The sequence below is a fragment of the Streptomyces ochraceiscleroticus genome (genome assembly GCF_000720485.1).
GTDB classification, from domain to species: domain Bacteria; phylum Actinomycetota; class Actinomycetes; order Streptomycetales; family Streptomycetaceae; genus Streptomyces; species Streptomyces ochraceiscleroticus.
The window spans coordinates 1-40,500 of the sequence record NZ_JOAX01000047.1 but is presented as its reverse complement, the minus strand read 5'-3'; the positions used below and the strand labels follow the sequence as shown (position 1 = coordinate 40,500).

Below are 40,500 nucleotides of genomic sequence, written 5' to 3'. Positions count from 1 at the left end.
CAAGAAGTCCGGCTCCGCCGCCTCCGGCGACGCCCTCGCCTCCCCCATGCAGGGCACCATCGTCAAGATCGCGGTGGAGGAGGGCCAGGAGGTCAAGGAGGGCGACCTGGTCGTCGTCCTGGAGGCCATGAAGATGGAGCAGCCGCTGAACGCGCACCGCTCCGGCACCATCAAGGGCCTGTCCGCCGAGATCGGCGCCTCGCTGACCGCCGGCGCCGTCATCTGCGAAATCAAGGACTGACCCGAAAACAGGGGCTGAATATCCGGCCCGTCGGTGTCGCGAAGACCTGACGCAAGTTGACATTCATCTGACACGGAATGCCTTGAGTGGCACGGACCGGGCAGCGAAAATAGAGATATCGGCCGCAAGGCAAACACCGTCGTCCGGTCGAGAAGAATTAACCCGGTATTTTCCCGGGAAATCCGGAGCGAATTCCGAGGCCGTTACGGCCGGCCGCCCGGCGCACCGCATCCTGCACCGTTCCTGGACCACCGCCAACAGAGAGGGCAGTAAATTGCTGTGTCACCCGACCCTCCCGGACATACGCCGCGCCGGGGCCGTGGCGGTGTTCGTCAGCCACTGGTACACCGCTGACCGCACCACGGCCCTGAAGGACCTGGACGAGGTCACCGCCCAGTGGGAGACCGCCGAGTGGCCGGCCGACATCCTCTCCTTCAGCAGTTACCTCAGCGCCGCCGGCGACACCGTACTGACCTACGCGCAGTGCGCCTCCGCCACCGCCTACCGCCCCTTCACCCGCGCCCTGGCCGGGCCCGCGTCAGCGGAGGCGGTGGAGTACCGGCTGTACCGCAGCTTCGTACCGGACGGCGCCACCGCCGAGCCCCCCGGCTGCATGGTCGCCGCGTCCTTCGACACCGACGGCCCGCTGTGCCAGCGCCACGTGATCGAGGAGATCGTCGGCACCGTCGGGCGCGAAGGCCCGCACGCGAAGGACGGGCTGCTCGGTACGCACTTCCACACCAGCGTGGACGGCACCCGGGTGCTCAACTACGCGGAGTGGACGACGGACGAGGCCCACGAGACCTTCCTGCGGGACGCCTGCTCCGGCCGGGCCCGCGCGGCCTACGAGGCCATCCCCGGGGTGCGGCCCATCGGCTACACCCGCTACCACCTCCACCACAGCGCGGTGCGGCCGTGACCATGGACAGCACTCCCGCCAACCGCTGCCAGTTCTACCTCAACTCCCTTCACTCGCTCGTCTACTTCACCCCGGACCTGGACGAGAACCTGGCGGTCCACGGCGTCGACGACCCGATGGCCGGGTACTTCGCCGCCCGGACCGCGGCCCTGGGCCCGGTCGGCCCCGGCGCCCTCACCGCCGTCACCAACGGCTTCCACCACCGGCTGATCGCCAGCCACTTCCCCGCTCTGTGGGAGCGCGTGGCCCCCGCCAAGGTGCTCGCGGAGCGCCTGCGCGCGGCCGATGCGACGCTGCGCCGCTGCCTGGGTGAGGAGATCGCCGAAGCGCCCGGGACCGCAGAGGCCGCCGAGCTGGCGCTGCGCGCCGCCGAGGGCTGTGAACGGGCCGGCCGCCCGTTGTACGCGGCCCACGCCGACCTCCCCGTACCGGACGAGCCGCACCTGGCTCTCTGGCACGCCGCGACCCTGCTGCGGGAGTACCGGGGGGACGGGCACTTCGCGGTACTGAGCCACGCGGGACTGGCCGGCCTGGACGGGCTCGTCTCGCACTCCGCGGGGCCCGGGGGCATGCCCCGTGCCTTCGTGATGACCAAGCGCGGCTGGACCGACGAGGACTGGTCCGCCGCCGAGGAACGGCTGCGCAACCGCGGCCTGTTGGACGCCGAGGGCGCCCTGACCGCACGCGGCCGGGAACTGCGCGCACAGGTCGAGCGGGACACCGACCGCCTGGACGCCGCTCCGTACGCACATCTGGGCGCCGAAGGCGTCGCCCGGCTCACCACCCTGTGCCGCCGCCTGGTGAACACCGCCGCCGGCACCGGGGTCTTTCCCGCCCCGCTGCTGCCGGTCTTCGCCGACGCGTGACCGCGGCCGCCGACCGCCGAACCCCGGTGCGAACCGTCGCGCGCGACGGGACACCCCGCCCACCCAAGGAGAAAGAGGCAATGGACGCTGCAGTGATAGTTGTGGGGGCCGGCCCGGCCGGCCTCATGCTCGCAGGAGAGCTGCGGCTCGCCGGGGTCGACGTGATCGTCCTGGAGCGGCTGCCCGAGCGGACCGGTGAGTCCCGCGGGCTGGGCTTCACCGCGCGCACCATGGAGATCTTCGACCAGCGGGGGCTGCTGCCCCGCTTCGGCGACATCGAGACCAGCAACGTCGGCCACTTCGGCGGCCTGCCCGTCGACTTCGCCGTGCTGGAGGGCGCGCACCAGGCCGCCAAGACCATCCCGCAGTCCCAGACCGAAGCGGTCCTGGAGGCGTGGGTGGGCGAGCTGGGCACCGACCTGCGCCGCGGCCACGAACTGGTCTCCTTCGTCGACAAGGGCGACGCGGTGGAGGTCACCGTCCGTACGCCCGGCGGGGACACGCAGACGCTGCGCACCGGCTACCTGGTCGGCTGCGACGGCGGCCGCAGCACCGTCCGCAAGGCGGCGGGGTTCGACTTCCCCGGTACCGCGTCGACGCTGGAGATGTTCCTCGCCGACGTCAAGGGCCTGGACCTGGACCCGCGCATGATCGGTGAGACGTTCGACGGCGGCATGGTGATGGTCGGGCCGCTGCCCGGCGGCATCACCCGCCTCATCCTCTGCGAGCGCGGCACCCCGCCGCAGCGCCGCACCAGCGCCCCCTCCTACGAGGAGATCGTCGCCGGCTGGAAGCGCGTCACCGGCCAGGACATCTCGCACGGTGAGCCGGTCTGGGTCAGCTCCTTCGGGGACGCCACCCGCCAGGTCACCGAGTACCGCCGCGGTCGCGTCGTTCTCGCCGGCGACGCCGCCCACATCCACCTGCCGGCCGGCGGCCAGGGCATGAACACCAGCATCCAGGACGCGGTCAACCTCGGCTGGAAGCTCGCCGCCGTCGTCCAGGGACGCGCCCCCGAGGCCCTGCTGGACACGTACCACGAGGAACGGCACGCGGTGGGCCGGCGGCTGCTGATGAACACCCGGGCGCAGGGCCTGCTGTTCCTCTCCGGCGCCGAGATCCAGCCGCTGCGCGACGTCCTGAACGAGCTGATCGGCTACGAGGACGTCAGCCGCCACCTGGCCGCGATGGTCAGCGGGCTGGAGATCCGGTACGAGACCAGCGGCGGCACCCATCCGCTGCTCGGCCGCCGGATGCCCGACCTCGAACTGACCCGCCCCGACGGCCGCACCACGGGCAGCACCGCGCTGCTCCACTCCGGCCGCGGCGTCCTGCTCGACCTCGCCGACAACCCCGTCCTGCGGGGCCGCGCGGCCGGCTGGTCGGACCGCGTCGACATCGTCACCGCCACCGCCGACCCGGCCGAGGGCAGCGACCTGGCCGGCACCACCGCCGTCCTGGTCCGCCCCGACGGCTACGTGGCCTGGGCCGCGCCCGGCAGCCACGACGACCTGCCCATGTCCCTGGAGCGGTGGTTCGGCCCCGCCCGCTGAGCCACGCCCACAGCGCCGGATTCCCACCGGCCGACAAGGAGATCCCACCTATGCACAGCACCCTCATCGTCGCGCGGATGAACCCGCAGTCCGCCGAGGACGTCGCCCGCCTCTTCGGGGAGTTCGACGGCACCGAGATGCCCCACCGCATGGGCACCCGCCGCCGCCAGCTCTTCTCGTACCGCGGCCTCTACTTCCACCTGCAGGACTTCGACACCGACAACGGTGGCGCGCTCATCGAGGAAGCGAAGACCGACCCCCGCTTCGTGCAGATCAGCGACGACCTCAAGCCCTTCATCGAGGCGTACGACCCGGCCACCTGGCGCTCGCCCTCCGACGCGATGGCGACCCGCTTCTACAACTGGGAGGCATCCGCGTGAGCGCCCGCCGCGTGGCCATCACCGGCATCGGGGTCCTCGCCCCGGGCGGTGTCGGCACCAAGAACTTCTGGAGCCTGCTGAGCGAGGGCCGCACCGCGACCCGCGCCATCACCTTCTTCGACGCCTCCTCCTTCCGCTCCCGGGTGGCGGCGGAGATCGACTTCGACCCCGAGCTGCACGGCCTGTCCCCCCAGGAGATCCGCCGGATGGACCGGGCCGCCCAGTTCGCCGTCGTCGCGGCCCGCGAGGCCCTCGGCGACAGCGGCCTGGAGTTCGCGGACCTCGACCCGTACCGCACCGGTGTCACGGTCGGCAGCGCCGTCGGCGCCACGATGGGCCTGGACACCGAGTACCGCACCGTCAGCGACGGCGGGCGGCTGGACCTGGTCGACCACACCTACGCCGTACCGCACCTGTACGACTACCTGGTCCCCAGCTCGTTCGCTGCCGAGGTCGCCTGGGCGACCGGCGCGCAGGGCCCGGCCACCGTGGTCTCCACCGGCTGCACCTCCGGCATCGACTCGGTCGGCCACGCCGTCGAGCTGATCCGCGAGGGCAGCGCCGACGTCATGATCGCCGGCTCCTCGGACGCCCCGATCTCGCCCATCACGATGGCGTGCTTCGACGCGATCAAGGCGACCACGCCCCGCCAGGACAGCCCCGAGACGGCCTCCCGGCCCTTCGACAACACCCGCAACGGCTTCGTACTGGGCGAGGGTTCGGCCTTCTTCGTCCTGGAGGAGCTCGGCGCGGCCCAGGCGCGCGGCGCGCACATCTACGCCGAGATCGCTGGCTACGCCACCCGCTCCAACGCGTACCACATGACCGGGCTGCGCCCGGACGGCGCGGAGATGGCCGAGGCCATCCGCGTGGCCATGGCCGAGGCGCGGCTGAACGCCGAGGACATCGACTACATCAACGCGCACGGCTCCGGCACCAAGCAGAACGACCGCCACGAGACCGCCGCGTTCAAGAAGAGCCTGGGCGACCACGCCTACGCGACGCCGGTCAGCTCCATCAAGTCCATGGTCGGCCACTCGCTGGGCGCCATCGGCTCCATCGAGATCGCCGCCAGCGCGCTGGCCATGGAGCACCACGTCGTTCCGCCCACGGCCAACCTGCACACCCCCGACCCCGAATGCGACCTGGACTACGTCCCGGTCACCGCGCGCGAGCAGCGCACCGACGCCGTGCTGACCGTGGGCAGCGGCTTCGGCGGCTTCCAGTCCGCGATGGTGCTCGCCCGGCCCGAAAGGAGCGAGGCATGACCGCCTCCGTGGCAGTGACCGGCCTGGGAGTCGCCTCTCCCAACGGGCTCGGCACCCAGGACTTCTGGGCGGCCACCCGGATCGGCAAGAGCGGCATCGGCCGCGTCACCCGCTTCGACGCCTCGTCCTACCCGGCGACGCTGGCCGGCGAGGTGCCCGGCTTCGACGCCGCGGCGCACCTGCCCAGCCGGCTGATCCCGCAGACCGACCACATGACGCGCATGGCGCTGGTGGCGGCGGACTGGGCGCTGGCCGACGCCGGCATCGTCCCCGGCGAGCAGCCCGCCTTCGACATGGGCGTGATCACCGCCAGCTCCTCCGGCGGCTTCGAGTTCGGCCAGAACGAGCTGCAGAAGCTGTGGAGCCAGGGCAGCCAGTACGTCAGCGCGTACCAGTCCTTCGCCTGGTTCTACGCCGTCAACAGCGGGCAGATCTCCATCCGCAACGGCATGAAGGGCCCCAGCGGCGTCCTCGTCAGCGACCAGGCCGGCGGGCTCGACGCGCTGGCCCAGGCCCGCCGCCAGATCCGCAAGGGCACCCCGCTGATCGTCTCCGGTGCCGTGGACGCCTCGATCTGCCCCTGGGGCTGGGCCGCCCAGCTCACCAGCGGGCGCTTGTCCACCAGCGACAACCCCGACCGCGCCTACGTGCCCTTCGACGCGGCCGCCGGCGGCCATGTGCCGGGCGAGGGCGGCGCCCTCCTCGTCATGGAGGACACCGAGGCGGCCCGCGCCCGCGGCGCCCGTATCTACGGCGAACTCGTCGGGTACGCCGCGACGTTCGACCCCAAGCCGGGCACCGGCGGGGAGCCCGGGCTGCGCCGCGCCATCGAGCTGGCCCTGAACGAGGCCGACTGCGCCCCGCAGGACGTGGACGTCGTCTTCGCGGACGCCGCCGGGACCGTGGAGCTGGACCGGGCCGAGGCGGACGCGCTGCGCACCGTCTTCGGCACCCGGGGCGTCCCGGTGACCGCGCCGAAGACCATGACCGGCCGGCTGTACTCGGGCGCCGCTCCGCTGGACGTGGCCGCCGCCCTGCTGGCCATGGACGAGGGCCTCATCCCGCCCACCGTGCACACCGACCCCGATCCCGCCTACGGCCTCGACCTGGTCGTCGGCCAGCCGCGCACCGCCGAGGTCCGCACCGCGCTGGTGCTGGCCCGCGGCCACGGCGGCTTCAACTCCGCCGTCGTGCTCCGCGCCGACGGCTGACCTCCCGCTGTGTCCCGCAACGGCGCGGGACACCCATGATCCGAACCGAAGGAACGCACATGTCTGCTGTATTCACCCTGGACGACCTCAAGCGCATCCTCCTGGAGGGCGCCGGCGCCGACGAGGGCGTCGACCTGGACGGCGACATCCTCGACACCGACTTCGAGGAGCTGGGCTACGAGTCCCTGGCCCTGCTGGAGACCGGCGGCCGCATCGAGCGCGAGTGGGGCATCACGCTGGACGACTCGGCGCTGACCGACGCCGCCACGCCGCGCGCGCTCATCGAGACGGTCAACGCCCACCTGGCCCTCTCCGCGGCCTGACCCGCTCCCGGGGCGGCCGCGCCTCACCCGCGGCCGCCCCTCTTCCTCCGCCCCCTCCCGGCACCGGCCGGGCCCTGACACAAGGAGTCCCTTCATGTCCCGCACCACCGGACGCCTCGCCCTCATCACCGGCGGCACCAGCGGCATCGGCCTGGCCGCCGCCCGTCTCCTGGGCGAGCAGGGTCACACCGTCTTCCTCGGCGCCCGTAACGCCGAGAACGTGGCACGGACCGTCAAGCAGCTCCGCGAGGACGGCATCGAGGCCGACGGCGCCGAGCTGGACGTCCGCGACGACGCGAGCGTGCACGCCTTCGTGCAGGCCGCCGTCGACCGCCACGGCAGCGTCGACGTCCTGGTCAACAACGCCGGCCGCAGCGGCGGCGGCGTCACCGCCGACATCGCGACCGAGCTGTGGCACGACGTCATCGACACCAACCTCAACAGCGTCTTCCGCATGACCCGTGAGGTGCTCAACACCGGCCGGATGCGCCACAAGAGCCGCGGCCGCATCATCAACATCGCCTCCACGGCGGGCAAGCAGGGCGTCGTCCTCGGCGCCCCGTACTCGGCTTCCAAGCACGGCGTCGTCGGCTTCACCAAGGCCCTCGGCAACGAGCTGGCCCCGACTGGTATCACCGTCAACGCGGTGTGCCCCGGCTACGTCGAGACCCCGATGGCGCAGCGCGTCCGCCAGGGCTACGCCGAGGCGTACAACGCCACCGAGGACGCGATCCTCGAGAAGTTCCAGTCCAAGATTCCGCTCGGCCGCTACTCCACCCCGGAGGAGGTCGCCGGGCTGGTCGGCTACCTCGCCTCCGACACCGCCGCCTCCATCACCTCGCAGGCGCTCAACGTCTGCGGCGGCCTCGGCAACTTCTGATCCCCCTCTTCTCTTCCTCTTTCCAAGGATTCCCAAGGAGCTCAACATGACGGTTCGTGAGGTCGAGCACGAGATCACCGTGCAGGCCCCCGCCGCCGAGGTCTACCGCCTGCTCGCCGAGGTGGAGAACTGGCCCCGCATCTTCCCGCCGACCCTCTATGTCGACCACGTCGAGCAGGGCGCGAACGAGGAGCGCATCCGGATCTGGGCCACCGCCAACGGCGAGGCCAAGAACTGGACGTCGCGCCGCACCCTCGACCCCGAGGCGCTGCGGATCACCTTCCGCCAGGAGGTGTCGGCGCCGCCGGTCGCGGCCATGGGCGGCACCTGGATCATCGAGCCGCTCGGCGCGGACGAGTCCAGGATCCGGCTGCTGCACGACTACCGCGCGATCGACGACGACCCGGACTCCCTGGAGTGGATCGACCAGGCCGTCGACCGCAACTCCCGCTCGGAGCTGGCCGCACTGAAGACCAACGTGGAACTGGCGCACGCTTCGGCGGAGTTGACCTTCTCCTTCGAGGACACGGTCCACATCGCCGGCTCCGCCAAGGACGCCTACGACTTCATCAACGAGGCGCACCTCTGGCAGGAGCGGCTCCCGCACGTGGCCTCGGTACGCCTGGAGGAGACCACGCCCGGGCTGCAGAGCCTGGAGATGGACACCCGCGCCAAGGACGGCTCCACGCACACCACGAAGTCGTACCGGGTCTGCTTCCCGCACCACAAGATCGCGTACAAGCAGGTCACGCTGCCGGCGCTGATGACCCTGCACACCGGCCGGTGGACGTTCGAGGAGACCGCGGACGGGGTGGCCGCGACCTCGCAGCACACGGTCGTCCTGAACACCGAGAACATCACCCGGATCCTCGGGCCCGAGGCCGGCGTCGCCGAGGCCACGGAGTACGTGCGCACCGCGCTCAGCACCAACAGCCGGGCCACGCTGGGCCACGCCAAGGACCACGCCGAGGCGCGACGCTGAGATGGCCGCACTGGACACCCAGGTCATCGTCGTTGGGGCGGGCCCCGTAGGGCTGATGCTCGCCGGGGAACTGCGGCTGGGCGGTGCCGAGGTCGTCGTGCTGGAAGCGCGTACGTCCCCCACCACCGAGTCGCGGGCCTCCACCCTGCACGCCCGCACCATGGAGATCCTCGACTCGCGCGGCCTCCTGGAGGAGCTGGGCACCCCGCCCCGCGAACCGCGCGGCCACTTCGGCGGCATCCCCCTGGACCTGACCCTCGACAGCAGCCACCCCGGCCAGTGGAAGGTCCCGCAGCACCGCACCGAGGAACTCCTCGGGGAGTGGGCGCGATCGCTCGGCGCCGACGTACGCCGCGGGCACGAGGTCCGCGGCCTGTCGGTCCTCGACGACCGCGTCGAGGTCGAGTCGGTGACCGGGGACGGCACCACCGTCACCCTGTCGGCGCTGTGCGTGGTCGGCTGTGACGGCGAGAACAGCACCGTGCGCCGGCTGGCCGGCGCCGCCTTCCCCGGCCGGGACGCCACCCGCGAGCTGCTGCGCGCGGACGTGGCGGGCCTGGACATCCCCAACCGGCGCTTCGAACGGCTGGAGAAGGGGCTGGCCATCGCCGCCCGGCGGGACGACGGCGTCACCCGCGTCATGGTGCACGAGTTCGGCCGGCCGGCCGGCACGCGCACCGGCGACCCGGACTTCGCCGAGGTCGCGGCGGTCTGGGAGCGGGTCACGGGGGAGGACATCAGCGGCGGCACCCCGCTGTGGGTCAACTCCTTCGGCGACGCCGACCGGCAGGCCACCGCCTACCGCGACGGGCGCGTCCTGCTGGCCGGTGACGCCGCGCACCAGCAGATGCCCATCGGTGGACAGGCGCTGAACCTGGGGCTCCAGGACGCGGTCAACCTCGGCTGGAAACTCGCCATCCAGGTCCGCAGGCTCGGCAGCGAGGGCCTGCTGGACAGCTACCACGCCGAACGGCACGCGGTCGGCGCCCGCGTCCGGTCCAACATCCAGGCGCAGGCACTGCTGCTGCTGGGCGGTCCCGAGGTCGAGGCGGTCCGGTCCGTACTGGCCGAGCTGATCGCCCAGGAGCCGGTACGCGCCCACCTGGCGGGCATGATCTCCGGCCTGGACGTCCGGTACGACGTCGGCACCGGCGGCCACCCGCTGCTGGGCGCCCGGCTCCCGCACACCCCGCTGCTCCGCACCGACGGCAGCGCCACCACCGCGGCGGCCCTGCTGCGCACCGGCCGCGGCCTGCTGCTGGACCTGTCCGGCGAGCAGGACGCCGAAGCGCCGCTGCACCGGGCGGCCGCGGGCCGCGAGGACCGGGTCACCGTGCTCTCCGCCCGCCTGGCCGGCGGCGCGGACGACCACCCGCTGGCCGGGGCCGGCGCCGTCCTGGTCCGGCCCGACGGCCACCTCGTGTGGACGGGACGGACGACCGACGGCCTGGACGCCGCGCTGTACCGCTGGTTCGGCCTGACCGGGCCGGCCGCACCACTGACGAACCCGGCCGCGTCCGCGGCCGCGCAGGGAGGGAACACCATGGGCAGGCTCAACGGAAAGACGGCACTGGTCACCGGCTCCAGCCGCGGCATGGGGCGGGCCACCGCCGTGCGGCTGGCGCGCGAGGGCGCGCTGGTCGCCGTGCACTACACGAGCAACAAGGAGGCGGCCGCCGAGACCGTCGCCGCCATCGAGACCGAGGGCGGCCGGGCCTTCACGGTCCGCGCCGAGCTGGGCGTGCCCGGCGACGTGCACGAGCTGTTCCTCGGCCTGGAGGCGGGCCTGAAGGAGCGCACCGGCACGACCGACCTGGACATCCTCGTCAACAACGCCGGTGAGATGGGCGGCGTCTCCGTGGACGACACGACGCCCGAGAAGTTCGACCGGCTGGTGGCCGTCAACGCCAAGGCGCCGTTCTTCCTCATCCGGCGGGCGCTGAAGAACATGCCGGACGGCGGCCGGATCATCAACATCTCCTCCGGGCTGACCCACTTCGCCAACCCCGAGGAGATCGCCTACGCGATGACCAAGGGCGCGGTCGAGCAGCTCGCACTGCACTTCGCCAAGCTCCTGGGACCGCGCAACATCACCGTCAACAGCGTCGCGCCGGGCATCACCCGCAACGGCAACCCGGTGTTCGACATCCCCGAGGCGGTGGAGCAGATGGCGCAGCTCTCCGCGTTCAACCGGGTCGGTGAGCCCGAGGACGTCGCCGACGTCGTCACCTTCCTCGCCACCGACGACGCCCGGTGGGTCACCGGCGCCTTCCTCGACGCCAGCGGCGGCACCCTCCTGGGGTGAACCGGACGGGCCGGCGCGGCCGCCCTCTTCGGCCGCGGGGTCCGGACACCCGGACGTCCGGACCCCGCGCCCGCCCCCCCAGGACCAGCCACCTCTCCCACCGGGAAGACCACCATGACGTCTACGACTCCTTCCGTGCCCCGCCCCGCCGCGGCCGCCGCCGGCACCCGGCCGTGGGGCCTGCTGACCGTCCTCGCCGGCAATATGCTCATCGACGCCCTGGAGGTGTCCGTACTGGTCGTGGCGGCGCCCGCCATCGGCGCCGACCTGCACCTGGCGCCGGCCGGAACGCAGTGGACCATGAGCGGTTTCGCCCTGGGCTTCGCCGGTCTGCTGCTGCTCGGACCGCGGCTGGCCGCCCGCTGGGGCAGGCGGCGGCTCTACCTGACCGCGCTGGCCGTCTTCGCCGTCGCGTCCCTCGTCGCGGGCATCGCCACCGATCCGGTACTGCTGGTGGCCACCCGCTTCGTCAAGGGCGGCTGCGCCGCGCTGACGGCGCCGATGGGGCTGGCCATCATCATGTCCGTCTTCCCCGAAGGCCCGGTGCGGCGGCGCGCGATCTCCGTGTACACGCTCTTCGGGGCCAGCGGCTTCGCCACGGGACTGCTGCTCTCCGGGCTGCTGACCGGCTGGGACTGGCGCTACACCCTGGCCTTCCCCGCGCCGGTGGTGGCCGTACTGTTCGTCGCGGGGCTGCGGCTCATCCCCGCACAGGAGCCCGGGGAAGGAGCTGCCGGGGCGGCGCGGCAGCCGCTGCCCCTGGCGCGGGTACTGCTCCTGACCGCGGGCACGGCGGCCCTGGTCGGCGGGATCGCCCACGTACCCACCGACGGCTGGACCGGCCCGCGCACGGCCGGACTGCTGCTGACGGCCGTGGTCCTCTTCGCTCTGCTGGTGGTACGGGAACGTCGCTCGGCGGCTCCGATACTGCCCGCCTCCGTACGCGCCAGCGCCGCGCTGCGCCGGTCGGCGCTGGGCGCCGCCTGCCTCAACGGGTCCTACCTGGGCATGCTGTTCATCGCCACGCTGCAGCTCCAGGACGAGCTCGGCCGCAGCCCCCTGCAGACCGCGCTGGCCTTCCTGCCCGCGAGCCTGCCGCTCGCCCTGACCGCCCTGCACTCCGGGGCGATGGTCGAGCGCTTCGGGGCCCGGCCGCTCATCGCCCTCGGCTCCCTCGCCGCGTTCGCCGGGTACCTCCTGCTGCTGCGGGAGAACACCTCGTACGTCACCGGGCTGCTGCCCAGCCTCCTCCTGGTGGGCGCGGGCTTCGTGCTGGCCTTCACCGCCCTGAACACCCAGGCCGTCTCCGAGGCGGCCGGCAGCGAGAAAGCCGTCGCGGGCGCGGCGTACCAGACGGCCGTCCAGGCCGGTGCCGCGCTCATGCCGGCGCTGGCCGCGGCGCTGCTGACGACCGGCACCGGAACGCCGGACCACCGCTCCGCCCATCTGCTCGTCGCCGCCGTCGGCCTGCTCGGCGTGGTCACGGCACTGGCGGGCCCAGGGCGCGTCTTTCGGATCATCCCGGGGCCGCGACGCCTGGCACGGCACCTCGCCGCGTTGTCGCATTGCCCACGTACAACCCGGTACGAGGGCAACGCTCCGCCTTGCGATGCACCGCACCAGACGCCGCGACCTGATCCGGGCTGATCCAAAAGACACGCCCTAGCACTTCCCACCACCGTCCGCCACTCACCGAAGGAATCCGGATGACTGTCCAAGACAGCCGTATGGCCTGGGACGTCGACGCCTGGGACATCGACGCCTGGGACGTCGATGCCTGGGACGTCGACGGCTGGGAGTTCGACGACGACGCCGACGACTCGCTGCTCGGGCCGGAGGTCGCGGTGCCCGGCCGGTCCGTGATGGTCACGCTGTCCCTCGAAGAACGCACCCGCATCATCGACGCGTACGTCCGCCGGGAACTCGCCCGCGTCCTTCTCGTGGCCCCGCGTGACATCGACGTCTCCGGCCGCACGATGAACAGCCTCGGCGTCGGCTCCGTCGCCGGCCTCCAGCTCCAGAACCGCATCGAACGCGCGCTGGAGGTGGAGGTGAACCTCCAGATGCTGCTCCTGGCCAACAGCGCCCAGGAGCTCATCGACTGCCTCGCCGGACAGCTCGGCCCCGACGGCCACGGCAACGGTCACGGCCACCGCGTCAGGCAGCACGCATGAACGGTTTCCTCGACGCCTGGCTGCTCCGCCTGCCCCGCCCCGACCAGCTCGGACCGCTGCTCGACACCTCGGAACTGGACGCGCGCGAGGAGGCCCGCCGCCGCTCCTTCACCCGGCCCCACGACGGCGTGCTGTACGCCTCGGCACACATCGCCCTGCGCCGGGTCCTCGGCCACTACCTCGGACTCGCCCCGGAACAGGTGCCGTTCGTCCGCGAACCGTGTCCCGGCTGCGGCGACCCGCACGGGCGCCCCGCCGTGGCCCACCCCGACCCGCCGCTGCACTTCTCGCTCTCGCACAGCAGCGGCATGGTGCTCGTCGCCGTCGCCTCCGAGACCGTCGGCGCCGACGTGGAGCGCCGGCCGCGCCCCGGCACCGTCGAGGTGTGCACCCCCTCGCTCCACCCGGCGGAACGCGCCGAGATCGAGGAGGTGCCGCCGCCCGGGCACTGCGCCGCCTTCGGCCGCGTCTGGACGCGCAAGGAGGCGTACCTCAAGGCTCTGGGCACCGGGCTCAGCCGCTCGCCGGCCGCCGACTACCTCGGCGCCGACGTCCCGCGGCGCCCGCCGGGCTGGTCCGTCCTGGACATCGACTGCGGCCCGCACCACGACGGTGCCGTCGCCTACCGGGGCGTGGCCGGGGCGCCCCGCGCCGTGCACCGGCTGCCCACCGCCGTACTGCTGCCCGGCGGCGCGTCCGTGCCGGCCACCACCGGCACCCCGGCCCTGCAGCCCGCCGCCTGACCGGCGCGGCCGCGGCAGACGTACCCCACCGACCCGCAAGAGGAGATCTCAGTGACCGTCACCGATGTCACCCCGACCGTGCTGCCGCCCGAGGCCCACCTGGCGGAGCTGGAAACGCTCAAGGAGATGGCCCGCCAGGGGCCGGATCCGGCCGCCACCGAGCGGCAGCACGCCCGGGGCAAGCTCACCGCGCACGAACGCATCGAACTGCTCCTGGACGAGGGTTCGTTCACGGAGGTCGAGCCGCTGCGACGGCACCGCGCGACCGGCTTCGGCCTGGAGGACAAGCGGCCCTACACCGACGGTGTGATCACCGGCTGGGGCACCGTGCACGGCCGTACCGTCTTCGTCTACGCGCACGACTTCCGGATCTTCGGCGGCGCGCTGGGCGAGGCCCACGCGCAGAAGATCCACAAGATCATGGACATGGCCCTCCAGGCCGGTGCGCCGCTGGTGTCGCTGAACGACGGCGCCGGCGCCCGTATCCAGGAAGGCGTCTCCGCGCTCGCCGGATACGGCGGCATCTTCCAGCGCAACACCAAGGCGAGCGGCGTCATCCCGCAGATCAGCGTCATGCTGGGCCCCTGCGCCGGCGGCGCGGCCTACTCGCCGGCCCTGACCGACTTCGTCTTCATGGTCCGCGACACCTCGCAGATGTTCATCACCGGCCCGGACGTGGTCCGCGCGGTGACCGGCGAGGAGATCACCCAGAACGGGCTGGGCGGCGCGGATGTGCACGCCGAGACCTCCGGCGTGGCCCACTTCGCGTACGACGACGAGCGGACCTGCCTCGAAGAGGTCCGCTACCTGCTCTCGCTGCTGCCCTCCAACAACCGCGAACTGCCGCCCTCCGCACCGGCCACGGACCCCGTCGACCGCTCCTGCGAGGACCTGCTGGACGTGGTCCCCGCCGAGCCGGGCCGCACGTACGACATCCGCGCCGTGATCGAGGAGATCGCCGACGACGGCGAGTACTTCGAGGTGCACCCGGGGTGGGCGGGCAACATCGTCTGCGCCCTGACCCGCTTCGACGGCGAGGTGGCCGGCATCGTCGCCAACCAGCCCGCCCACTTCGCCGGCGTGCTGGACATCGAGGCCAGCGAGAAGGCGGCGCGCTTCGTGCAGTTCTGCGACGCCTTCAACATCCCGCTCGTCACGCTCGTGGACGTGCCCGGCTTCCTGCCCGGCGTCGACCAGGAGCACAACGGCATCATCCGGCGCGGCGCCAAGCTGCTGTACGCGTACTGCAACGCCACGGTCCCGCGGATCTCCCTGGTGCTGCGCAAGGCGTACGGCGGCGCGTACATCGTCATGGACTCCCGCTCGATCGGCACCGACCTCGCGCTCGCCTGGCCGAGCAACGAGATCGCCGTGATGGGCGCCGAGGGCGCGGCCAACGTCATCTTCCGCCGGGAGATCGCCGCCTCCGCCGACCCGGAGGAGACCCGCGCCCAGAAGATCCGCGAGTACCGCGAGGAGCTGATGCACCCCTACTACGCCGCCGAGCGCGGCCTGGTGGACGACGTCATCGACCCGCGCAGCACGCGCCAGGTCATCGCCCGGTCGCTGGCGATGCTGCGCAGCAAGCACGCCGGCCTGCCCTCCCGCAAGCACGGCAACCCGCCCCAGTAAGGAGTACCGAGTGAGCGAAGCACGCGACGTGATCCGTGTGGAGAAGGGCTCGCCCACCCCCGAGGAGCTGGCGGCCGTCACCGCCGTCCTGCTCAGGGTCATGGCCGCCGCTCCCGAAGAGCCCGCGCCGCTCCGGCCCGTCACCGCGCGCTGGCGACGGCTGGAGCGCGCCGAGCGCGGACCCGGCCCGCGCAGCTGGCAGGAACTGGCCGCGTAGCGCCGTGCCGTACGAGGAGGAAACACCGTGACCGTGACACAGGAAGCCCCCGGCACCGTCGAGGACAGCGGCCCGCCACGGGCCGGGTGGCAACTGCCGCCGCTCGAGGCCGAGGACGACTTCGACGCCGAACCGCACATCATCCGCGGTACGGACTGACCGGCCGCATCCCGGGCGGGCGCCGCTTCCCCGGCGCCCGCCCGCGCACGTTCGCCTCCGCACCCTTGTTCCCTGCCACCGCCGGGCACCCACCCGACTTGGAGTCCCGCCATGCCCCAGCTTCTGCCGCCCGAGGCACCGCCCACCCCGCCGGACGATCCGGTCCGTGCCGTGGAGATCGAAGCGGGCCCGCTGCGCCTGTCCGGCCTGCTCGCCCTGCCGTCCGGCGTCCCGCCGCGCGCTGTGCTCGTCGCGCTGCACGGCGGCGGCATGCGGGCCGGCTACTTCCACGGCCGGGCCGACCCGGCCACCTCGATGCTCTCCCTCGCGGCCTCCTGCGGCTACGCGGCACTCGCGCTGGACCGGCCCGGGTACGGGAGTTCGGCGGCCGCGCTGCCCGACGGCCTGCCGCTGGCCGAGCAGGCCGGGTACGTCCTGGCGGCCCTGGAGAGCTACGCGCGCGAACACCCGGTGGGCGCCGGCTTCTTCGTGCTGGGGCACTCGATGGGCGGGAAGCTCGCCCTGATGACCGCGGCCCGGGACGGCCGCGACGCCGGCGGGCAGCGGCTGCTCGGCGTCGACGTGTCCGGCATCAGCGACCGCTGGGCCGTCGGCTCCGACCGGCTGGCGGACCCCGTCGGCCGCCGCAGCCACCGGCTGCACTGGGGCCCGCTGGCCCTCTACCCGCCGGGCACCTTCCGGATGGCCGAGCCGCTGGTGGGCCCGATACCCCGCAACGAGCTGCGGGACGTGCCGTGCTGGCCGCGCACCTACCCGTCGGTCGCGCGCGACGTCCGGGTGCCGGTGCGCTTCACCTTCGCCGAGCACGAGCAGTGGTGGCGGTCCGACCGGTGGACGGTGGAGGCGATGACGGCGCGGCTGGCCTCGCCCCTCGTCCGCGTCGACCGGCTGGCCTGCGCGGGCCACAACATCAGCCTGGGGCGGACGGCGCGCGGCTACCACCTGGGCGTCCTGGCGTTCCTGGAGGAGTGCGTGGCGCGTGCCGAAGCGGGCGCGCCGTGAGCGGCGGCGCCGTACTGCGCGGCATGACCGCGTCGCTGCGGGTGCGCAACTTCCGGCTGTTCACGCTGGGGCAACTGGCCTCGGTGACCGGCACCTGGATGATGTTCACCGCGCAGGACTGGCTCGTGCTGCGGCTGACCGGGGATTCGGCCGCCGCGCTCAGCGCCGTCACCGCGGCCCAGTTCGCGCCCGTCCTGCTGCTGACGCTGCTGGGCGGCCGGCTGGCGGACCGCTACGACAAGCGCCGGCTGCTGCTGGCGGCCAATCTCGCCTCCGCGGTACTGGCCTGCCTGCTGGCGGCCGCGGCGCTCAGCGGCGAGCTGCGGCTCTGGCACATCATCGGCTGCGCCGCGGGCCTGGGCGTGGTCAACGCGGTGGAGATCCCGGCGCGGATGTCCTTCGTCAGCGAGATGGTCGGCGGTGAACTGCTGCCGAACGCCTCGGCGCTGAGCGCCGCGTACTTCAACACGGCCCGGGTGCTGGGGCCCGCCGCCGCGGGCGCGCTCATCAGCGTGTGGGGCGCCCCGGCCGTGATGCTGCTCAACACCGTCAGCTATCTGGGCACGGTGGTCGCGCTGGCGCGGATGCGGCCGCAGGAGCTGTACCGGGGCACCGCCCGGGCGGCCCGCGGCGGCGTCGTGGCCGGACTCCGGTACGTCGCCGCGCGGCGCGACCTGCTGCTGCCGCTCGCGCTGGTGGCGCTGCTGGCGCTGGTCGGCTTCAACTTCCAGGTCACGCTGCCGCTGCTGGCCAGAACGGTCTTCGGTACCGGGGCCGGCACCTTCGGGCTGCTGACCGCGGCGATGGCGGCCGGCTCGCTGGTGGCGGCGCTGGTCACCACCGTGCGCCGGGGGCGGCCGCGACAGCGCGTCGTGCTGGCCGCCGCGGTGGCCTTCGGCGTCGCGGAGATCGCTTCCGGGCTGGCGCCCACCTTCCCCGTCGCGCTGCTGTCCCTGGCCCTGACCGGCTTCGCCATGATCGTGTTCTCGCAGGCGGCCAACCACCGCGTCCAGCTCGGTACCGAGTCCGCCTACCGCGGCCGCGTCATGGCGCTCTACACCGTCATTTACCAGGGCACCACCCCGGTCGGCGCCCTGCTGACCGGCTGGCTGGCCGGCGCCGCCGGTGCGCGCAGCGGCCTGTGGGTGGCCGGCGGGGTGTGCCTGGCGGGGGCGCTGGGCGCCTGCGCCCTCGCCGCCCCGCGCGGGCGGCGACCCGGCGCCCGGCCCGTCCCGGTCCGCCCGGAAGCGGACGAACGGGCGTCCGCTTCATCCGGATAGGCGGCTTCGCGGTCCGGTCCGCCGCGTGGCCGGCCGCCCGCTGTACCACGTGGCCGGCGCCGTACCGCGCTCTTCAGGGGCGTACGGGCGGCGCTTGCGCATGTGTGGACGGCTGCCGTGGCAGGCCGGCGGCCGCGGTGGGCGGTGAGGCCGGTACCGGTAGGGGTCATGCGGGTGTCCTCACTTCGCCGGGGAGGGGGAGTTCCAGGGCTGGCCGAGCCGGAAGCCGACACCGCGCACGGTGACGATCCAGTCGCCGGAACCGAGCTTGCGGCGCAGTCCGTTGACGTGGGTGTCCAGCGTGCGGCTGCGCGGTGTGTCGGTGTCCTGCCAGACCTGCTGGAGGATCTGCCGCCGGGTGGCCACGGCGCCGGGCCGGGAGGCCAGGAGCAGCAGCAGGTCGAACTCCTTGCGGGTGAGCGGGACGGGCCGGCCGTGCATCCGTACGGTGCGGGTGGTCTGCTCGACGACCAGCGGCCCGAGCTGCAGGACGGCGCCGGCCGTGGCCGCGGGGCGGGCCCGGCGCATCACCGCGCCCATTCTGGCCAGCAGTTCGCGGAATCCGTAGGGCTTGACCAGGTAGTCGTCGGCGCCGGCCTGGAGCCCGAGCACCCGGTCGACCTCGCTGTCCCGGGCGGTGACCGCGAGCAGCGGGGTGTCGCACACGGCGGTGATGGACCGGCAGATCTCCAGCCCGTCCACGTCCGGCAGTTCGAGGTCGATGAGGATCACGTCGGCGTGGTGGTGCTCGCGCAGCGCCGCGGCGCCGGTCGCGGCGGTCCTGACCTGGTGACCGTGGCGTTCAAGACTGCGGGTGAGGGTCTGGGCGGTGCGGGCGTCGTTCTCGACGACGAGCACCCGCCACGGCCCGGCCGGCTGCGCGGTGAGCGGCGGCGGGCCGGGGCGGGCCGGTGACGCGGATGACGGGTGGGGGAGTGACCTGACCGTCTGTGACACGGGCTCCTCCTGGAGTTCGCGGGTGGACGCGGGCTGCGAGGAGGGTGCGGACGGCGGCCGCGGCGCTGCGGTACCGCCCGTGCGCATGACGGAGTACGGGCATGATTCCCCCGTCGATGCGCCCCTCGGGCGCTGCCCAGAGCACAGTGGCACGCGAGCGGCCGGGCGGAACGGTTGATAGCACCTAGGTTGAGCCCGCCCCGGGCTCAGGACGCGGGGCCGTGCAGGGCGAGGAAGGCCGCGACGCCGGACTCGACCAGGGCGTTGGTCTCGTCCGCCGCCAGCGGCAGCGCACCGTGCAGCGAGCGCTCGTACACCTCCGAGGTGACGAGCTGGGTGAAGTGGACGGCCAGCGTCTCGGGGGTGGTGCCGCCGCGCAGGGCGCCGGCCCCGGCCAGCTCGCCGAGCCGCTCGGCCAGCCGGGCGCGCACCCGGCCGGGGCCGGTGCCGCGCCAGCTCTCGATGACGTGCGGCGGCAGGTGCGGGGCCTCGGCGAAGATCACGCGGACCAGCGAGAAGTGGCTCTCGAAGTCGGTCTGCGGCACGGCCAGCGCGCGGCCGAGGGTGGTGAGCGCCGCGGTCAGGTCGGCCTCGGGGCTGCCCAGGTGGTGGTCGATGAGCTCTTCCTGGTGTGCGGCGACGGCCTGGGAGCTCTGCTGCACGACGGCGAGGAAGAGGTGCTCCTTGTCCTGGTGGTGGTTGTAGATCGTGCGCTTGGAGACCCCGGCCTCGGCCGCGATGGCGTCGACGCTGGCGCGGCTGTAGCCCTCTCTTCCGAAGACGGTGCGGGCCGCGCAGTCGATGGCGGCGCGCTTTCCGGGGCGTCCGGTGGGGGCGGATTCGGGGGTCGTGCGGGGGGCGGCGGAAGGCGTCATGGCGGGCCGGGCTCCTCAAATTGCACTGGGCGGTTTACAAGGTGAACTGCACGGTGTAGTTTACTTCGTGTCGGAGCCGCCGGGAAACCCCGCGGAACCCCGCTTCTCCTACCGCCTCCTCTCCGCCGGCAGCCCCACGCCACCGGCCGACCGGGACCCCACGAAAGGACCTCATCATGTTCGGCAAGCTCACGGTCACCAAGCTCTTCTGCGACGACCTGGACGCCATGGTCGCCTTCTACCGCGACCGGCTGGGCCTGAAGGTCCTGCAGGAGTACCCGGGCACCACCTTCGTCTTCGACACCGGGCACGGCGGCGAGCTGATCGTCACCAACACCAAGGGCGACCAGCCCATCAGTATCGCCTTCACCGAGGTCGACATCCCCGCGGCCCACCAGGCGCTGGCCGACCTGGGCGCCACCGACATCGCGCCGCACAAGACCGGCGAGCGGTTCGAGATCACCGACCCGCAGGGCAACAACCTCATCTTCGTCAACGCCTGAGCGCGCCCCGCCCGCCGCAGCGGGCGGCAGCGCGGACCCCCTCACCTCGTCCCGGGAGACCGTCGTGCCCCACCCTTCCGCCCCCACGCGCCCCGATGCCGACTCCACCCACCGCAGCCGGTTCGCGCGCTACGCGATCTACCTCGTCGGCTGTGTCGTCTTCGCCGCCGGAGCCACGCTCTTCATCCACGCAGGGATGGGTGTGGACCCCCTCGACGTCCTCTCCCTCGGTCTCCTGGAGCATCTGCCGGGAACGATCGGGCTGGCCCAGGCCGCCATCGCCGCCGTCTGCATCCTGCTGTGGTCGGTGTGGAACCGCCGCCGCCCGGTCGTGATGCCCTTCGTGACCTTCCTGCTCTGCGGCTCCCTGATCGACCTGATGCGGCTGGCGGACCTCGGCTGGCTGGCCTCGGTGCCCGCCCTGGTCGCCGCGATCCTGCTGTGCGCCTACGGCTCCGCGCTGATCATCATGAGCGGCACCGGCATCCGCGCCATGGACCTGCTGGTCATCAGCCTCAACCAGCGTCTGCACGTGCCCTTCTGGCTCGCCAAGGTCGGCATCGAGGCCGTCCTGCTCACCGCCGGATGGCTGCTCGGCGGCCCGGTCGGCGTCGGCACCCTCGCCTTCCTCGTCTGCGTCGACGGACTCATCCAGCCCTTCATGGCCTTCAACGCCCGCGTCCTGCGCCTGACCAACCACGGCCTGCCCACCCGCGCCCCCGTGCGCCCCCTCGCGATCGGAGTGGCCCGATGACCGCCGCCACCACCACGCCCCGCACCGGCGTGTTCCCCCTCCTGCTGTTCGCCTCCACCCTGACCGTCATGGCCGGCTCGGTACTCTCCCCGGTCATCGAGATCCTCCGCGGTGACCTGGGCGTGAGCGGCACGGCGGCCGGGCTGGTCGTCACCGTCCACAGCCTCGGGATAGCCCTCGTCAGCCCGTTCGCCGGGCGCCTCCTGGACCGCTTCGGCACCCGCGTGCCGCTCGCCGCCGGCCTCCTGGTCTACGGCGTGGCCGGCGGCGCCGGAGCACTCCTCGACAGCTACCCGGCCCTGATCGTCGCCCGCCTCGTCTTCGGCGCCGGCGCCTCCTTCGTCTTCGCCGGCACCACCGTCGCGCTGCTCTCCCTCTACCAGGGCCGCGCCAAGGACCGGGCCATGGGCTGGCGGTCCACCGCCACCAGCCTCGGCGGCGTCCTGTGGCCGCTGGCCGCCGGTGCCGTGGGCGGCATCTCCTGGCACCTGCCCTTCGCGATCTACCTCATCGCCATCCCGCTCGGCATCGCCACCGTCCTGATCCTGCCCAAGCACGCCGTGCCCGCCGGCGGCCCGGCCGGCGCGCCCATGGGCGCCGTGGCCCTGCTGCGCCGCCACCGCATCCTTCTCGCCTGGTACGGCCTGCAGTTCCTCTCCTCGCTGCTGCTGTACGCGCTGATGGTCTTCCTGCCCCAGCAGCTCGCCGCGGCGGGCGTCACGAGCCCGATGCTGGTCTCCCTCTACACCGTCGCCATGTCCGCCGTGATGAGCCTGATCGGCCTGGGCTACGCCCCGCTGCGCGAACGGCTGGGCGAGCGCACCCTGCTGCACGTGGCCGTCGCCCTGTGGGTCGTGTCCTTCGCCCTCCTCGCCGTGACCAGCCAGCCGATCCTGCTCTTCCTGGTCCCCGTCCTCTTCGGCATCGGGCAGGGCGTGTTCTTCCCGGTCGTGACCGTGCTGATCGGCGAGGGCGTTCCCGAGGCCGTCCGCGGCCAGGCGACCTCGCTGTCCGGAACCGCCACCTTCGCGGGGCAGTTCGTCTCGCCGCTGCTGGTCGGCCCGCTGCTGGCCGCCACCGGCTTCGAGGCAGGCTTCTTCCTGGTCGCCGGGGTGCCGGCACTCGCCCTGGCCGCCCTCCTGTTCACCCGCAACGCCCGCCGCGGTACCCGCACCGCCCCGCCCGCCGACACGGCCGGCACCACCGAGGCCCCGGCCGCGTCTCACACCGCGACCGTGCGCTGACCGCGCCGCTCCTTCCGAACCACGCCGACGGAGGCCCCCGATGAAGATCACCATGGTCCTGGACGTCATCTGCGCCCACTCCTACCTCGCCTACCACCACCTGCAGCAGGCCCTGCAGACGCACCGCGCGGCCGGCGGCAGTGCCGAGGTGACCTTCCTCCCCTTCCAGCTCGACCCCGCGGCGCCGCCCACGCCCGAACCGCTCAAGACCGTCCTGCAGCGCAAGTTCGGGCCCGCTGCGCTGGACTCCGCGGCAGCGATGGCGAAGAAGGCGGCGGGCGAGGGGCTCGTACTGGACTACGACCGCGCGGTGAACGCCAACACCCGCTCCGCGCACCTGCTGATCACCCACGCCGAGCGGCACGGCCGCGGCGAGGAGGTGGCCGAGCGCCTCTTCCGCGCCCACTTCACCGACGGCCTGGACATCGCCGACCCCGGCACGCTCGGCCGACTGGCCGCCGAAGCGGGCCTGCACAGCACCCCCGACGCCACCGACGAGACCGAACTGACGCGCCGTCTGGAGCGGACCCGGGCCCTGGCCGTACGCGCCGTACCGGTCTTCCTCGCCGACGGCACCACCCCGCTCGTCGGCGACCAGAGCCGGGCGGCCTTCGAGCGGCTGCTGGCCGGCGCCCCGACCGCGTAATCCGAAGCACCGTCAAGTGACTTGCCAAAGCCGCTGAGGGCGACGGCGCGAGCCGCCCGGGCGGGACATCCCGCCAGTAGCGTGGCCGGCAGACAGCGGCAGCACCGGGCCCCGCCCCGTGCACACCGGCCACGCGCCTGCCTTTCGCACCCACTCTGACCGCACCCACTTTTGAAACATGGAGAACCCATGAGTACTGCACCCCTCAAGCTCGCCGTCGTGATCGGGAGCGTGCGCGAGAACCGCCTGGGCGCCAAGGTCGGCGACTGGTTCGTCCGCCAGGCCACCCAGCACCCCGACGTCGAGGTCGACGTCATCGACGTGATCGACCACCCGCTGCCGCTGGCCATCCCCGGCTTCGGCCAGGAACTGGACGCCGCCACCCAGCAGATCAAGGACGGCATCACCCCGCGCATCGAGGCGGCCGACGCCTTCGTCGTGATCACCCCGGAGTACAACCACTCCTTCCCCGCCTCGCTGAAGAACGCCATCGACTGGCACCTGAGCGAGTGGGCCGCCAAGCCCGTCGGCCTCGTCTCGTACGGCGGCATGGGCGGCGGCCTGCGCGCGGCCGAGCACCTGCGCCAGGTCTTCGCCGAGGTCCACGCCATGACCATCCGCGAGATGATCAGCTTCCACAACCCCTGGGGTGCCTTCGAGGACGGTGCCGCGCCCGAGGGCGCCGACGGGGCCGCCAAGAAGCTCCTGGACCAGCTCTCGTGGTGGGGCCGTGCGCTGCGCACCGCCCGCGCCGAGACGCCGTACCAGGCGTAATCCGCGAACCCGCGAACCCGCCCGTCCCGAACCCGACAGCACCCGGCCCGTGCCCCGCTGCCCCGCCCACGCGGTCAGCAGGGCACGGCCGGCCGCCGCTTGGAGGCCCCGTGAACATCCCCCGGATCGGCATCACCCTCCCCTCGATCGGCGCCCCCGGCGATGTCCTCCCCGACGTGGCGCAGGCAGCCCGCCGGGCCGAGGAGGCCGGGCTGGACGGCGTCTGGGCGGGCGACCACCTCACGCTCGGCGAGGCGCCCGCGCTCGACTCCGGCCTCGCCCTCGCCGCCGCGGCCGCCGCCACGCGGAACCTCGGCATCGGCTGGTCCGTCTACCTCCCCTCGCTGCGCAGCGTCTCCTGGGCGGGCCGCCAGATCGGCACGCTGCAGTACCTCGCCGGCGACGGCCGCCTCGACCTCGGCATCGGCGTGGGCGGCGGGGGAGCGGAGTGGCACGCGGCGGGCACCACCGACGCCGACCGGGGCCACCGCACGGACGCGTTCCTCCGCCTCCTCCCGAAGCTCCTGGGCGGCCACCCGACCCCGCTCCCCGACGTCCCCGGCACCCCGGAATGCGTCCTGGCCCCCGCGGTGCCCGTCCCGCCGGTGTGGATCGGCGGCTTCGCCACCCCGGCGCTGCGCCGCACGGTGCGGTACGGCACCGGCTGGCTCGGCGCCCTGCGGACCCCGGACGCGTTCCGCGCCACGGGCGACCGGCTCCGGGAGCTGGCGGCCGAGGAGAAGCGCCCCGCGCCCCGGCTGGCCACCATGATCCACGGCGCGCTCGCCCCGCGCGGCGCCACGGACGGCCTGCGCGACCGCTACGCGACCACGCTCGCCGCGTCCTACGGCATGGACCACGACGCCGCCCGCACCCTGGCCGTCACCGGCGACCCCGAGCAGGTCGCCGAGCAGCTCACGGACTTCGTCCGGGCGGGCGCCGAGAGCCTGGTCTTCACCACCCCCGTGCCGGACTGGCACCGCTGCGCCGACCTGCTCGGCGAGGCCCGGCAGCTCGTCCTGCGCGAACTCTCCTGACCCTCCTCCCGCAGGCGTCCCCCAGCGCCTGCCGTGTCCCGCGGCGGTGCCCCCGCGCCCGGCGGGACGCGCCCCGAAGGCAGGCCGGCGCCCCCGTCCGGCCTGCCTTCCGGCGCGTCCACCCCCTACGGTGGGACCGGTCTGCACCACAGCGATGAGGGATTTACGTGAAGATCCTGCCTGAGGAGTAGGGACGTGGCTTTGCCAAGCCATTACCCTTGAGGCCAAGGCCGCGCAGGGCGGCCACGGAGGAGTGAGATGAGGAGCAGCAACCCGGTCTTCTCGCGACGGGGGTTCAGCCGAAACGGCTACGCCGGCTTCAATGCGCCGCCGCAGGCCGGGGCCGCCGCCAACCCTTACGCGGGGACGAACCCGTACGCCGGACAGGCCCCCTACGCGGACGCGAACCCGTACGCGGGTGGTAACCCGTACGCCCAGGGCCAGCAGGACGTCACCCAGGCCCCGCCGTACGTCCCGCAGACCCGCCCGATGACCATGGACGACGTCGTCGTCCGTACGGGCCTCACGCTCGGCACCGTCGTCGTCGGCGCCGCCGTGGCGTGGATCATGGACCTCTCGCTGGGTCTGGCCATCGGCGCCGCGCTCGTCGCGATGGTGCTCGGCCTGGTCCAGTCGTTCAAGCGCAAGCCGTCGCCGCCGCTGATCCTGGCGTACGCCGCCTTCGAGGGCCTCTTCCTCGGCGCGATCAGCAACGCGATCAACCAGTGGGTGGCCCCCGGCGCGCCCATGCAGGCGGTGCTCGGCACCATGGCGGTCTTCGTCGTGATGCTCGTCGCCTACAAGACCCGCATCGTGCGGGTCAACGCGCGCTTCACCCGCTTCGTGATCATCGCCGCCATGGGCTTCCTGCTGCTGCAGGTGATCAACCTGCTGTTCATGGCCTTCGGCGGCGGTGACGGCCTCGGCTTCCGCAGCGGCGGCCTGGGCATCGTCTTCGGCATCGCCGGCGTGCTGCTCGGCGCGCTCTTCCTCGCCCTGGACTTCAAGCAGGTCGAGGACGGCATCGCCTACGGCGCCCCGCGCGAGGAGTCCTGGCTCGCGGCCTTCGGCCTCACCATGACCCTGGTGTGGATCTACCTGGAGATGCTGCGCCTGGTCGCCATTCTCAACGGCGACGATTAGTACGACCCGTGTCCGCGGCGCCGGTCCGGCGCCGCGGACACGGCGAAGGGCCCGCGGGAGGCATGCCTCCCGCGGGCCCTTCGGGTTTCCGGCGCGGTCCGGTCACGGGACCGGACCGGGCGCGGTAACCGTCCGCTAGAACTTCCGGGCCGCGCGCCGCAGGTCGTACTCGTGGACGATCGCCTTGGCGTGGCCGTAGGCGAGGTTGTGCTCGCCACGGAGCCAGCTGACCTTCTCCTCGAAGCGGAAGAGAGCGGGGCCTTCATCGACGGTGCGAAGCCAGTCGGAGACTTCGCGGCCGGTGCAGTGGGGAATACGGGAGAGCAGGTTCCGGTGGGTCTCTTCGGAGAAGACTTGGGACATCGGCGCCTCCGGACGCGTTCGATGCTGGTCCTTCAGCACACCGTGCCTGAGCGTTCCCGCGTTGGCAACCACCCGGGAGTGGCGCATAGGCTCACGGCGTGCTTGACGTGATGCCTTTGCAGTCCGCCGTTGACACCCTCGCCGACCGGCTCAGGGCCCTGCCGCAGAGCGCCCTCGCGCGGGGCGCCGCGGCCGAAGGACTGGCGCTCGCCAGGGAGTTCGCGCTGCGCGCGCAGCGCCTGGAGGAGCCCGGAGCGGAGCCGCGCGAGCTGCCGGACGCCGGGATGTTCGCGGTCGGCGACCAAGTGGCGGTGGCCGGTCATGACTTGGCGTACGCCCTGCGGGACGCGGAAACGGCCCGTGCCGAGGATGTGGCACAGGCCGTGGATGACGTACGGAGGACCGCCGCGCGCTGCTGAGCGGTCCGGGACCGGGCGGGTACTGGGCCCGGTCCGGAAGGAAGCCCCGAGGTCTCTCGCCCCGGAGTCGGGTTCTTGCGCCTCAGAGCGAGGCGATGACCCGGTCGGCGAGGACGTAGACGCTGTCGTCGCGGCCCTCGCCCCAGGCGAAGGTCAGCGCGTACGCGCCGGCGACGCCCGAGCCGCCGAGCAGCACGGTGGTGTGGCCCTCGCGGAGCGCCTCGGCGACCCGCTCGGCCGTCTCGCGGTGGCCCGGCGTCATGCAGACGGTCGTGCCGTCGGCGAAGACGTAGACGTCGAGGGTGCCCAGCGGGCCCGGCCGGACGTCGGCCAGCGGCGTGCGGTCCTCGGCCAGCTCCTCCAGGCGCGCCACGGTGCGCTCGTGGTCGCCGATGGCGGGGGAGGGCGAGAAGTCCGGGTGCGAGGGGTGGCGCCGGCGGGCGGCGGCCAGCTCGGCGGACTCGGTGTAATCCTCGACGGCCCCCTCGGTCGGGGCGTCCACCGGCTCGAGGTCCACCTCGTCCATGCCGAAGAGCGGCTCGGAGCCCAGGACGTCCGGGTCCAGTCCGGCGAAGTCGGCCTGCCGCGGCAGGTAGAAGCGGTCGAAGCCGTCACCGGTCGCGGTGTCGTCGCCCGGCGCGGGGTGGCCCGGCAACAGCGACGAGGGCGAGTCGGCGTCTCTGGCCTCCTGCGCGGCCCAGAAGGCGCGCGCCTCGGCGAGCTCCCGCTCCCGCTCCTCGGCCAGCGCGTCGGCCACCGCGGCACGTATGTCGTCCAGCGGGGTCTCGGCGGCGGGTGCCGGGCGGGCGGCGGGAATGGCGGCGAGGGCCGCGGCGCCGTCCTCACGGGCGGTGCTGAGTTCGGCCCGCAGCCCGGCGACCTCGCGGCGCAGGGAGCGAGCGGTGTGCAGGGAGGCTGCGCCCAGCGCCACGGCGATGGCCGCGGTCGGCAGCAGTGCATAAGCGATGGCGGTCACTGACGTACTCCCGGTAGCAGAATGTCCCCCGGAGAACTTCCTACATCAGCCTGCCGGAGGTCGGCGACCGTTCGCAGTGCGCCACGTCTCTTGACGACCGGCGGCAGGGGTCCGGTACGGCCCCATTGCCCCTCGCCGACCTGGGAAAACGTGGCTCCCCCAGGGTGTTGGTCACAATCCTGGGGGAGCCGGTACAACGATCTTGTCACGTGGTGACGTGGATCACCGATCGTCGCTGTGCGTAGCTCAGTTGGTACGTACCGTCCCGAACTGGCTCAGCTCAGCCGCTCGATGACCATCGCCATGCCCTGGCCGCCGCCGACGCACATGGTCTCCAGGCCGAACTGCTTGTCGTGCCACTGCAGGGAGTTGATCAGTGTGCCGGTGATGCGGGCGCCGGTCATGCCGAAGGGGTGGCCGACCGCGATCGCGCCGCCGTTGACGTTCAGCCTGTCCTCGTCGATGCCCAGGTCCCGGGCGGACGGGATGACCTGCGCGGCGAACGCCTCGTTGATCTCGACCAGGTCGATGTCGCCGATGGACAGGCCCGCGCGCCGCAGCGCCTGCTTCGACGCCTCGACCGGGCCCAGGCCCATGATCTCGGGGGAGAGGCCGGAGACGCCGGTGGAGACGATCCGGGCCAGCGGGGTCAGGCCCAGCTCGCGCGCCTTGGTGTCGGACATGATCACGAGCGCGGCCGCACCGTCGTTGAGCGGGCAGCAGTTGCCCGCGGTGACCAGGCCGTCGGGGCGGAAGACGGGCTTGAGGCCCTGCACGCCCTCCAGGGTGACGCCCGCGCGCGGGCCGTCGTCCTTGGAGACGACCGTGCCGTCGGGGAGGGTGACCGGGGTGATCTCCCGCTCCCAGAAGCCGTTCTTGATGGCCTGCTCGGCGAGGTTCTGGGACCGCACGCCGAACTCGTCCATGTCCTGGCGGGTGATGCCCTTGAGGCGCGCGAGGTTCTCCGCGGTCTGGCCCATCGCGATGTACGGGTCGGGGACCAGGCCGTCCTCGCGCGGATCGTGCCAGGTCGAGCCCTCGGTCTGTGCGACCGCCTCGGTGCGGGCCTCGGCCTCCGCGAAGAGCGGGTTGCGGGTGTCGGGCAGGCTGTCGGAGTTGCCCTTGGCGAAGCGGGAGACGGTCTCCACACCGGCCGAGATGAAGACGTCGCCCTCGCCCGCCTTGATGGCGTGCAGCGCCATCCGCGAGGTCTGCAGCGACGAGGAGCAGTACCGGGTGATCGTGCAGCCGGGGAGGTGGTCCATCCCCATCTGCACGGCCACGATGCGGCCCAGGTTGTTGCCCTGCTCGCCGCCGGGCAGGCCGCAGCCGAGCATCAGGTCGTCGATGTCCGTCGGGTCCAGCTCGGGGACCTTGGCCAGCGCGGCCTTGATGATCTCGGCGGTCAGGTCGTCCGGGCGCAGGTCTTTCAGCGAGCCCTTGAAGGCGCGGCCGATCGGGGAGCGGGCGGCAGAGACGATCACGGCTTCGGGCATCACACGGCTCCAGATGATGAGAAGGGGTGGCGCGGAGCGCCTCGTTGAGGGGCGGTGGTCGGGCGACGGGTGGGCGGCTCAGGACACAGAGGGAAGCTACCTGCACGTACAGCGAAGGTCACGGTCCCTGCGCTGTGATGCGGACCTCTTTTCTAAGCGGCTGCTTACCTCCGTACTGAGCGGATGCTCACCCATCGGGCGGGTGCCGCGCAAGGGGGCGGCACCCGCCCGGCCCGCTACGGCGCCCGCTCCTCGGCCTCCGCCGTCGGCTCCTCGGCCTCCTGTACCGCGATCCGCTGCCGCCTGCGGTGCTTGAGCAGCGCCCACGGTGCCCGGCTGCCCGCGACCTCGGTGCCGCCCTCGGACGCCGCCTGCGCCGCCGCCTCCTCGACCGGCAGGAAGCCCTCGCGCCGCGCCGGCTCCGGGCGCTCCTCGTCCTCGGGCCACAGGCCGAGCGCCGCGCACAGCGTGGGCAGTACGGCCATCGCCGCGGTCGCGTACCCCTCGGCCGAGGGGTGGTAATTGTCCGAACTGAACAGCTCCCGAGGGTTCGCCTCGAACTCCGGGCCGAGCAGGTCGCCCAGCGACACCGTCCGCCCGCCGTGCTCCACCACCCCGATGGTCTGCGCCGCCGCGAGCTGCCGGCTCAGCCGCCGGGCCACCCAGCGCAGCGGCTGGTACACCGGTTCGATCGTGCCGAGGTCGGGGCAGGTGCCCACCACCACCTCGGACCCCGCTTCACGCAGCCGGGCCACCGCCTCCGACAGCATGCGGACGGAGGTGGCGAACGGCATCCGGTGCGTGACGTCGTTCGCGCCGATCATGATGACGCAGACGTCCGGCGCCGGGCCGTCCGCCAGCAGCAGCGTCACCTGGCGCTCCAGGTCGTCGGACTGGGCGCCGGGCAGCGCGACATTGCGCAGGTCGACCGGGCGCTCGGCGACCGCGGCAAGGCCGGAGGCCAGCAGCGCCCCGGGCGTCTGGCGCGCCCGCGTGACGCCCTGCCCGGCCGCCGTGGAGTCGCCGAGGAAGCCGAGCCGCAGCGCGGGCCGGTCGGTGCGGTACCAGAGGGCGGCGCCGTAGCGGCCGTCGGCGGGCGGCGGCAGCTCGGTGGCACCGCCGACCGTACGGCGGGCGAGCCGCACCTCGGTCAGGAGCAGGCCGACCGCGGCGACGCCGAGCAGCCCGACCCCTCCGCTGCCGACCGCCGCGGCCGTGGCGATCCGGCGTGCCACCCTCGCCCTGGACATGGTCATCGGCATCGGCCGGGCACCTCCCGCAGTGCGTACACGGGGCGTGCGAAGGGAGTGAATCCCGGCGCGCGCCCCGCGGACTCGCGAAACTCGTGTCAAGAACGTCTTGCCCCGCAGGGCCTTCGCCGCAACGCGCCTGCCCTGTGGGGGTGAGCGCAATAGGCTGGCCGGACGGGCGCAGGACAGCGCGCCCCCTACCGCGGAGACCACCGTGCAGGTTTATGAATCCATGATTGAGCTGGTCGGCAACACCCCGCTCGTGCGGCTCAAAAATGTGACCGAGGGAATCCGGGCCACCGTCCTGGCCAAGGTCGAGTACTTCAACCCGGGCGGGTCGGTGAAGGACCGGATCGCGGTGCGCATGATCGAGGCCGCCGAGCGGTCCGGCGCGCTGCAGCCGGGCGGCACGATCGTGGAGCCGACCTCGGGGAACACCGGCGTCGGCCTGGCGATCGTGGCCCAGCAGAAGGGCTACAAGTGCATCTTCGTCTGCCCCGACAAGGTGTCGACGGACAAGATCAACGTTCTCCGGGCCTATGGCGCCGAGGTCGTGGTCTGCCCCACGGCCGTCGACCCCGACCACCCCAATTCGTACTACAACGTCTCCGACCGGCTGGTACGCGAGACGCCCGGCGCCTGGAAGCCGGACCAGTACAGCAATCCGGACAACCCGCGGTCGCACTACGAGTCCACGGGGCCCGAACTGTGGGAGCAGACCGACGGCCGAATCACGCATTTCGTGGCGGGCGTGGGCACCGGCGGCACCATCAGCGGGACCGGGCGGTACTTGAAGGACGTCAGTGACGGCAAGGTCAAGGTCATCGGCGCCGACCCGGAGGGCTCGGTGTACAGCGGCGGCTCCGGACGCCCGTATCTGATCGAGGGCGTCGGCGAGGACTTCTGGCCCACGGCCTACGACAGCACCGTCGCCGACGAGATCATCGCGGTCTCCGACAAGGACGCCTTCCAGATGACCCGGCGGCTGGCCAAGGAGGAGGGCCTGCTGGTCGGCGGCTCCTGCGGGATGGCCGTGGTGGGCGCGCTGAAGGCCGCCGAGGGGCTCGGCGAGGACGATGTGGTGGTGGTCCTGCTGCCGGACAGCGGCCGCGGCTACCTCTCGAAGATCTTCAACGACGACTGGATGAACGACTACGGCTTCCTGGAGACCGGGGACACCGACCGGGTCGCCGACGTCATGCACAACAAGCACGGCGGCATCCCCGAACTGGTGCACATGCACCCGGAGGAGACCGTCGGCGAGGCCATCGAGGTGCTGCGCGAGTACGGCGTCTCCCAGATGCCGATCGTGAAGCCGGGCGCCGGGCACCCGGACGTGATGGCCGCCGAGGTCATCGGCTCGGTGGTGGAACGCGAGCTGCTGGACGCGCTGTTCACCCAGACCGCCTCGCTCTCCGACCCGCTGGAGAAGCACATGTCCGCGCCGCTGCCGCAGGTCGGTGCCGGTGAGCCGGTCGCCGACCTGATGGCCGTACTGGAGCGGGCGGACGCGGCGATCGTCCTCGTGGAGGGCAAGCCGACCGGGGTCGTCAGCCGGCAGGACCTGCTGGCCTTCCTGGCCCACGGAGCGAAGTAGCTCCAGGTCAGGTGGGGTTCGTGAGCCGACTGCGCGTCAGGTGGCCGTGAGGAAAAGGGCGGTCGACGCAAGGTGTACGTATGCGTCACGCGGACGCAGCACGGACTTAACACTGGTCGGGCAGATTAATCAGTGCGGCGACAAGGACTTCGGAGCGGCTCCCGGACTCCAGGTCGCCAGGACGCGTCCGACCGGCCCTGACCCGGTCCGCGTCCTTCGCGGGGACCGCCGTCGTCCCGCCCCTGGCGCTTGCGCGCCGGGGTGCGGCGGTCCCCGCGCCGTTTTACTTGCTGCCGGTGGGCTCGTGCGGCGCCGTCGTGGTTGCTCGCGCAGTTCCCCGCGCCCCTGACGGGGCGCTGTTGCCCCTGTTGAGAAGCCAGTACAGGCACGCCGGTACTGCCAGGCCGATCAGCCAGGAGATGTCTGCGCCGCCCAAGGGGGCCACCAGAGGACCCGTGTAGAAGTGGGTCACCAGGAACGGGAGCTGGGTCAGGACGCCGATGGCGTAGACGGCCAGCGCCTTGGCGTTCCAGGCGCCGTAGCGGCCGTTGGGGTCGTGCAGGGCGTCCAGGTCGTAGCGCTCCTTGGAGATCAGGTAGTAGTCGATCAGGTTGATCGCCGACCAGGGCGTGAAGAACGTCAGCAGGAAGAGCAGGAAGTCCTTGAAGGCGGTCAGGAACGAGTCCTTGCCGAGGAGGGACACCGCCGTGCCGACGACCATGATCCCGGCGAAGTAGAGGCTGCGGCCGCGCGGCGAGAGCGTGCGCTGTCCGCGGAAGCCGCTGATGCTCGTCACCATCGACATGAAGCTGCCGTACGTGTTCAGGACGTTGATCGTCAGCTTGCCGAGGGCGATGACGAAGTAGAGCGCTGCGGCCATCAGGCCCGTGCCGCCGAGTCCGACGATGTACGAGACCTCGTGGCCGACGAAGGCCGCGGGTGCCGCGGCCGCGGCCAGCGCGCCGAAGGTCATCGACCACTGCGAGCCGAGCACCGAGCCGGAGAGCGTCCACCAGAAGGTCGCACGGGCCGAGGTGTGCCGCGGGAGGTAGCGGGAGTAGTCCGCGACGTACGGGCCGAAGGCGAGCTGCCAGGACGCGGAGAGCGAGACGGCCAGCAGGAAGACCGGGAAGTCGAAGGCGCGGTCGTGCAGCAGGAGGGCCAGGTCGGTCCGCTCCAGCAGGCGCACGCCGAGGTAGACGAAGGCCACCGCGCACACCAGCCCGGCGATCCGGCCGAGCGCGTGGATCAGGCGGTAGCCGACGGCCGCGGCGAAGGCGGTGATCGCGCCGAAGGCGATGATCCCGGTGGTGTCCCCGAGGTGGGTCAGATGGCCGACCGCCTGCCCGGCGAGCACGGTGCCGCTGGCGAAGAAGCCGATGTACATGATGATGACCAGGGCCAGCGGCACGACCGCGCCGCGCACCCCGAACTGGGCCCGCGAGGAGATCATCTGCGGCAGGCCGAGCCGCGGCCCCTGCGCCGAGTGCAGGGCCATCACCGCGCCGCCCAGCAGGTTGCCGAGCAGCAGCCCGATCAGCGACCAGAAGGCGTTCGCGCCGAACACGACGGCCAGCGCTCCGGTGACCACCGCGGTGATCTGGAGGTTGGCGCCCAGCCAGAGCGTGAACTGGCTGAAGGCCGTGCCGTGCCGTTCGGAGTCCGGTACGACGTCGATCGAGCGTTGTTCCACCACGCCTGCCATGGGTCGTCCCTCTCTCGCTGCATGAATTCATTCAGGATTAGGGGTCGGTGAATGGAAATGCAATAGGCTGGAGTAAAACGCTGGTTACGGCTCCGGCCCGGGCAGGTCACGCCGGGGATTACGTAGAGTCGGGCAGCACACGCGGAGCACACGCCGGAACCGGACCGAGAGGACACGATGAGCGGGGACAACGGGGGCGAGGGCGCCACCGAGGCGACCGCCGGTGCGGCGGCGCGGCTGCAGAAGCTCTTCGAGGGGCACCGGCTCACGCCGACCCAGCGCCGGATCGCGCACTGCATGGTGCGCCGGGCCGCCGACGCGCCGTTCCTCTCCAGCGTGGAGCTGGCCGAGCTGGCCGGCGTCAGCCAGCCCTCGGTGACCCGCTTCGCGGTCGCCCTCGGCTTCGACGGCTACCCGGCGCTCCGCCGCCACCTCCGCGACGTCGCCCCGGACCGCGCCGCGCCGGCCCCCGACTCGCTCAACGAGTACCAGCAGGCCGTACAGGAGGAGATCGGCAACCTCCAGGAGCTGTCGGCGGCGCTCGCCGACCCCGCGCCGATAGAGGAGGCCGCCCGGCTGTTCGCGGCCTCCCCGGTGCTGCCGGTGCTCGGGCTGCGCGCCGCGATGGGCCAGGCCGCGGGCTTCGCGTACTTCGCGAGCAAGGTCCACCCCGACGTGCGGCTGCTGGACGAGGGCGGCTCGATGCTCGCCGACCGGATCGACGGGGCGGTGCGCGCGGGCGCGACCGTCCTGCTCTGCTTCGCGCTGCCGCGCCATCCCCGCGAGGTGATCGAGGCGCTGGCCTACGCCCGCGCCGCCGGGCTGACCGTCGTCACCGTCGCCGACAGCGCTTTCGCCCCGGTCGCCCGCCACACCGATCTCATGCTGCCCGCGGCCGTCGGCACGGGGCTGGCCTTCGACACGGTCTGCGCCCCCATGCTCCTCGGCCGCGTCCTGCTGGAGGCCATGTGCGACGCGCTGCCCGACGCCCAGGCCAGCCTGGAGGCGTTCGATGCGCGGGCGGCGGCGCGCGGGCTGTTCGAGGAGTGACCCGCGGGCGGCGCCCGGACGGGCGGCGCCGGCCCAGGACAGGCGCGGGCGGCGCCGCACCGGCGAGGTGCGGCGCCGTCGCCTTCAGAGCAGGTCCGCCTCCGGCTGCGCAGGTCACACCTCCAACTGCGCCTCGATGCTCCGCAGCTGGTGGCGGGCCATCGCCAGGTTCGAGCGGTCCTTGTCCAGCGCCAGGTAGAGGAAGAGGCCGTTGTTGCCCCGGCCCTTGAGCAGCCGGATCAGGTGGTACTGCGTACCGAGTGTGATCAGGATGTCCTCGATCTCGTCCTTGAGGCCGAGCTGCTCCATGGTGCGTACTTTGGCGCGGACCACGTCGGTGTTGCCCGCGGCGGCCACCGACAGGTCGAGGTCCTTGCTGCCGCCGATGGTGCCCAGGGCCATGCCGCTGGAGTAGTCGACGAGAGCGACGCCGAGCGCGCCCTCGATGGAGGTCATCGCATCTTTGAGTGCGGCTTCGGTGTTGGCCATGAGAGGCACACTTCCTTTCCGTCGGGTGGGTTTTCGTGGTGGTGGGGTGGCGGTCATGGATCAGCCGTTCTCCAGTCGTTCCAGGGCGCCGTCGACCAGTTCGCCGATGCGCGCACCGGACCTGCGGGCCTCCAGATGGAGCCGGCCCACGTTGGTGCGCGGTTCGGCGAGCAGCGTGAGGACGGCCGACGAGCCCGCCGCGTAGGTCGCGATGTAGCCGTCCTCGCCGCGTATCAGCAGTTCCCGGAAGTCCCCCTGGCCGGTCGCCTCGGCCAGCCGCAGGGCGACGCCGAGGGCCGCGGCGGTGAGCGCGGCGACGCTCTCCGCCTCGGTCCCGGCGGCGTCCTGGGCAAGAACGAGGCCGTCGGTACTTGCCGCGAGTGCGCCGGTCAGTTGCGGCAGACGGGCCCGCAGTCCGATCAGTTCACCGAGCACATCGGCTTCCGCCGTCATCAGCTGTCTCCTCTCGGCGCGCTGTCTCAGGGCGCGCCTCATGACGGCGAACGGACGGCCCAAGGGTTCATGTGGTTGGTCACAGGCTTTCCTCCAGAGCGTCACGGAGCCGGCGTAACAGGGCGATGTCCGTGGCGGCGTACTCCCTGGCGACCCAGGCGGGGGCCGGGGGTGTCGGGGGCGGCGCCGGGCCGGCGGGTGTCTCCACCAGCCCGCCAGCGGCCAGCCGCCGGACGTCGAGCAGGGTGGGGAATGCCGGGCGGCCCAGCGCCCGGGCGATGGCTTCGGGGGTGCGGACCCCGTCGGCGAGGTTCAGCACGCTCCGCTGCCGGCGGGTGATCCACCGGCCGGTGGTCGGCGCGCGGGGCACCACGGGGGCGCTGTCGACGTCGGGGTACGGCCAGACGGCGGCCAGCAACGCCCGGCGGCGCGACGCCTCGCGGGTCACGGTCGCCGCGGGCACCGGCCGCACCGGGCCGATCCAGTGCGAGACGCCGTAGCGGAAGCGGGTCGGCCCGCTTCCCGGCGTCAGGGCGAAGAAGGCGGCGTCGAACAGCGCGCCCAGGTGGCAGATCTCCAGCTCGCCGCCGGCCAGCCGGCCGCTGTCGACCAGGAAGCGCCCCACCTCGTTGCGGGCACCCGCCTGCTCGACCGCTTCCTCCCAGCCCGCCCGCGGCAGCCGTCCGCAGGCGGTCAGCAGGACGTCGATCCCCGGCGCCTCCGGGCTCTCGGCGTGCACGACCTGGCCGTCGGCGAGATAGAGCGCGCCGCGGTCGCGGACCAGCACACCGGTGGCCCGTTCGTCCGCCAGTCGCGCGAGCATCGGGGAGAGGGCCGCCTTCATCCGAGCACCAGCCGTTCGGCGATGCTCTGCAGGCGGATGCGGGCGAGCGCGAGGTTGCCCGTGTCGCGGTCCAGCCACAGGTGGAGGAAGACGCTGCTGTCGAAGGTGGTCTCGACGAACCGGATGAGATGGAAGTCGGTACGGGTGATCAGGATCAGGTCCTGGACGGGCGGCTCCTTGTCCGGGCGGTCCGGCCCGGCCGGGGCGAACGCCGAGTACTCGGCGGCCATCCGGGCCAGTTCGGCGGTCTCGGCCGCGGTGGTCTCGTGATCGGCCCCGGACGGTTCCCCGACGGTGCCGAGGGCGAGTCCGCTGATCCAGTCCACGATGGCGGCCCCACGGGCACCCGGCAGCTCCATGGCGTGGAGCAGGCACTTCTCGATCCCGGGCACGCGGACTCCTCTCCCCGCCACGGCGTGCGGCGCCCAGCTCTGCAGCTGTGGCCGAGAGGTTACGTACCGTGCGGGACGAAGTGGAGGCTATGGGCACTTTTCGACGGAACATGCCGCAGCCCGACAGAGTGCGCCACGGTGCGACCGGTACATGTCATCGCATGACCGGAGGGTCGCCCTATCCGCACACTCTGCCGGGCCGCGGCCCCGGACGCGCCGCGGGATCAGCCTTCGCCCCGGAACTTCAGCACCACCTTGTTCACCGCCCACAGGGCCAGGCCGATGGCCAGCAGGACGCCGGCCCGGATGTAGACCTCGGCCGGGCGGTCGGCCAGCGGGCTCGCGAGGATCAGGGCGGTCAGCGCGCCGAGTACCGGCAGGACCGTCGGCGTACGGAAGTGGGCGTGCGCCACGCGGTCCTTGCGCAGCACCAGTACCGCGACGTTGACCACAGCGAAGACGCAGAGCAGCAGGAACGCCGTGGTGTCGCCCAGCCCTTCGATCTCGCCCGTGCAGACCAGGCCGATGGCCAGCAGGGAGACGAAGACGATGCCGGTGACGGGGGTGCGCCGCTTCGCGAGCACCCGGCCCATCGCCCTGGGCAGGATGCGCTCGTTGGCCATGCCGTAGCAGAGCCGCGAGGCCATCATGATGTTGATCAGCGCCGAGTTGGTGACGGCGAAGAGCGCGATCAGCGCGAAGAGCTTCGGCGGGAAGTCCAGACCGCCGGCCTTGACCACCTCCAGCAGCGGCCCGCTGGACTTCTCCAGCGTGCGGTGGTCCACCAGCAGTGACGAGACGAGCGCGACCAGGACGTAGACGGTGCCCGTGACGCCCACGCCGATGAAGATGGCGCGCGGGAAGGTGCGGACCGGGTCCCGGGTCTCCTCGGCCATGTTCACCGAGTCCTCGAAGCCGACGAACGCGAAGAAGCCCAGCGCCGTGGCGCCCAGCACGCCGGTGACCAGCGCGTACCCGCCGCTGCCGGACGCCTCGAAGTCGGCCAGCCGCCCCGGCTCCCCGCCCCCGGTGAGCACCGCGTACGCGCCGATCGCCAGGATCACCAGCAGCCCGGTCACCTCGACCAGCGTCAGCACGACGTTCGCCTTCACCGACTCCGAGACGCCGCGCAGATTGAGCGCCGCGAGCACGAGGATGAAGAGGATCGCGACGACGGTAGGCGGCACCGCGTCGGTGAACTCGGCCAGGTAGTCGCCGCCGAACGCGCGGGCCGCCGCGCTCGCCGAGGACAGCCCCGAGCACATCACCATGAAGGCGACGATGAAGGTCAGGAAGGGAACCTTGAACGCCTTCTGGGTGTACAGCGCGGCGCCGGCCGCCCTGGGGTACTTGCCGACCAGCTCCACGTACGAGGCCGCGGTCAGGATCGCCACGACGAAGCCGATCACGAATGGCAGCCAGACCGCGCCGCCGACCTTGCCCGCGACCTTGCCGGTGGTGGCGTAGATCCCGGTGCCGAGGATGTCGCCGATCACGAAGAGGATCAGCAGTTTCGGGCCGATGGCGCGCTTGAGGCCGGTCTCCTCGGGCGGTGCGGCGGGGCCCGGCGTGGTGGTGTCCGTCATCAGGTACCTCCCCCGAGAGTCGATGTGGGGGAGGTACTGCCCGCGGCCGCCGGCCCGAAGCGGGAGTTGAGCAACTTCAGAGCCGGCGGATTTTCCGGTCCAGAGCCCTGCGCGGGCCCTCAGAGGCGGCCGAGGGCGTCCCGCTCCGCGCCGCCGCCGGCCTCCGCGACGATCTCCTCCAGCGTCTGGGACCGGCGGACCGTGGCGAAGCCGACCGAGCCGTCCGCGCCCTCGGCGAAGCCGTGCACGGCCGGCCGGGCCAGGCTGTTGTAGGCGTAGTGGTGGGCGAAGTAGTACGCGCCGGTGTCCAGCACCGCCACGTAGTCGCCCTGCGCCAGCGGCGGCAGCGTGCGGTTCTCGGCGAGCAGGTCGCCCGCGAAGCAGGCCGGGCCCGCCACGTCCTGCGCGAGCTCCCCGCCGCTCTTCGGCAGCCCCTTGGCGTCGAACGCGGCGATCCGCAGCGGCCAGGCGGCCGGCGCGTAGACGGTACGCGTGGCCACCTGCACGCCCGCGTGGGTGACGGCGATCGGCCGGCCGCCGGAGCTCTTGGCGTACTCCACCCGCGCCAGCACCGTGCCGTGCTTGGCCAGCAGCGACCGGCCGAACTCGGTGACCAGGCCGTACCGCCCGTCCAGCAGCCCCGGCACCTGCTCCTTCAGGACCCGTGCGTACGCCTCGTGGGTGGGGTCGTCGGCGTCGGAGGCGAAGTTGACCGGCAGGCCGCCGCCGATGTCGATGGTGTCGATCTGCTGCCGGCCCACCGCCTCGTTGATCTCCTCGGCCAGCTCGTACACCGCCCGCACACCTTGCGCCATCAGCTCCAGGGGCACGCCCTGGGAGCCGGAGTGGGTGTGCAGCCGGGTCAGCCAGGGGCGCGCCAGGTAGGCATCGATCACCCACTGCCGGGCCCCTTCGTCCCGCAGCGCGACGCCGAACTTCGATGTCGCGGTCGCCGTGGACAGCGCCTCGATGCTGCCCCCGCCGATCTGCGCGTTCACCCGCAGCCCGAGGGGGGAGCGGGTGGGGGCCGAGGAGACCAGCGCGTCGATGCGGGCCAGCTCCTGCGGGTTGTCGGCGTTGACCGCGATGCCCAGCGCGAGCGCCTCGCGCAGCTCGGCGGGGGTCTTGGCGGGCGAGTCCAGGACCGTGTGCGCGGCGTGCACCCCGGCAGCTCTGGCCAGCGCCAGCTCGCCGGGGCTCGCGACCTCGGCCCCGATGCCCGCCTCGTGCAGCAGCCGCAGGACGGGGACCAGCGGGGCCGCCTTGACGGCGAAGGCGTGCAGTACCGGCGCGTCGGTGACCGCGGCGAACGCGGCCCGCAGCGCCTCGGCGCCCGCCCGGATGCCGGCGACGTCCAGCAGCCCGATGATCGGGACGTCGGGGCCGACCAGCCCCTGCGCCACCGCCGCCGCGACCGCCCGCTCGCGCCGCGCGGTCCGCTCCGTACCGCGGTCGTCCTTACGGCTGTAGTCCGTACCACTGTCGGTGAAGCCCGTGAAGGTCATGACTTCACTCCATCACCTGACGGGCGGCTCCGCCATGGCGCCATTGACTAGCCATATTCACTCGATACAAGATGTGAATATATCGATCCAGTGCCGTGGGGTGCTGGGCACCGCCGAGGGCAGGAGGCAGCGCATGTCAGGACCGCGACCCGTGCGAGCATCGCGTGGTACGGAACTGAGCGCCCAGGGCTGGCAGCAGGAGGCCGCCCTGCGGATGCTCCAGAACAACCTGGACCCGGAGGTCGCCGAGCACCCGGACAAGCTCGTCGTCTACGGCGGCACCGGC

Annotated in this window: 43 protein-coding genes; 30 read left to right on the top strand and 13 right to left on the bottom strand. The window is 72.6% G+C overall.

Annotated features, from left to right (window positions below; all coding sequences use genetic code 11):
- From IG84_RS0135915 to IG84_RS0135825, 19 genes are all read left to right on the top strand, one after another.
- A partial coding sequence (locus IG84_RS0135915) for an acyl-CoA carboxylase biotin carboxyl carrier protein subunit (RefSeq protein ID WP_031060169.1) occupies positions 1-241 on the top strand: 241 nt, incomplete at its 5' end.
- A 319-nt stretch (positions 242-560) separates the two neighbouring features.
- Entirely contained in the window at positions 561-1,160 is a 600-nt protein-coding gene (locus tag IG84_RS38470; protein ID WP_051862837.1) for an antibiotic biosynthesis monooxygenase, read from the top strand.
- A 2-nt stretch (positions 1,161-1,162) separates the two neighbouring features.
- Entirely contained in the window at positions 1,163-2,026 is an 864-nt protein-coding gene (locus tag IG84_RS0135905; RefSeq protein ID WP_031067208.1) for an SCO6745 family protein, read from the top strand.
- Positions 2,027-2,106: 80 nt separating this feature from the next.
- A complete protein-coding gene (locus IG84_RS0135900) occupies positions 2,107-3,579 on the top strand; it encodes an FAD-dependent monooxygenase (protein ID WP_031067205.1) in 1,473 nt (490 codons plus the stop codon).
- Positions 3,580-3,629: 50 nt separating this feature from the next.
- On the top strand, positions 3,630-3,959 hold the full coding sequence (locus IG84_RS0135895; protein ID WP_030265807.1) for a TcmI family type II polyketide cyclase: 330 nt from the start codon (positions 3,630-3,632) through the stop codon (positions 3,957-3,959).
- On the top strand, positions 3,956-5,227 hold the full coding sequence (locus tag IG84_RS0135890) for a beta-ketoacyl-[acyl-carrier-protein] synthase family protein (RefSeq protein ID WP_031067204.1): 1,272 nt from the start codon (positions 3,956-3,958) through the stop codon (positions 5,225-5,227). The genes IG84_RS0135895 and IG84_RS0135890 overlap by 4 nt, the downstream gene beginning before the upstream one ends.
- Positions 5,224-6,438 carry a ketosynthase chain-length factor gene (locus IG84_RS0135885; RefSeq protein ID WP_031067203.1) on the top strand — a complete coding sequence of 405 codons (1,215 nt, stop codon included), beginning with the start codon at positions 5,224-5,226 and terminating at the stop codon, positions 6,436-6,438. The genes IG84_RS0135890 and IG84_RS0135885 overlap by 4 nt, the downstream gene beginning before the upstream one ends.
- 59 nt (positions 6,439-6,497) lie before the next feature.
- Positions 6,498-6,761, top strand: coding sequence for an acyl carrier protein (locus IG84_RS0135880; RefSeq protein ID WP_030265815.1), 264 nt, complete (start codon positions 6,498-6,500; stop codon positions 6,759-6,761).
- A 94-nt stretch (positions 6,762-6,855) separates the two neighbouring features.
- Positions 6,856-7,641 carry a 3-oxoacyl-ACP reductase FabG gene (fabG, locus tag IG84_RS0135875; RefSeq protein ID WP_031067201.1) on the top strand — a complete coding sequence of 262 codons (786 nt, stop codon included), beginning with the start codon at positions 6,856-6,858 and terminating at the stop codon, positions 7,639-7,641.
- A 46-nt stretch (positions 7,642-7,687) separates the two neighbouring features.
- Entirely contained in the window at positions 7,688-8,623 is a 936-nt protein-coding gene (locus IG84_RS0135870; protein WP_031067199.1) for an aromatase/cyclase, read from the top strand.
- 1 nt (position 8,624) lies between these two features.
- The gene (locus IG84_RS0135865) at positions 8,625-10,928 is read left to right on the top strand and encodes an SDR family oxidoreductase (RefSeq protein WP_031067197.1); all 2,304 of its coding nucleotides are present in this window, start codon (positions 8,625-8,627) and stop codon (positions 10,926-10,928) included.
- A 114-nt stretch (positions 10,929-11,042) separates the two neighbouring features.
- The gene (locus tag IG84_RS0135860; protein WP_078649863.1) at positions 11,043-12,575 is read left to right on the top strand and encodes an MFS transporter; all 1,533 of its coding nucleotides are present in this window, start codon (positions 11,043-11,045) and stop codon (positions 12,573-12,575) included.
- 59 nt (positions 12,576-12,634) lie between these two features.
- Positions 12,635-13,102 (top strand): acyl carrier protein, encoded by a 468-nt coding sequence (locus IG84_RS39185; protein WP_078649860.1) that lies wholly within the window; start codon positions 12,635-12,637, stop codon positions 13,100-13,102.
- Positions 13,099-13,845: a 4'-phosphopantetheinyl transferase family protein gene (locus IG84_RS0135850; protein ID WP_063761926.1), complete on the top strand. Its 747-nt coding sequence runs from the start codon at positions 13,099-13,101 to the stop codon at positions 13,843-13,845. The genes IG84_RS39185 and IG84_RS0135850 overlap by 4 nt, the downstream gene beginning before the upstream one ends.
- Before the next feature lie 126 nt (positions 13,846-13,971).
- Complete coding sequence (locus IG84_RS0135845; protein WP_078649867.1) at positions 13,972-15,477, top strand: acyl-CoA carboxylase subunit beta; 1,506 nt, start codon at positions 13,972-13,974, stop codon at positions 15,475-15,477.
- A 10-nt stretch (positions 15,478-15,487) separates the two neighbouring features.
- A complete protein-coding gene (locus IG84_RS0135840; protein ID WP_031067187.1) occupies positions 15,488-15,694 on the top strand; it encodes an acyl-CoA carboxylase subunit epsilon in 207 nt (68 codons plus the stop codon).
- Positions 15,695-15,721: 27 nt separating this feature from the next.
- Complete coding sequence (locus IG84_RS42725) at positions 15,722-15,853, top strand: hypothetical protein (protein WP_281179407.1); 132 nt, start codon at positions 15,722-15,724, stop codon at positions 15,851-15,853.
- Between the two features lie 111 nt (positions 15,854-15,964).
- Positions 15,965-16,876, top strand: coding sequence for an alpha/beta hydrolase (locus IG84_RS0135830; protein ID WP_031067185.1), 912 nt, complete (start codon positions 15,965-15,967; stop codon positions 16,874-16,876).
- Positions 16,873-18,156 carry an MFS transporter gene (locus IG84_RS0135825; RefSeq protein WP_063761925.1) on the top strand — a complete coding sequence of 428 codons (1,284 nt, stop codon included), beginning with the start codon at positions 16,873-16,875 and terminating at the stop codon, positions 18,154-18,156. Before IG84_RS0135830 ends, IG84_RS0135825 begins: the two co-directional genes overlap by 4 nt.
- A gap of 180 nt (positions 18,157-18,336) precedes the next feature.
- Here the strand turns inward: IG84_RS0135825 and IG84_RS0135820 are convergent, their stop codons facing one another.
- Positions 18,337-19,113, bottom strand: a complete 777-nt coding sequence (locus IG84_RS0135820) for a response regulator transcription factor (protein WP_031067179.1) — start codon at positions 19,111-19,113, stop codon at positions 18,337-18,339.
- A 206-nt stretch (positions 19,114-19,319) separates the two neighbouring features.
- A complete protein-coding gene (locus IG84_RS0135815) occupies positions 19,320-19,988 on the bottom strand; it encodes a TetR/AcrR family transcriptional regulator (RefSeq protein WP_031067176.1) in 669 nt (222 codons plus the stop codon).
- A gap of 176 nt (positions 19,989-20,164) precedes the next feature.
- Between IG84_RS0135815 and IG84_RS39180 the strand changes: the two genes are divergently transcribed.
- The 7 genes from IG84_RS39180 (at position 20,165) to IG84_RS0135780 (ending at position 26,089) form a co-directional block, all read left to right on the top strand.
- Positions 20,165-20,491, top strand: a complete 327-nt coding sequence (locus tag IG84_RS39180; protein ID WP_051831754.1) for a VOC family protein — start codon at positions 20,165-20,167, stop codon at positions 20,489-20,491.
- Between the two features lie 64 nt (positions 20,492-20,555).
- Positions 20,556-21,245: a YczE/YyaS/YitT family protein gene (locus tag IG84_RS0135805; RefSeq protein WP_051862834.1), complete on the top strand. Its 690-nt coding sequence runs from the start codon at positions 20,556-20,558 to the stop codon at positions 21,243-21,245.
- Positions 21,242-22,489: an MFS transporter gene (locus IG84_RS0135800; protein WP_063761921.1), complete on the top strand. Its 1,248-nt coding sequence runs from the start codon at positions 21,242-21,244 to the stop codon at positions 22,487-22,489. The genes IG84_RS0135805 and IG84_RS0135800 overlap by 4 nt, the downstream gene beginning before the upstream one ends.
- Before the next feature lie 40 nt (positions 22,490-22,529).
- Positions 22,530-23,135, top strand: a complete 606-nt coding sequence (locus tag IG84_RS0135795) for a DsbA family oxidoreductase (RefSeq protein ID WP_031067170.1) — start codon at positions 22,530-22,532, stop codon at positions 23,133-23,135.
- A 189-nt stretch (positions 23,136-23,324) separates the two neighbouring features.
- Positions 23,325-23,909, top strand: a complete 585-nt coding sequence (locus IG84_RS0135790; RefSeq protein WP_030265863.1) for an NADPH-dependent FMN reductase — start codon at positions 23,325-23,327, stop codon at positions 23,907-23,909.
- A 110-nt stretch (positions 23,910-24,019) separates the two neighbouring features.
- Entirely contained in the window at positions 24,020-24,946 is a 927-nt protein-coding gene (locus IG84_RS0135785; protein WP_031067167.1) for an LLM class flavin-dependent oxidoreductase, read from the top strand.
- Positions 24,947-25,204: 258 nt separating this feature from the next.
- Positions 25,205-26,089 (top strand): Bax inhibitor-1/YccA family protein, encoded by an 885-nt coding sequence (locus IG84_RS0135780; RefSeq protein ID WP_031067164.1) that lies wholly within the window; start codon positions 25,205-25,207, stop codon positions 26,087-26,089.
- A gap of 135 nt (positions 26,090-26,224) precedes the next feature.
- Here IG84_RS0135780 and IG84_RS0135775 read toward each other — a convergent pair whose 3' ends face one another.
- On the bottom strand, positions 26,225-26,452 hold the full coding sequence (locus IG84_RS0135775; RefSeq protein ID WP_031067161.1) for a DUF4287 domain-containing protein: 228 nt from the start codon (positions 26,450-26,452) through the stop codon (positions 26,225-26,227).
- Positions 26,453-26,550: 98 nt separating this feature from the next.
- On the opposite strand from IG84_RS0135775, the gene IG84_RS0135770 reads away from it, so the two are divergent.
- Positions 26,551-26,871 (top strand): hypothetical protein, encoded by a 321-nt coding sequence (locus tag IG84_RS0135770; RefSeq protein WP_031067158.1) that lies wholly within the window; start codon positions 26,551-26,553, stop codon positions 26,869-26,871.
- Between the two features lie 82 nt (positions 26,872-26,953).
- Here IG84_RS0135770 and IG84_RS0135765 read toward each other — a convergent pair whose 3' ends face one another.
- The 3 genes from IG84_RS0135765 to IG84_RS0135755 all read right to left on the bottom strand — a co-directional run bounded on the left by IG84_RS0135765 (position 26,954) and on the right by IG84_RS0135755 (position 30,605).
- Positions 26,954-27,847 (bottom strand): hypothetical protein, encoded by an 894-nt coding sequence (locus tag IG84_RS0135765; RefSeq protein WP_031067155.1) that lies wholly within the window; start codon positions 27,845-27,847, stop codon positions 26,954-26,956.
- A 275-nt stretch (positions 27,848-28,122) separates the two neighbouring features.
- Positions 28,123-29,343: an acetyl-CoA C-acetyltransferase gene (locus IG84_RS0135760; protein WP_031067152.1), complete on the bottom strand. Its 1,221-nt coding sequence runs from the start codon at positions 29,341-29,343 to the stop codon at positions 28,123-28,125.
- A gap of 236 nt (positions 29,344-29,579) precedes the next feature.
- The gene (locus tag IG84_RS0135755; protein WP_031067149.1) at positions 29,580-30,605 is read right to left on the bottom strand and encodes an SGNH/GDSL hydrolase family protein; all 1,026 of its coding nucleotides are present in this window, start codon (positions 30,603-30,605) and stop codon (positions 29,580-29,582) included.
- Between the two features lie 202 nt (positions 30,606-30,807).
- Here IG84_RS0135755 and IG84_RS0135750 point away from each other — a divergent pair, with 202 nt between their 5' ends.
- Positions 30,808-32,190: a cystathionine beta-synthase gene (locus IG84_RS0135750; RefSeq protein WP_031067147.1), complete on the top strand. Its 1,383-nt coding sequence runs from the start codon at positions 30,808-30,810 to the stop codon at positions 32,188-32,190.
- A gap of 283 nt (positions 32,191-32,473) precedes the next feature.
- Here the strand turns inward: IG84_RS0135750 and IG84_RS0135745 are convergent, their stop codons facing one another.
- Entirely contained in the window at positions 32,474-33,895 is a 1,422-nt protein-coding gene (locus IG84_RS0135745) for a purine-cytosine permease family protein (RefSeq protein WP_051862833.1), read from the bottom strand.
- A 177-nt stretch (positions 33,896-34,072) separates the two neighbouring features.
- Between IG84_RS0135745 and IG84_RS0135740 the strand changes: the two genes are divergently transcribed.
- Positions 34,073-34,945 carry a MurR/RpiR family transcriptional regulator gene (locus IG84_RS0135740; protein WP_051862832.1) on the top strand — a complete coding sequence of 291 codons (873 nt, stop codon included), beginning with the start codon at positions 34,073-34,075 and terminating at the stop codon, positions 34,943-34,945.
- A gap of 114 nt (positions 34,946-35,059) precedes the next feature.
- On the opposite strand, the gene IG84_RS0135735 is transcribed toward IG84_RS0135740, so the two are convergent.
- The 6 genes from IG84_RS0135735 to IG84_RS0135710 all read right to left on the bottom strand — a co-directional run bounded on the left by IG84_RS0135735 (position 35,060) and on the right by IG84_RS0135710 (position 40,214).
- On the bottom strand, positions 35,060-35,434 hold the full coding sequence (locus IG84_RS0135735) for a hypothetical protein (RefSeq protein WP_031067142.1): 375 nt from the start codon (positions 35,432-35,434) through the stop codon (positions 35,060-35,062).
- Positions 35,435-35,494: 60 nt separating this feature from the next.
- Positions 35,495-35,929, bottom strand: coding sequence for a roadblock/LC7 domain-containing protein (locus IG84_RS0135730; RefSeq protein ID WP_078649865.1), 435 nt, complete (start codon positions 35,927-35,929; stop codon positions 35,495-35,497).
- Between the two features lie 37 nt (positions 35,930-35,966).
- Positions 35,967-36,731 (bottom strand): hypothetical protein, encoded by a 765-nt coding sequence (locus IG84_RS0135725; protein ID WP_031067135.1) that lies wholly within the window; start codon positions 36,729-36,731, stop codon positions 35,967-35,969.
- Entirely contained in the window at positions 36,728-37,123 is a 396-nt protein-coding gene (locus IG84_RS0135720; protein ID WP_031067132.1) for a hypothetical protein, read from the bottom strand. The genes IG84_RS0135725 and IG84_RS0135720 overlap by 4 nt, the downstream gene beginning before the upstream one ends.
- Before the next feature lie 224 nt (positions 37,124-37,347).
- On the bottom strand, positions 37,348-38,709 hold the full coding sequence (locus IG84_RS0135715; RefSeq protein WP_031067130.1) for an APC family permease: 1,362 nt from the start codon (positions 38,707-38,709) through the stop codon (positions 37,348-37,350).
- Between the two features lie 119 nt (positions 38,710-38,828).
- Positions 38,829-40,214, bottom strand: coding sequence for a type III PLP-dependent enzyme domain-containing protein (locus IG84_RS0135710; protein ID WP_051862831.1), 1,386 nt, complete (start codon positions 40,212-40,214; stop codon positions 38,829-38,831).
- Positions 40,215-40,347: 133 nt separating this feature from the next.
- On the opposite strand from IG84_RS0135710, the gene IG84_RS40345 reads away from it, so the two are divergent.
- The coding region (locus tag IG84_RS40345) for a hypothetical protein (protein WP_157849006.1) at positions 40,348-40,500 on the top strand (153 nt) is incomplete at its 3' end.

Bases quoted from the DNA above. Each gene is read 5' to 3' on its own strand.
- IG84_RS0135905 (WP_031067208.1), top strand. From the start codon at position 1,163: ATGGACAGCACTCCCGCCAACCGCTGCCAGTTCTACCTCAACTCCCTT.
- IG84_RS0135900 (WP_031067205.1), top strand. From the start codon at position 2,107: ATGGACGCTGCAGTGATAGTTGTGGGGGCCGGCCCGGCCGGCCTCATG.
- IG84_RS0135895 (WP_030265807.1), top strand. From the start codon at position 3,630: ATGCACAGCACCCTCATCGTCGCGCGGATGAACCCGCAGTCCGCCGAG.
- IG84_RS0135885 (WP_031067203.1), top strand. From the start codon at position 5,224: ATGACCGCCTCCGTGGCAGTGACCGGCCTGGGAGTCGCCTCTCCCAAC.
- IG84_RS0135880 (WP_030265815.1), top strand. From the start codon at position 6,498: ATGTCTGCTGTATTCACCCTGGACGACCTCAAGCGCATCCTCCTGGAG.
- fabG (WP_031067201.1), top strand. From the start codon at position 6,856: ATGTCCCGCACCACCGGACGCCTCGCCCTCATCACCGGCGGCACCAGC.
- IG84_RS0135870 (WP_031067199.1), top strand. From the start codon at position 7,688: ATGACGGTTCGTGAGGTCGAGCACGAGATCACCGTGCAGGCCCCCGCC.
- IG84_RS0135865 (WP_031067197.1), top strand. From the start codon at position 8,625: ATGGCCGCACTGGACACCCAGGTCATCGTCGTTGGGGCGGGCCCCGTA.
- IG84_RS0135860 (WP_078649863.1), top strand. From the start codon at position 11,043: ATGACGTCTACGACTCCTTCCGTGCCCCGCCCCGCCGCGGCCGCCGCC.
- IG84_RS39185 (WP_078649860.1), top strand. From the start codon at position 12,635: ATGACTGTCCAAGACAGCCGTATGGCCTGGGACGTCGACGCCTGGGAC.
- IG84_RS0135850 (WP_063761926.1), top strand. From the start codon at position 13,099: ATGAACGGTTTCCTCGACGCCTGGCTGCTCCGCCTGCCCCGCCCCGAC.
- IG84_RS0135845 (WP_078649867.1), top strand. From the start codon at position 13,972: ATGGCCCGCCAGGGGCCGGATCCGGCCGCCACCGAGCGGCAGCACGCC.
- IG84_RS0135830 (WP_031067185.1), top strand. From the start codon at position 15,965: ATGCCCCAGCTTCTGCCGCCCGAGGCACCGCCCACCCCGCCGGACGAT.
- IG84_RS0135815 (WP_031067176.1), bottom strand. From the start codon at position 19,988: ATGACGCCTTCCGCCGCCCCCCGCACGACCCCCGAATCCGCCCCCACC.
- IG84_RS39180 (WP_051831754.1), top strand. From the start codon at position 20,165: ATGTTCGGCAAGCTCACGGTCACCAAGCTCTTCTGCGACGACCTGGAC.
- IG84_RS0135800 (WP_063761921.1), top strand. From the start codon at position 21,242: ATGACCGCCGCCACCACCACGCCCCGCACCGGCGTGTTCCCCCTCCTG.
- IG84_RS0135795 (WP_031067170.1), top strand. From the start codon at position 22,530: ATGAAGATCACCATGGTCCTGGACGTCATCTGCGCCCACTCCTACCTC.
- IG84_RS0135790 (WP_030265863.1), top strand. From the start codon at position 23,325: ATGAGTACTGCACCCCTCAAGCTCGCCGTCGTGATCGGGAGCGTGCGC.
- IG84_RS0135780 (WP_031067164.1), top strand. From the start codon at position 25,205: ATGAGGAGCAGCAACCCGGTCTTCTCGCGACGGGGGTTCAGCCGAAAC.
- IG84_RS0135775 (WP_031067161.1), bottom strand. From the start codon at position 26,452: ATGTCCCAAGTCTTCTCCGAAGAGACCCACCGGAACCTGCTCTCCCGT.
- IG84_RS0135760 (WP_031067152.1), bottom strand. From the start codon at position 29,343: ATGCCCGAAGCCGTGATCGTCTCTGCCGCCCGCTCCCCGATCGGCCGC.
- IG84_RS0135755 (WP_031067149.1), bottom strand. From the start codon at position 30,605: ATGCCGATGACCATGTCCAGGGCGAGGGTGGCACGCCGGATCGCCACG.
- IG84_RS0135745 (WP_051862833.1), bottom strand. From the start codon at position 33,895: ATGGCAGGCGTGGTGGAACAACGCTCGATCGACGTCGTACCGGACTCC.
- IG84_RS0135740 (WP_051862832.1), top strand. From the start codon at position 34,073: ATGAGCGGGGACAACGGGGGCGAGGGCGCCACCGAGGCGACCGCCGGT.
- IG84_RS0135735 (WP_031067142.1), bottom strand. From the start codon at position 35,434: ATGGCCAACACCGAAGCCGCACTCAAAGATGCGATGACCTCCATCGAG.
- IG84_RS0135730 (WP_078649865.1), bottom strand. From the start codon at position 35,929: ATGAGGCGCGCCCTGAGACAGCGCGCCGAGAGGAGACAGCTGATGACG.
- IG84_RS0135725 (WP_031067135.1), bottom strand. From the start codon at position 36,731: ATGAAGGCGGCCCTCTCCCCGATGCTCGCGCGACTGGCGGACGAACGG.
- IG84_RS0135715 (WP_031067130.1), bottom strand. From the start codon at position 38,709: ATGACGGACACCACCACGCCGGGCCCCGCCGCACCGCCCGAGGAGACC.
- IG84_RS0135710 (WP_051862831.1), bottom strand. From the start codon at position 40,214: ATGACCTTCACGGGCTTCACCGACAGTGGTACGGACTACAGCCGTAAG.